Origin of the sequence: Streptomyces sp. NPDC057287, assembly GCF_042667905.1 — a bacterium.
Classification (GTDB): domain Bacteria; phylum Actinomycetota; class Actinomycetes; order Streptomycetales; family Streptomycetaceae; genus Streptomyces.
The window spans coordinates 1-57671 of record NZ_JBHUYV010000004.1 but is presented as its reverse complement, the minus strand read 5'-3'; the positions used below and the strand labels follow the sequence as shown (position 1 = coordinate 57671).

General features: G+C 71.9%; 43 protein-coding genes (1 of these 43 running past the window's edge). 29 read left to right on the top strand and 14 right to left on the bottom strand.

All coding sequences use genetic code 11. From position 1 onward, the window contains the following. From ACFUNE_RS09105 to ACFUNE_RS09090, 4 genes are all read left to right on the top strand, one after another. Positions 1-103 carry the final stretch of a type A2 lantipeptide gene (locus ACFUNE_RS09105; protein ID WP_383564271.1) on the top strand. Its footprint begins 125 nt before the window's first position, so 103 of the gene's 228 nt are visible here — the last part of the coding sequence; its start codon lies off the left edge, out of view; it ends in the stop codon at positions 101-103. An 83-nt stretch (positions 104-186) separates the two neighbouring features. Beyond that, positions 187-993 carry an HlyD family efflux transporter periplasmic adaptor subunit gene (locus ACFUNE_RS09100; RefSeq protein ID WP_383564269.1) on the top strand — a complete coding sequence of 269 codons (807 nt, stop codon included), beginning with the start codon at positions 187-189 and terminating at the stop codon, positions 991-993. Continuing rightward, a complete protein-coding gene (locus ACFUNE_RS09095) occupies positions 990-3263 on the top strand; it encodes an NHLP family bacteriocin export ABC transporter peptidase/permease/ATPase subunit (protein WP_383564267.1) in 2274 nt (757 codons plus the stop codon). The genes ACFUNE_RS09100 and ACFUNE_RS09095 overlap by 4 nt, the downstream gene beginning before the upstream one ends. A gap of 1 nt (position 3264) precedes the next feature. After that, positions 3265-6123 (top strand): NHLP bacteriocin export ABC transporter permease/ATPase subunit, encoded by a 2859-nt coding sequence (locus ACFUNE_RS09090; RefSeq protein WP_383564265.1) that lies wholly within the window; start codon positions 3265-3267, stop codon positions 6121-6123. 29 nt (positions 6124-6152) lie between these two features. On the opposite strand, the gene ACFUNE_RS09085 is transcribed toward ACFUNE_RS09090, so the two are convergent. Both ACFUNE_RS09085 and tkt read right to left on the bottom strand, forming a co-directional pair. Beyond that, positions 6153-8555 (bottom strand): SpoIIE family protein phosphatase, encoded by a 2403-nt coding sequence (locus ACFUNE_RS09085; RefSeq protein WP_383564263.1) that lies wholly within the window; start codon positions 8553-8555, stop codon positions 6153-6155. A gap of 222 nt (positions 8556-8777) precedes the next feature. Then, a complete protein-coding gene (tkt, locus tag ACFUNE_RS09080; protein ID WP_383564261.1) occupies positions 8778-10955 on the bottom strand; it encodes a transketolase in 2178 nt (725 codons plus the stop codon). A 306-nt stretch (positions 10956-11261) separates the two neighbouring features. On the opposite strand from tkt, the gene ACFUNE_RS09075 reads away from it, so the two are divergent. The 3 genes from ACFUNE_RS09075 to ACFUNE_RS09065 all read left to right on the top strand — a co-directional run bounded on the left by ACFUNE_RS09075 (position 11262) and on the right by ACFUNE_RS09065 (position 14931). Next, the gene (locus tag ACFUNE_RS09075) at positions 11262-12947 is read left to right on the top strand and encodes a protein kinase (protein WP_383564259.1); all 1686 of its coding nucleotides are present in this window, start codon (positions 11262-11264) and stop codon (positions 12945-12947) included. Positions 12948-13038: 91 nt separating this feature from the next. Next, on the top strand, positions 13039-13722 hold the full coding sequence (locus ACFUNE_RS09070; protein WP_383564257.1) for a TetR/AcrR family transcriptional regulator: 684 nt from the start codon (positions 13039-13041) through the stop codon (positions 13720-13722). 48 nt (positions 13723-13770) lie between these two features. Beyond that, positions 13771-14931 carry an FAD-dependent oxidoreductase gene (locus ACFUNE_RS09065; RefSeq protein WP_383564255.1) on the top strand — a complete coding sequence of 387 codons (1161 nt, stop codon included), beginning with the start codon at positions 13771-13773 and terminating at the stop codon, positions 14929-14931. 46 nt (positions 14932-14977) lie between these two features. Here the strand turns inward: ACFUNE_RS09065 and ACFUNE_RS09060 are convergent, their stop codons facing one another. Continuing rightward, the gene (locus ACFUNE_RS09060) at positions 14978-16645 is read right to left on the bottom strand and encodes an IclR family transcriptional regulator C-terminal domain-containing protein (protein ID WP_383564253.1); all 1668 of its coding nucleotides are present in this window, start codon (positions 16643-16645) and stop codon (positions 14978-14980) included. Positions 16646-16854: 209 nt separating this feature from the next. Here ACFUNE_RS09060 and ACFUNE_RS09055 point away from each other — a divergent pair, with 209 nt between their 5' ends. From ACFUNE_RS09055 to ACFUNE_RS09040, 4 genes are all read left to right on the top strand, one after another. Continuing rightward, positions 16855-17625 (top strand): CoA transferase subunit A, encoded by a 771-nt coding sequence (locus ACFUNE_RS09055; RefSeq protein ID WP_383564251.1) that lies wholly within the window; start codon positions 16855-16857, stop codon positions 17623-17625. Beyond that, positions 17625-18272: a CoA transferase subunit B gene (locus ACFUNE_RS09050; RefSeq protein ID WP_383564249.1), complete on the top strand. Its 648-nt coding sequence runs from the start codon at positions 17625-17627 to the stop codon at positions 18270-18272. Before ACFUNE_RS09055 ends, ACFUNE_RS09050 begins: the two co-directional genes overlap by 1 nt. Positions 18273-18602: 330 nt before the next feature. Further along, complete coding sequence (locus ACFUNE_RS09045; RefSeq protein ID WP_383564247.1) at positions 18603-20420, top strand: SpoIIE family protein phosphatase; 1818 nt, start codon at positions 18603-18605, stop codon at positions 20418-20420. 149 nt (positions 20421-20569) lie between these two features. Then, a complete protein-coding gene (locus ACFUNE_RS09040) occupies positions 20570-21673 on the top strand; it encodes a serine hydrolase domain-containing protein (RefSeq protein ID WP_383564245.1) in 1104 nt (367 codons plus the stop codon). 87 nt (positions 21674-21760) lie between these two features. Here ACFUNE_RS09040 and ACFUNE_RS09035 read toward each other — a convergent pair whose 3' ends face one another. The 7 genes from ACFUNE_RS09035 to ACFUNE_RS09005 form a co-directional block, all read right to left on the bottom strand. Then, on the bottom strand, positions 21761-23272 hold the full coding sequence (locus ACFUNE_RS09035; protein ID WP_383564243.1) for an amidase: 1512 nt from the start codon (positions 23270-23272) through the stop codon (positions 21761-21763). A 29-nt stretch (positions 23273-23301) separates the two neighbouring features. Further along, on the bottom strand, positions 23302-24630 hold the full coding sequence (locus ACFUNE_RS09030; RefSeq protein WP_383564241.1) for a purine-cytosine permease family protein: 1329 nt from the start codon (positions 24628-24630) through the stop codon (positions 23302-23304). A gap of 126 nt (positions 24631-24756) precedes the next feature. After that, a complete protein-coding gene (locus ACFUNE_RS09025) occupies positions 24757-25662 on the bottom strand; it encodes a Gfo/Idh/MocA family protein (RefSeq protein WP_383564239.1) in 906 nt (301 codons plus the stop codon). Positions 25663-25760: 98 nt separating this feature from the next. Next, the gene (locus tag ACFUNE_RS09020; protein ID WP_383564237.1) at positions 25761-26969 is read right to left on the bottom strand and encodes an ROK family transcriptional regulator; all 1209 of its coding nucleotides are present in this window, start codon (positions 26967-26969) and stop codon (positions 25761-25763) included. Between the two features lie 86 nt (positions 26970-27055). After that, positions 27056-28000 (bottom strand): carbohydrate ABC transporter permease, encoded by a 945-nt coding sequence (locus tag ACFUNE_RS09015; RefSeq protein WP_383564235.1) that lies wholly within the window; start codon positions 27998-28000, stop codon positions 27056-27058. Next, positions 27997-28977, bottom strand: coding sequence for a carbohydrate ABC transporter permease (locus tag ACFUNE_RS09010; RefSeq protein WP_383564233.1), 981 nt, complete (start codon positions 28975-28977; stop codon positions 27997-27999). Before ACFUNE_RS09010 ends, ACFUNE_RS09015 begins: the two co-directional genes overlap by 4 nt. A gap of 33 nt (positions 28978-29010) precedes the next feature. Beyond that, positions 29011-30414 carry an ABC transporter substrate-binding protein gene (locus tag ACFUNE_RS09005; RefSeq protein ID WP_383564231.1) on the bottom strand — a complete coding sequence of 468 codons (1404 nt, stop codon included), beginning with the start codon at positions 30412-30414 and terminating at the stop codon, positions 29011-29013. 136 nt (positions 30415-30550) lie between these two features. On the opposite strand from ACFUNE_RS09005, the gene ACFUNE_RS09000 reads away from it, so the two are divergent. From ACFUNE_RS09000 to ACFUNE_RS08970, 7 genes are all read left to right on the top strand, one after another. Beyond that, positions 30551-31597: a zinc-binding alcohol dehydrogenase gene (locus ACFUNE_RS09000; protein ID WP_383564229.1), complete on the top strand. Its 1047-nt coding sequence runs from the start codon at positions 30551-30553 to the stop codon at positions 31595-31597. A gap of 91 nt (positions 31598-31688) precedes the next feature. Further along, positions 31689-32489 carry a sugar phosphate isomerase/epimerase family protein gene (locus tag ACFUNE_RS08995; protein ID WP_383564227.1) on the top strand — a complete coding sequence of 267 codons (801 nt, stop codon included), beginning with the start codon at positions 31689-31691 and terminating at the stop codon, positions 32487-32489. After that, positions 32486-33871 carry a hypothetical protein gene (locus ACFUNE_RS08990; RefSeq protein WP_383564225.1) on the top strand — a complete coding sequence of 462 codons (1386 nt, stop codon included), beginning with the start codon at positions 32486-32488 and terminating at the stop codon, positions 33869-33871. The genes ACFUNE_RS08995 and ACFUNE_RS08990 overlap by 4 nt, the downstream gene beginning before the upstream one ends. After that, a complete protein-coding gene (locus tag ACFUNE_RS08985) occupies positions 33868-35820 on the top strand; it encodes a glycogen debranching N-terminal domain-containing protein (RefSeq protein WP_383564223.1) in 1953 nt (650 codons plus the stop codon). The genes ACFUNE_RS08990 and ACFUNE_RS08985 overlap by 4 nt, the downstream gene beginning before the upstream one ends. 190 nt (positions 35821-36010) lie before the next feature. Then, positions 36011-36931 carry a LysR family transcriptional regulator gene (locus ACFUNE_RS08980; RefSeq protein ID WP_383564221.1) on the top strand — a complete coding sequence of 307 codons (921 nt, stop codon included), beginning with the start codon at positions 36011-36013 and terminating at the stop codon, positions 36929-36931. A gap of 82 nt (positions 36932-37013) precedes the next feature. Then, positions 37014-38375 (top strand): histidinol dehydrogenase, encoded by a 1362-nt coding sequence (hisD, locus tag ACFUNE_RS08975; RefSeq protein ID WP_383564219.1) that lies wholly within the window; start codon positions 37014-37016, stop codon positions 38373-38375. A gap of 185 nt (positions 38376-38560) precedes the next feature. Beyond that, entirely contained in the window at positions 38561-40012 is a 1452-nt protein-coding gene (locus ACFUNE_RS08970; RefSeq protein ID WP_383564217.1) for an amino acid permease, read from the top strand. A 37-nt stretch (positions 40013-40049) separates the two neighbouring features. On the opposite strand, the gene ACFUNE_RS08965 is transcribed toward ACFUNE_RS08970, so the two are convergent. Next, positions 40050-41048: a LacI family DNA-binding transcriptional regulator gene (locus ACFUNE_RS08965; protein ID WP_383564215.1), complete on the bottom strand. Its 999-nt coding sequence runs from the start codon at positions 41046-41048 to the stop codon at positions 40050-40052. Positions 41049-41357: 309 nt separating this feature from the next. Here ACFUNE_RS08965 and ACFUNE_RS08960 point away from each other — a divergent pair, with 309 nt between their 5' ends. From ACFUNE_RS08960 to ACFUNE_RS08925, 8 genes are all read left to right on the top strand, one after another. Continuing rightward, complete coding sequence (locus ACFUNE_RS08960) at positions 41358-42497, top strand: hypothetical protein (protein WP_383564213.1); 1140 nt, start codon at positions 41358-41360, stop codon at positions 42495-42497. Continuing rightward, a complete protein-coding gene (locus ACFUNE_RS08955) occupies positions 42494-43240 on the top strand; it encodes an alpha/beta fold hydrolase (protein ID WP_383564211.1) in 747 nt (248 codons plus the stop codon). The genes ACFUNE_RS08960 and ACFUNE_RS08955 overlap by 4 nt, the downstream gene beginning before the upstream one ends. 70 nt (positions 43241-43310) lie before the next feature. Next, the gene (gene hisD, locus ACFUNE_RS08950) at positions 43311-44621 is read left to right on the top strand and encodes a histidinol dehydrogenase (RefSeq protein ID WP_383564209.1); all 1311 of its coding nucleotides are present in this window, start codon (positions 43311-43313) and stop codon (positions 44619-44621) included. Then, positions 44618-45391 (top strand): SDR family NAD(P)-dependent oxidoreductase, encoded by a 774-nt coding sequence (locus tag ACFUNE_RS08945; protein ID WP_383564207.1) that lies wholly within the window; start codon positions 44618-44620, stop codon positions 45389-45391. Before hisD (ACFUNE_RS08950) ends, ACFUNE_RS08945 begins: the two co-directional genes overlap by 4 nt. Then, positions 45388-46185, top strand: a complete 798-nt coding sequence (locus tag ACFUNE_RS08940) for an HpcH/HpaI aldolase/citrate lyase family protein (RefSeq protein ID WP_383564205.1) — start codon at positions 45388-45390, stop codon at positions 46183-46185. The genes ACFUNE_RS08945 and ACFUNE_RS08940 overlap by 4 nt, the downstream gene beginning before the upstream one ends. A 328-nt stretch (positions 46186-46513) precedes the next feature. Beyond that, a complete protein-coding gene (locus ACFUNE_RS08935; protein WP_383564203.1) occupies positions 46514-47860 on the top strand; it encodes an MFS transporter in 1347 nt (448 codons plus the stop codon). A gap of 112 nt (positions 47861-47972) precedes the next feature. After that, entirely contained in the window at positions 47973-48971 is a 999-nt protein-coding gene (locus ACFUNE_RS08930) for an ester cyclase (RefSeq protein ID WP_383564201.1), read from the top strand. Between the two features lie 228 nt (positions 48972-49199). Beyond that, entirely contained in the window at positions 49200-49826 is a 627-nt protein-coding gene (locus ACFUNE_RS08925) for a dihydrofolate reductase family protein (RefSeq protein WP_383564199.1), read from the top strand. A 19-nt stretch (positions 49827-49845) separates the two neighbouring features. Here ACFUNE_RS08925 and ACFUNE_RS08920 read toward each other — a convergent pair whose 3' ends face one another. Next, positions 49846-49977 (bottom strand): hypothetical protein, encoded by a 132-nt coding sequence (locus ACFUNE_RS08920; RefSeq protein ID WP_383564197.1) that lies wholly within the window; start codon positions 49975-49977, stop codon positions 49846-49848. Between the two features lie 385 nt (positions 49978-50362). On the opposite strand from ACFUNE_RS08920, the gene ACFUNE_RS08915 reads away from it, so the two are divergent. Continuing rightward, on the top strand, positions 50363-50887 hold the full coding sequence (locus ACFUNE_RS08915) for an ATP-binding protein (RefSeq protein ID WP_383564195.1): 525 nt from the start codon (positions 50363-50365) through the stop codon (positions 50885-50887). A gap of 305 nt (positions 50888-51192) precedes the next feature. After that, a complete protein-coding gene (locus ACFUNE_RS08910; RefSeq protein WP_383564193.1) occupies positions 51193-51555 on the top strand; it encodes a DUF6193 family natural product biosynthesis protein in 363 nt (120 codons plus the stop codon). 33 nt (positions 51556-51588) lie between these two features. Here the strand turns inward: ACFUNE_RS08910 and ACFUNE_RS08905 are convergent, their stop codons facing one another. Further along, positions 51589-53055 carry an arabinose isomerase gene (locus ACFUNE_RS08905; RefSeq protein ID WP_383564191.1) on the bottom strand — a complete coding sequence of 489 codons (1467 nt, stop codon included), beginning with the start codon at positions 53053-53055 and terminating at the stop codon, positions 51589-51591. A gap of 212 nt (positions 53056-53267) precedes the next feature. On the opposite strand from ACFUNE_RS08905, the gene ACFUNE_RS08900 reads away from it, so the two are divergent. Then, positions 53268-54029, top strand: a complete 762-nt coding sequence (locus ACFUNE_RS08900; RefSeq protein ID WP_383564189.1) for a DeoR/GlpR family DNA-binding transcription regulator — start codon at positions 53268-53270, stop codon at positions 54027-54029. A gap of 165 nt (positions 54030-54194) precedes the next feature. On the opposite strand, the gene ACFUNE_RS08895 is transcribed toward ACFUNE_RS08900, so the two are convergent. After that, positions 54195-57584 (bottom strand): CARDB domain-containing protein, encoded by a 3390-nt coding sequence (locus ACFUNE_RS08895; protein WP_383564187.1) that lies wholly within the window; start codon positions 57582-57584, stop codon positions 54195-54197. Positions 57585-57671: the final 87 nt, after the last annotated feature.

The window sequence follows — 57671 nt, the reverse complement described above, 5'->3', positions numbered from 1 at the left end:
CGCCGGCGTCGTCGGCTCGGTCACCGGTCTCGTCGAGGGTGCCACCGGCGTGAACACGGGCGCGGTCACCGGCCTGGCCACCGGCCTCACCGCCGGTCTCTGAGACACGGCAGCACCCCACCGAGCCCCGGAACCCGTCGGTTCCGGGGCTCGGTGCCGATCGTCGACAGGTGAGGGAAGAGTTCCGTGCAGTTCCGCCAACAGGCCCTCTCCAAGCTGCAGTCGCCCGAACAGCTCGACCTTCCGGTGCGCTTCGCCCGTCCGCAGGGCCTGCTCGTCCTCTGCGTCACCGTCGCGGTGATGGCCGCCGCCTGCTTCTGGGCCGTGACCGGATCCGTCGCCAGCACACTCGACGCGCCGGGCATCCTCACCCATTCCCGTGGCAGCTACATCCTGCAGAGCCCCGTCGCCGGGCAGATCACCGAGGTGCTCGCCGACGAGGGCGAGACCCTGCCCCGCAACTCCCCCCTGCTCAAGGTCCGTACGGAGCAGGGCGAACGCGTCGTCCGGACGATCGACGCCGGCCGGCTCACCTCCGTCACGGCCACGATCGGAGCGGTGGTCACCACCGGAGCAGACGTGGCGAGCGTCGAACGGATCGACGGCGCCGACGACCCCCTGGTCGTGCTGCTGTACGTGTCCGGCAGCAGCGCCGCCTCCGTCCCGGTGGGAGCGTCCGTCGACCTCACCGTCCAGTCCGTGCCGGCCCAGCAGTACGGGGTCCTGCGCGGCAAGGTGGCGGCGGTGGGCAGGGCGGCGCAGACACAGCAACAGATCACCCGGTTCCTCGGCGACGCCCAGCTCGGCAAGCAGTTCTCCGAGCACGGGCGTCCGTTGGCGGTCCTGGTGAAGATCGAGCGCTCCGGCTCCACGAAGTCCGGCTACCGGTGGTCCTCGGCCGAGGGCCCTCCGTACGCGATCGGCTCCATGACCCTGGCCACCGGCTCCGTCCGCCTCGCCGACCAGCGCCCGATCGATTGGCTGCTCCCGTGACCGCACCCCACCCGTCCCCCACCGCCCAGCAACTGCCGCCCCCGGGCCGCGGCAGGCATCGTCCGGAAGGAGCTCCGGCCAACAGGCGGCGGTCACGTCCCGCGCCGAAGCCCGGACGGGCGAGGACCGTGCACACACCCACCGTGCTCCAGATGGAGGCGCTGGAGTGCGGTGCGGCGTCGCTGGCGATGGTGCTCGGCCACTACGGCCGCCATGTGCCGCTGGAGGAGCTGCGGATCGCCTGCGGCGTCTCGCGCGACGGCTCCCGCGCCAGCAACGTGCTGAAGGCGGCCCGTAGTTACGGCCTCCAGGCAAAGGGCATGCAGATGGAGCCCACCGCCCTCGCTGACGTCCAGGCGCCCGCGATCCTCTTCTGGGAGTTCAACCACTACGTCGTGTACGACGGCATGGGACGCCGTCTCGGCCGGCGCGGGGTGCACATCAACGACCCCGACAAGGGGCGCCGGTTCGTGCCCACCGAGGATTTCGACACCAGTTTCACCGGGGTCGTCCTCGTCCTGGAACCCGGTGAGGACTTCCGGCGCGGCGGCCGCAAGCCGGGCGTCATGGCTGCGCTGCCGGCCCGGCTGCGCGGCACCACGGGCACGATGCTGGTCGCCCTGCTCGCCAGCCTGCTGCTGGTGGCCGTCGGGGCGACGCTCCCGGCCCTCAGCCGCACCTACATCGACATGTTCATGATTGGTGAACAGACCTCGCTGCTGGGTGTGCTGTTCGCCGCCATGGGCACGATGGTCGCCCTCACCGTCGTGCTGACATGGCTCCAGCAGACGAACCTGTTGGGCGGGCGCATCATCTCGTCCACGCTCGGCAGTGCGCGCTTCTTCCGCCATCTGCTCCGGCTGCCGGTCACCTTCTTCTCCCAGCGCAGCCCCGCCGACCTCGTCCAACGCCTGCAGTCGAACGACGCGGTGGCCGAGACGCTCGCCCGGGACCTCACCGCGGCGGGCGTGGACGGCATCGTCGTCCTCCTCTACGCATTCCTGCTGTGGACCTACGATCCGCAGCTGACCGTCATCGGCGTGGGGATCGCGCTGCTCAACGTGGTCGCCATGCGCATCGTCGTACGGCTGCGGGCCACCGGTACCCAGAAGCTGCGGGCCGACAGCGCACGGCTGACGAACACCTCGTACACCGGTCTCCAGCTGATCGAGACGATGAAGGCCACCGGCGGCGAGAACGGCTACTTCCGCCGCTGGGCGGGGCAGCACGCGACGACGCTGGAGGAGCAGCAGCGCCTCGGGGTGCCGAGCGCCTGGCTGGGCATCGTCGCCCCCGCCCTCGCCACGCTCAACAGTGCGCTGATCCTGTGGATCGGCGGCCTGCGGGCCGTCGAGGGGCACATCTCGATCGGACTGCTCGTCGCCTTCCAGGCGCTCGTGACCCGCTTCACCGCACCGGTCACCCGGCTCAACGGGGTGGCGGGACGGGTCCAGGACTTCGCCGCCGACGTGGCCCGCCTCAAGGACGTCGAGAACTTCCCGGTCGACGCCCTGTACTCCCGCCCCGAACCGGCCGCGAGCACCCGACGCCTCAAGGGCCATGTGACGCTGGAGGACATCACCTTCGGCTACAGCCCTCTCGACAAACCCCTGCTCACCGGATTCTCCCTGTCGGTGGGACCGGGTCAGCAGGTGGCGCTGGTGGGCGGTTCCGGCAGCGGCAAGTCGACGGTCTCACGGCTCATCTCGGGGCTCTACAGCCCGTGGGAGGGCACGATCCGCATCGACGGGCAGCGTCTGGAGGACATACCCAGGGGCGCCCTGGCCGCGTCCGTGTCCTTCGTCGACCAGGACGTCTTCCTCTTCGAGGGGACGGTCCGGGACAACGTGGCGCTGTGGGACCCCTCGGTCCCGGACGAGGCCGTGGCCGAGGCCCTGCGGGACGCCGCGCTGTACGACGTCGTCGCCCGCCGCCCCCGCGGCATCCACAGCCGGGTGGAACAGGACGGGAGGAACTTCTCCGGCGGGCAGCGCCAGCGCCTGGAGATCGCCCGGGCGCTCGTGCGCCGTCCCAGCATCCTGGTCCTGGACGAGGTCACCAGCGCGCTGGACGCCGAGACGGAGCGGATCATCATCGACAACCTGCGGCGGCGCGGCTGCGCATGCGTGGTGATCGCGCACCGTCTGAGCACCGTCCGCGACAGCGACGAGATCGTGGTCCTGGACCACGGGACGGTCGTGGAACGCGGCCGTCACGAGCATCTGGTGGCCGCCGGGGGCCCTTACGCCGACCTGGTCAGGGAGCACTGACGTGACATCCGCACACCCCGTCGCGGGCACGGAGGCCCCCGGGCAGGACCCGGTCATCGGCGCGCTGGGAGCCCTCGGCGAGCCGGTCGACTGCACCGGGCTGCGGAGCCTGTCCCTGGAGGGGCCCCAGGTGCTGTGGCTCGTCGTGGGCGGCGCCCTCGACCTGTTCGCGGTGGACGCGCTGGAGCAGGGGCACTGGCACTTCCTGGGCCGGCTGGAGCCGGGAACGCTGGTCCTGGGGCCGGTCGAGGGGCCGCAGCACACCCTGGTCGGACGGCCGCTCCAGGAGTGCGTGCTGCGGCGGATCCCGCTGCGTGAGCTGTACCGGCCGGAGTACGCCGACCAGGGTGCGTACGACGGGCAGTACCGCAGCCACTACGACACCGGGGACGCGGCCCTGAGCCTGCTGGAGCACGCCTTCTCGCTCGGTGTGGGCCGCAGCCAGCGCGTGCTGTTCGAGGCCCCGCTCGACGGGCGGACGACCTTCGACGAGCCGGTGGGCGACGACGACATCCTGTGGCTGCCCGTGTCGCCGGGCAGCGTCCAGTACGGCGCGGCGTTCAGCGCTGAGGCCTCGGGTGACCTGCTGGTCGACCCGTCGATGTGGCAGGGGATGGTCAATCAGCAGTACCGCCTGCTGTCGGCGCTGGACCGCTGGATCGAACAGCTGGAGCGCGCGCACGAGGACCGGACCGCGGCCGGTATGAAGGCCGGCGAGGCCGTCCGCAAGGAGGCCGACCAGGCTCTGCTGACCTCGATCGGCCGGTCCGGCAGGGGAGCTTCGCGTACGACGGGGGCCTCGGACGACGCGGTGTACGCGGCGTGCCGGCTGGTGGCCCGGGATTCCGGGATCGTCCTCGCGGAACCGGCTGCGGGCGGCGCGGTGAGCGACCGGATCGACCCGGTCGAGCGGGTGGCTGTCGCCTCGCGCGTCCGCACCCGCGCGGTGCGGCTCGCCGGGCGCTGGTGGCGGGAGAACTCCGGTCCGCTGGTGGGCCGGCGGGCCGCGTCCGGGGCCCCGGTCGCCCTCCTCTGGCGCCGAGGCCGCTACGAGGCGGTCAACCCGCTGACCGGGCGGCGCAGCCGTGTCGACGATTCCTCGGCCGAGGAGTTCGACGAACGCGCCGTGATGTTCTACAGGCCGCTTCCGGAGCAGCCGCTGACCAAGGGGCAGCTGCTGCGTTTCGGTCTGTTCGGTACCCGCGGCGACCTGCGGAAGCTGGTGCTGGCGGGACTGGTGACGGTCGGGCTGGGCTCCCTGGTGCCGATCGCGACGGGCAGGGTGCTCGGCGTGTACGTGCCCAACGCCCAGAACGCCCTCATCGTGCAGGTGTCGCTCGCCGTCATCATCGCGGGTGTCGTCTCGGCCGCCTTCATGCTCCTCCAGAACCTCACGATCCTCCGGATGGAGGGGCGCATCGAGAGCACGCTCCAGCCCGCGGTCTGGGACCGTCTGCTGCGGCTGCCGACGAAGTTCTTCACCGAGCGGTCCACGGGAGAGCTGGCGAGCGCGGCGATGGGAGTGAGTGCCATCCGCCGGGTCCTGTCCGGCACCGGTCCCGTCGTGGTGCAGGCGGGCACCCTCGGGGTGATGAATCTGGGGCTGCTGCTCTGGTTCAGCGTCCCGCTGGCTCTCACCGCCGTCGCGATGCTGGTGGTCATCGCCGGGGTGTTCCTCACCATGGGCATGTGGGAGCTCCGCTGGCAGCGCCGGCTGGTCGAGCTGGGGAACAAGCTCAACAACCAGGCATTCCAGACGCTCCGGGGGCTGCCCAAGCTACGGGTCGCCGCGGCGGAGAGCTTCGCGTACGGGGCGTGGGCGTCGGAGTTCGCACGCAGCCGTGAGCTGCAGAAGCGGGCCGGCCGGATCAAGAACCTGACGACGGTCCTCAACGCGGTGTACCTCCCGCTGTGCTCGCTGGTCATCTTCGTCCTCCTGGCAGGCCCGGCGCGGGGCTCCCTGACGGCCAGTGAGTTCCTGACCTTCAACACGTCCGTGACGATGCTGCTGACGGCCGTCACCCAGCTCACCGGCGCGTTCGTGTCCGCGGCAGCGGTGCTGCCGATGTTCGAGCAGATCAAGCCGGTGCTCGACGAGGCGCCCGAGGTACGCGGCGCAAGCACCCAGCCGGGCGAGCTGACCGGGGGGATCGAGGCGAGAGGCGTCACCTTCCGCTACTCCGACGACGGTCCCGTCGTCCTGGACGAGGTGTCGCTGACCGTACGGCCGGGCGAGTTCGTGGCGATCGTCGGCCCCAGCGGATGCGGCAAGTCGACACTGCTGAGGATGCTCATCGGCTTCGACAAGCCGGTCTCGGGCAGTGTCCTGTACGACGGCCAGGACCTGGCGGCGCTCGACCGGGCGGCCGTGCGCCGTCAGTGCGGGGTCGTCCTGCAGAACGCCCAGCCGCTGTCCGGGTCGATCCTGGACTGCATCTGCGGCGCCGAGGTCTTCACCCAGGAGGAGGCGTGGGAGGCCGCCGCGATGGCGGGGCTGGCCGAGGACATCAAACGCATGCCGATGGGTCTGCACACGATGATCTCCGGGGGCGGCTCGATCTCGGGGGGGCAGCGCCAGCGGCTGATGATCGCCCAGGCGCTCGTCCGCCGTCCCCGCATCCTGTTCTTCGACGAGGCGACCAGCGCGCTCGACAACGAGACCCAGCGCACCGTGATCGAGAGCACCAGGTCCCTGCGGGCCACCCGTGTCGTGATCGCGCACCGGCTGTCCACCGTCATGGATGCCGACCGCGTCGTCGTGATGTCGGACGGCCGTGTCGTCCAGGAGGGGCCGCCCGCCGAACTCCTCGCGGACACGGGCGGCCGTCTCCACGAACTGGTGCGTCGCCAGATGAGCTGAGGGCGTGCCCGCGAGGTCCACGGGCGCTCTCATCCGGTGGCGGGCAAGGGCTGTTCGGTCCAGATGGTCTTGCCGGAGCGGGTGTACCGCGTTCCCCACCGCTGGACGAGCTGCGCGACGATGAACAGGCCGCGCCCGCCTTCGTCGTCGTCGCCGCTGTGACGCAGGTGCGGTGAGGTGTGGCCCGTGTCCGCGACCTCGCACAGGACGGTGCGGTCACGGATGAGACGTAGGCGCACCGGTCCTTCGGCGTATCTGACCGCGTTGGTCACCAGCTCGCTGACGACGAGCTCGGTCGCGAACGACAGCTCGTCCAGTCCCCAGCGGCACAGTTGTCCGGTGGCCAGGTCCCTGGCCCGGCCCACGGCGACAGGCTCCGAGGGCAGCTCCCACTCGGCGACCTGTGAACCGTCGAGCTCGCGGGTGCGGACGAGCAGCAGGGCGGTGTCGTCGGCCGTCGCGCCGCCCGGCAGGAGCTCCGCCACGGCCCGGTCGCACAGGTCTTCGAGCGACGCGTGCCGGTCACCGAGTACGCGTCCCAGGGTGTCGAGTCCCTGGTCGATGTCGCGGTCGCGCGCCTCGACCAGGCCGTCGGTGAACAGGGCCAGCAGACTGCCCACCGGCAGCTCGATCTCCATGGACTCGAACGGCAGGCCCCCGAGCCCCAGGGGCGGGCCGGCCGGCAGCTCCGGGAACGACGGCCCGCCGTCCGGACCGACGACCGCCGGCGGCAGATGACCGGCCCTGGCCATGACGCAGTGCCGCGAGACCGGATCGTAGACCGCGTAGAGGCAGGTCGCCCCGGTGGTCACATCGGCGTCCGTGCCGTCGGGTGTGCCCAGCTCGCCCCACCGCTCCTGCGCGGACTGCCCCACCAGGTCGTCGAGGCGCGAGAGCAGTTCGACGGGGTCCATGTCGAGCTGGGCGAAGGCGCGTACGGTCGTGCGCAGCCGGCCCATCGTGGCGGCTGCCTGCAGGCCGTGGCCGACCACGTCGCCGACCACGAGCCCGACCCGGGTCCCGGACAGCGGGATGACGTCGAACCAGTCCCCGCCGACCCCTGCCACGTCGTCCGTGGGCAGGTAGCGGAAGGCCAGGTCGACCGCTGACTGCACCGGCACGTGCTGGGGCAGCAGTTGGCGCTGGAGGGCCAGGGAAGCGTTGCGTTCACGGGCAAAGCGGCGGGCGTTGTCGATGGACACCGCTGTCCGGGCGACCAACTCGTCGGCCAGTGCCACCTCGCCGCTGTCGAAGGTGGCCGAACCGTCGCCGCGGGTGAAGGTGACGAGCCCCAGCGTGCTGTTCCCGGTCCGCAGCGGCACCACCAGGGCCGTGTCGTCGAGCACGAGGCCGCCCGAGGAGAGACTGCGGTCCTGGGGCGAGCCGGGCGGGTAGTCCACGGGCGAGTGGTTCACGGGGGCAGCGGGAGCGGGCTGCCGTCCCGGCTCCTCCCGGCCGGCCTCCGCGGCCGAGCAGCGGGCGACCCGTACCAGGGACATCGCCGCCGAGTCACCGGTCGGCGGCACCTCGCCCTCCAGCACCACCCGCGCGAGGTCGACCGTGACCGTGGTCGCGAACTCCGGTACCGCGACCTCGGTGATCTTCTCGGCGGTGACCATCACGTCGAGGGCGGTGCCGATCCCGCGGCCCGCTTCGACGAGCAGGGCCAGACGCTGTTGCGCCCTGTAGCGATCGGAGATGTCGAATGCGTCCTCGCAGACCCCGAACACGTGGCCGTCGGCGTCCTGGAGCCGGTAGTAGGCGCAGGACCAGACGTGGTCCGTCTCCGGATCACTGGGCGGCCGGCCCTGGAAATGCAGGTCCAGAACCGGCTCGCCGGTGTCCAGTACATGGTGCATGACCTCGTCGAGAGTCGGCGGATGCCCCTGTGACACGAACCGTCCCTCGGAGTACAGCTCATCGGCCCGCCGGCCGCGGAACTCGGCGAACGGCCGTCCGATCTCCTGCTCGTACGCAGCGTTGCACCAGGTCAGGCGCAGGTCGGTGTCGTAGATGGCCAGGCCGAGAGGCGACTGGGTGGCCAGCCCGTTCAGCAGGGCGAGCCGGGACTCCCACAGCCGGAGGTCCTTCAGCTCCGTCGCGAGGATGACGCGTTGCGCCGCTCCGGCGCCGGGCAGGGGACACACCGCGGTCACGACGATCAGCTCACGCCCGTCCCGGTGCCGGGCGGCTCGGATCTCGCTCCCCCGGGACGGCGCAGGGAGCGGGAGGGCGGGAGGCGCCGGGCCGGGTGACAGGAACGTGGCCAGGGGCCGGCCGACGATCTCCTGCGGCCGGTAGCCGAGGAGCCTTTCCGCCGCGGGGCTCCAGCCGATGACCGTGTCCTGGGCGTCGAGCACCGCCGCGGCCGCCCTGGTGACGTCGAGGGGACCGCGAAAGTCCGCAGTCTGCTCCGCGTTCCATGCAGTCATGGCGCCACACCGGCCCCCTTCATCCCCTACAGAATCCGCCGCTCCCGGAGGGAGCACAAACGCGGCGCACCTGCCGGACCGGAGCCGGCACGGCCGCCGCCGGGCCCGCCCGCTCCGTCGCCGCCACGAACAGCCGGCAGCACGGCGAGTGGGGCGGCCCGGAAAGGACCGCCCCACCACCCGTTCCGGCTCGCCACGCCCCCCGCGATCCGAAGGCAGGTCCTACCGTTGCCCGCCCGGCCTGGGCGGCTCCACAGCGTCCCGGATGCTTCCGCGTGCGGCGGCGGCGACCGCTTCCGCGGTGATGCCGAACTCCTCGTACAGCCGCTGGTAGTCGGCGGACGCGCCGTAGTGCTCCAGGCTGACGATCCGCCCCGCGTCGCCGACCACCTCGCGCCAGCCCTGGCCGACGGCGGCCTCGACGCTGACGCGCGCGCGCACGTCGGGCGGGAGCACGTCGTCCTGGTAGGGCAGCGGCTGCGCGGCGAACCATTCGCGGCACGGCATCGAGACGACACGTACGGCCAGTCCCTCGTCGACCAGCAGTTTGCGGGCGTCGAGGGCGATCTGGACCTCGGACCCCGTCGCCACCAGAATGACGTCCGGGACGGCCTCGGACGCCTCGACCAGGATGTAGGCGCCGCGCGCCGCTCCCTCGGCAGCGGCGTGGACACCGTCGGCGCGGTCGAGCACCGGCAGGTTCTGCCGGGTGAGGACGAGTCCGGCGGGGCGGTCGGTGTGCTCCAGGATCGTCCGCCAGCAGACCACGGTCTCGTTGGCGTCACCGGGGCGTACGACGTCGAGGCCCGGGATGGCGCGCAGGGCGGCCAGGTGTTCCACGGGCTGATGCGTGGGGCCGTCCTCGCCCAGGCCGATGGAGTCGTGGGTCCACACGTAGGTGGCGGGCAGCTTCATCAGGGCGCCGAGGCGGACCGCGGGCCGCATGTAGTCGCTGAACGTGAGGAACGTGCCGCCGTAGGGGCGGGTCAGGCTCTGCAGGGCGATGCCGTTGAGCACGGCGCCCATCGCGTGCTCGCGGATGCCGAAGTGCAGGGTCCGGCCGTAGGGGCCGCCCGCGAATTCCGAGGTCTGCCGGTCGGCGGGGACGAACGAGGGTTCGCCGTCCATGGTGGTGTTGTTGCTGCCCGCGAGGTCGGCGGAGCCGCCCCACAGCTCGGGGAGCACCGGCGCGAGTGCGGTGAGGACGTTTCCGGAGGCCTTCCGGGTGGCCATGCCCTTGGCGTCGGCCGGGAACACCGGCAGGGCGTCGGTCCAGCCCGCGGGCAGCTTCTGCTCCCGCAGCCGGTCCAGCAGCGCCGCCCGCTCGGGGTGGGCGGCGCGCCACTCCTCGTAGGTCCGCTGCCAGCTCTCCTGCGCCGCCCTGCCCCGCTCCCCCACGGCCCGGGTGTGGGCGAGGACCTCGTCCTCGACGGGGAAGAACTCCTCGGGGTCGAAGCCGAGGAGCCGCTTGGTGCCGGCGACCTCGTCGTCACCCAGCGCCGCTCCGTGCGCCTTGCCGGTGTTGCGCTTCGTCGGGGCGGGCCATCCGATGATCGTGCGCAGCATGATCAACGAGGGCTTGGACCGCTCCCCCTTGGCCGTCTCGATCGCGGCGAGCAGCGCGTCGACGTCCTCGACGTAGTCACCGGTCCGGGTCCAGTCCACCGTCTGCACGTGCCAGCCGTACGCCGCGAAGCGGGCCGGGACGTCCTCGCTGAACGAGATGTCGGTGTCGTCCTCGATGGAGATGTGGTTGGAGTCGTAGAAGGTGATGAGGTTGCCGAGCTGCTGATGACCGGCCAGGGACGCGGCCTCCGACGCGACGCCTTCCATCATGTCGCCGTCGGATGCCAGCACGTACACATGGTGGTCGAACGGGCTGGCACCGGGGGCGGCGTCGGGGTCGAGCAGTCCACGCTCCCGGCGTGCCGCCATCGCCATCCCCACGGACGCGCCCATCCCCTGGCCCAGCGGGCCGGTGGTGATCTCGACACCCCGGGTGTGCCGGTACTCCGGGTGGCCCGGGGTCGCCGAGTCCCAGGTCCGCAGCGCCTTCAGGTCGTCCATCTCCAGGCCGTAGCCGGCCAGGTACAGCTGGATGTAGAGGGTGAGGCTGGTGTGGCCGCACGAGAGGACGAAGCGGTCCCTGCCGAGCCACTGGTCGTCGGCGGGATCGTGCCGCATGACCTGCTGGAACAGCAGGTAGGCGAGCGGTGCCAGGCTCATCGCCGTACCGGGATGGCCGTTGCCGGTCTTCTGGACGGCGTCGGCGGCCAGCACCCTGACGGTGTCCACCGCGCGCACGTCGAGGTCGTTCCAGCCCGCCCGTCCGGCCACGGGAAGAGCGAGCCCGGCGTCTCGTGATGCCGTGCTGCCGGAAGTGGATCGCTCGGACACCATGGTGTTGTCTCCCTCGAATGTGGCTTCTCGGTGCGACGGGGCCGGTCGGTACGACTCGCCACCCCTCGCATCCTCTGTTCACTCGCCGCCCTCCGCACCCGGAGCGGGCCCGGCGGTGCGGTGAGGCTCGCGATGCCCGCCGGGCGGAGATCGCCCGGCACGGGTGACGGATACGCACGCCCCGCCGAGCGGTCGCCTACCCCCGGTGGTCCCCGTCAGGCGTGTGCCGCCGCACGTGGACCGGGAAGGGGCCCCGGATTCCCGGAGGGCCGGTACGGCGGGCGGGGTTGTGGCACAGTCGTGCCGGTGGACGAGCTGCGGCCCCAGGATCCCTCGCGCATAGGCGCCTACCGGCTGATCGCCCGTCTCGGTGCCGGCGGGATGGGGCAGGTGTATCTCGGCCGGTCCCCCGGCGGACGGCTGGTGGCGGTGAAGGTGATCCGGGACGAGATCAGCGATCACCCGGAGTCGCTGGCACGCTTCCGCCGTGAGGCCGCCACCGTGGAGACCGTGCGCAGCGCCTGGACCGCCCGGTTGATCGAGGCGTCCCTCGACACCCCGCCCTACTGGCTGGCCACCGAGTACGTGGCGGGGCCCACGCTGCACGGAGCGGTGCGGGACGGCGGAGCGTTCCCGCCCGACAGCGCACGGAGGCTGTTCGCCGCCCTCGCCGAGGGACTGGCTGCGGTGCATGCCCACGGAATCACCCACCGGGACCTGAAACCGCAGAACGTGATCCTCTCCCCGCAGGGTCCGCAGCTGATCGACTTCGGGATCGCGCGGGGACTCGGACAGACGGTGCTGACCCGCGACGGGATGGCCCCGGGGACCCCCGGGTTCACGGCTCCGGAGGTGGTCCTGCGCAACGAGGTCGGCCCGGCCGCCGACGTGTTCGCCCTGGGGGCGACGCTCGCGTACACACTGACCGGCAGGCCTCCGTACGGCTCCGGGAACCCGGCCACCGTGAGCTACCGGGCCGTGCACGAGGACATCGACCTCGCCGGGGTGCACGCCTCTCCGGCCGCGCTGATCCGGGAGTGCGTCGCCAAGGACCCGGCCGCCCGGCCGGGCCTCGCGGCTGTGATCGCGCGATGCGCGGTGGACTCCGCCCTGGCGAGTGATCCCCACTACCGCGCCGTGACCGGCGCCGAGGCCGGAGCCGTACGGGGAGACGCGGAGACCGCCGTCTTGCCGGCCGGGGCGACGACGCGGGGCGAGGACGGGGAGGCCGTGTCCGGGAGCACGCCCCGCCCCACGCCGCACACCGGTCCCGGTCACCCCGGGCGTCCGGCCCGCGCGGGCCGGCGGGGGGTGCTCGGGCTGGCTGCGGTCGCGGCCGTGCTGGCCGGGTCGGCGACGGCCTGGATGCTCTCCTGGCCGCCGGCCGACCGGGCGAGCGGGTCGGGGCCGGCGGGCGGGGCGGAGACGCCCCGGCGGCCCGCGGCCTCCTCGCCGGCGGCCGGCCCGCCGGACCACGTCGTCGGCGACGGTGGGTCCCAGGTGCGCTGGACCCTGTCGGAGGACCCCGCCCGGGCGGCGCAGGGCATCGGCTCCTGCGACCTGTCCGCCCTCGACATGGCCTCGCTGACGGTCGAACTGCAGTCGTCCGTCTCCCACACCACCGGCTCGGACACCGCCTCCGTCGAGATACGCCCGAAGGACGCGGGCAAGGGGAAGAGGCCCGCGCCCTACTACATGGCGGTGGGTGTCCGTCCTCCGCACGGGATCGACCCCGGCACGGGGCGTCCCGGCCGGTCCGTCGGCGAGGGCGTCGGCTTCACCGGCGAGCCCTTCGACGTCCACGCGGAGTGGTCCTCGGGCGGAACCCTCACCTTCCGTTATCCCGACGACTTCCGGGCCCACCTCGACGGCCGCACGGTCGACGCCGTTCCGGTGGGCGACGACCGGGGCGACTGGACCGTGGTGCTCTACCACGTCGAAGGCGGCCCGGAGCAGATCACCCCGGTCGTGTGCAACGGCTTCCACGCCTGAGAGACGGGCGAGGTGGCTCCGACTCGCCGCCGGGGTCCGCGACGGAATTGACGAACTTGTTCGTTACGAACACGTTCGTTAGGCTTGAGGGGTGACTCCGCGAACCCCAGCCCCCCGCAGCCGCCGCGAACGGCCGGCCAAGCCCGCCCTCACCCACGGGACCATCGTCGCCTCCGCCGTCCGGCTCATGGCGGCCGAGGGGCTGCAGCGCGTCACCATGCGGCGGCTGGCCCAGGAGCTCGACACGGGACCCGCCTCGCTGTACGTGTACGTCGCCGGCACGGCCGAGCTGCACGCCGCGATCCTGGAGGAGCTGCTCGGCGCGGTCGACCTCTCACCCGCGACCGCGGAAGGCGACTGGCGCGACCGGCTGGCCCAGGTGCTCCTGTCGTACACCGGCGTCCTGTTCGACCACCCCGGCCTCGCCCAGTCCGCCCTGGTCACCCGCCCTTCCGGGCCGCACTACCTCGCCCTCGTGGAGAGCATCCTCGCTCTCCTGCACGAGGGGGAAGTGCCCGACGGGCAGGCGGCCTGGGGGGTGGACGTCCTCCTCCAGGTCGCCACCGCGACCGCCGCGGAGCAGTCCGTCCGCGAAGGCGCCCCCGACGCCGAGGACGACCACGACGCGCTCGTCGAGGCGCTGGGGCAGGCATCGGCCCGTACCCACCCGCGCATCGCCGCACTGGGCGCGGACCTGTTCTCGGGCACCCCGCAACAGCGCCTGGCCTGGATCTTCCGGGCGGTCGTCAACGGCACGGCCACCACTCCCCGCTGAGGCGGCCGGAGACTCCCCCACCCGCACCGCAGGAACGAGGACATCACCATGGAGACCACCCCGCACCACCCCGTCACCGTCGTCGGCGCAGGCCTCGGCGGTCTCGTGCTCGCCCGCGTCCTCCATGTGCACGGGATCGAGTCCACCGTCCTCGACCTGGAAGCCGGCCGGCACGCGCGGACCCAGGGCGGCATGCTCGACATCCACGAGGAGACCGGGCAGGCGGCCCTGCGTGCCGCGGGCCTCCACGAGGAGTTCCGCGCGCGGGTCCACCCCGGCGGTGAGGCGATGCGCGTCCTCGACAAGGCGGCCCGCATCCTGCTGGAGGAGAAGGACGACGGCGACGGAGGCCGCCCCGAGATCGACCGGGGCGACCTGCGCGACCTCCTGCTCGACGCGCTCCCCGAGGGCACCGTCCGCTGGGGCGCCAAGGTCGTGGGCGCCGAGCCACTCGGGGACGGACGCCACGCGGTGACGCTCGCCGACGGCACCACGTCCACCACCGGACTGCTCATCGGCGCGGACGGAGCCTGGTCGAGGATCCGGCCACTGCTCTCCGGAGCGCGGCCCGCCTACACCGGTATCTCCTTCGTCGAGCTGGACCTCCTCGACGCAGACGTCCGCCACCCCGGATCCGCCGAACTGATCGGGGGCGGGATGTTCTTCGCCCTCGGCGACCACAAGGCGTTCCTCGCCCACCGCGAGACGGACGGGAGCCTGCACGTCTACACGGCGCTGCGCGCGGCCGAGGACTGGCTGTCCACCATCGACTTCGCCGACACCGGAGCCGCGAAGTCCGCACTGCTGGAGCACTTCGCCGACTGGGCACCCGGCCTGCGCGCCCTGGTCACCGAGGCCGACAGCCCGCTGACGCCCCGCCACATCCACGCGCTGCCCGTCGAGCACCGGTGGCAGCGGGTCCCCGGCGTCACCCTTCTCGGGGACGCCGCACACCTGATGTCCCCGTTCGCCGGAGAAGGCGCCAACCTCGCCATGTTCGACGGCGCGGAGCTGGGCCGGGCGATCGCGGAACACCCGGGTGACGTCGAGGCGGCGCTGACGGCGTACGAGGGCACCCTGTTCCCGCGCAGCGCGCGGACCGCCCGGGAGTCCGCGCGGAGCCAGGAGATGCTGTTCCACGACCGGGCGCCGCAGCCACTTGTCGACATGTTCACTTCCCCCGCCGAGGAGCCGCACGGGAAGGACTGAGCAGCACCGTCCCGGGCCCGGTGGGCGCTCGACCGGGCCGCCCGGCTCAGTGAACTGCCACGCGGGAGAAACGGGCGGCGGTGTGCAGCTCGGACTCGATCTGCCCGGCGGTGAGCCTGAGCCGGGGCAGCACCTGCTCCAGACACTCCTCGATCGTCCGGCTGCTGCTGTGCATCGCGACGTTGATCGAGGCGACCGCGGAGCCTGCCCGGTCGCGCACGGGTACGGCGATGGAGCGCAGGCCCGCCTCCAGTTCCTCGTCGGCCAGGGCGTACCCCTCGGCACGCACGCCCTCCAGCACGGCTTCGAGTTCGGCACGGCGGGTGAGGGTGTGGGGGGCCAGGGGGCGCAGCTCGGCGTGGGCGAGGACCGACTTGAGCGCGGCGGCGGGCAGGTCGGCCAGCAGCACCCGGCCGAGCGAGGTGGCGTAGGCCGGGAAGCGTGTCCCGACGGTGATGTCGACGGTCATGATGCGGTGGGTGGCGGCCCGCGCCACGTACTGCACGGAGTCGTCGACGAGGACGGCGAGGGACGTGGAGTCCTGGATCGCCCCCGCCAGCGCGGCGAGGTGCGGCTCGGCGATCCGCGACAGTGTGGTGCGGGAGAGCGGGGGGTATCCGAGGGCCAGGACGCGCGGTGTCAGGCGGTGGACACGGTCGTCGGCCGTGACATAGCCGAGGTGTTCGAGGGTGATCAGCGCTCGGCGCGCGGAGGCGCGCGAGAGGCCCGTCGCACGCGCGACGTCACTGAGCGTGAGAGCCGCTCCTGCGTCACCGAAGGCGGTGATGACGGTCAGGCCGCGGGCGAGGGACTCGACGAACTCCCGGCCCAGCTCCTGCTTCGAGGCCGCGGTCCACGAGGCGAGGGCCCCCGGAGCGGCCGGCGCGGGGGCCGCGGGAGCCGCGTCGCGCAGTCGCCGCTCCATCGCCGTGGCGGCGGCGCGCAGCCGGGTCAGGAGGCTGTCGCGGAGTCCCCGTGCGGTGTGCCTGCTGGTGTGGCTGACCACGCTGAGGACGCACGTGATCGCTCCGGCTGCGTCCCTTACGGGTACGGCGAGGGCGAGGAGGCCCGGTTCGATCAGCTGGTCGTCCAGCGCCCAGCCGTCGGCCCGTGCCGCCTCCACCCGGCCCTCGAAGGCGTCTTCCGCCGGGCCGGGCCGACGGGGAAGGGACGGGAAGCCCTTTCCCTCGGGGTCGGACGCGCGCCGCTCCCGCCACGCCGTCCACTCCCCGGAGCCCCAGAACGCGGCGAACAGCGCACCCGGGGCGGTGCGCTCGGCGGGCAGCAGGTCACCGATGCGGAAGCGCAGGGACATCGCCCGGCGCCGGGTGGCCTGATGGACGAAGCGGATGCCGTCCCCGTCGGGCACCGCGAGGGACACGGACTCGTCGAGTTCGTCCGCGAGCGCGTCCACCGCGTCGCCGAGGAGGCCCGGGAGCCGGATCGAGGACAGGTAGGCGTTGCCCAGCTCCATCAGGCGCGGCGCGAGCGTGACGGTCCTGCCGTCGACGCGGACGTATCCCGTGCGGGCGAGCGTGAGCGTGACCCGGTCGACGGTCGAGCGGGCCAGTCCGGTGGCGCGCTCCAGGTCGCTGAGGCCGAGTGAGCCGTCCGCGTCGGTCAGCCGGCGCAGGACGGCGATGCCGCGCATGAGCGGGGCGACGGCCTCCGCGGGCACGTCCGTTTCCGGCCGGGCGGTGCTGGTCGGTGGCATCTGTTCTCCGTCGGGTGGGTCCGTGCCGGAAGGACACGGTACGGCGCCCTGCGGCGTCCCGGGCCCCGGACCCCTCCCCCAGGAGCGTGGTCCGGACGCGTCCCGGCGGGAGCCGGGGCCGTTGACAGGGCTCCGGTCAGGGCGGCAAACTCACCGGCATGCCAGTGAAGGAAACTTCACTGGGCGAACACTAGTGGATGGACGGTCCCATGGACAAGGTGGTCGCGTCGGCGGCGCTGGCCGTCGCCGACGTGCCGGACGGCGCCTCGGTGGCAGTGGGAGGCTTCGGCCTCAGCGGTGTGCCCGACGTGTTGATCGAAGCCCTGCACGCGAGCGGCGTCAGCGGGCTCTCCGTCGTGTCCAACAACTGCGGCGCGATGGACTCCGGCCTGGCCGTCCTGCTGTCCGCCGGCCGCATCGGCCGGGTGACCGGCTCCTACATCGGCGGGAACAAGGAGTTCGCCCGGCAGTACCTCGGGGGCGAGCTGGAGCTCGAACTGATCCCGCAGGGCACCCTGGCCGAGCGGCTGCGTGCCGGCGGGGCAGGGATTCCGGCGTTCTACACGCCGGCCGGGGTGGGGACCCAGGTCGCCGACGGCGGCCTCCCCTGGCGCTACGACGGCGAGGGCGGGGTGGCGGTGGCCTCCCCGGCCAAGGAGGTGCGTGACTTCGACGGGACCGGATACGTCCTGGAGCACAGCATCCGCACCGACTTCGCCCTCGTCCGGGCGGCGAGGGGCGACCGGCACGGCAACCTCGTCTTCAACAAGTCCGCGCGCAACTTCAACCCTCTCGCCGCCATGGCCGGCCGGATCACCGTCGCGGAGGTCGAGGAACTGGTCGAGCCGGGCGGGATCGACCCGGACCACGTACACCTGCCGGGCATCTTCGTGCAGCGGGTGGTCGCGCTGACCCCCGCGCAGGCCATGGACAAGAAGGTCGAGAAGCGGACGACCACGGAGCGGGAGGCACGGGACTGATGGCCTGGAACCGGAACGAGATGGCCGCCCGGGCGGCGGCGGAGCTGCACGACGGCGAGTACGTCAACCTCGGGATCGGCCTGCCGACGCTGATCCCCAACCACCTCCCCGAAGGCGTGCACGTCGTCCTGGAGTCCGAGAACGGCATCCTGGGCACCGGCGCCTTCCCCTACGACGAGGACGTCGACCCCGACCTGATCAACGCGGGCAAGGAGACGGTGACCGTCCGGCCGGGCGCCTCGTTCTTCGACTCGGCGCTCTCCTTCGGAATGATCCGCGGCGGTCACATCGACGCCGCCGTGCTCGGGGCCATGGAGGTCTCGGCCCGGGGCGACCTCGCCAACTGGGCGGTGCCGGGCAAAATGGTGACGGGCATCGGCGGAGCCATGGACCTCGTGCACGGGGCCCGCCGCGTCATCGTGACCATGACGCACACCGCGAAGGACGGCAGCCCGAAGATCGTCGAGGAGTGCACCCTGCCGCTCACCGGCAAGGCGTGCGTCCACCGCATCATCACGGACCTCGCGGTGCTCGACGTGACCGGCGACGGCCTGGTCCTGGTGGAGACCGCCCCCGGGGTGAGCGCCGCCGAGGTCCTGCAGAGGACGGCAGCCCCGGTCCGTACGGCCGGGAGGACCGTGTCATGAGCCTCCGCCCGGGCCGGAAGCGTCCTCCGGCGGTGCCGCCGGGACCCGCGATCAGGGCCCGGCAGGACTCCCCCGAGCGGCGGAACGGGCGCGCCGGATGAATGATGAACAGATGCTGCGGTGCCGCGGGCGCCGTCCGGCATCCCCGCCGGGCGGACCGGGCCGGCTCCGGTCACGAAGCGGAAGGCAGGAGCGCATGACCTCCCAGACCGCGTTTCCGGCGGCGGACCACGCGCCGCCCGTGCGGCTGCCCCTCCCGGGCGGCCCGGAGGGCGCGAGGGCGGCGGGCACGGGCGGAGGAGTCCGCCCGGCGACGGCGAGGGCCGCTCCATGAGATCCACGGACGGACTTCTGGGGATCGGCTTCATGCGCACGGTGTTCGACAGCCTGGGGGCGGGCGTGTTCGTCACCGACACCGAGGGCGCGCTCACCGCGAGCAATCCACGGGCGCAGGAGCTCCTCGGCCGCCCGCAGGAGCAGATGCTGGGTCAGGACATGCACGATCTGCTGCACCGCGGCCCGGACGGCGGCACCCTCCCGCGCGCCGAGTGCGGTCTGCTGGCCGTCCTGGACAGCGGCCGGCCGGCAGAAGGCAGCGAGGAGCTCTTCCTCCGCGGCGACGGCAGTCTGGTGCCGGTCATCTGGGCGGCCACTCCGCTCCGGTGCGAGGGCCGCGAGCGGGGCGCGGTGGTCGTCTTCCACGATTTCAGCCTGCACCGCGACGCCGCCGAGCAGACCGCGGCGTACCTCGCGGCCCTCGAAGGGCTCACCGCCCGGCTGACGATGGTGGCGGAGGTATCGACCGTCCTCATCTCCACGCTGGAGACACCGGAGATGCTGAACAGGCTGGCCGGGCTGCTCGTGCCGGACATGGGTGACTGGGCGGCGATCGACGTGCGTACGCCGGGGCAGACGGGCGAGATGCGGCGCGTGGCGGTTCGCACCCCCGGTGACCGCGGGTCGACGGAGGAGCTGACGGGGCCGTTGCCGCCCCTGCCCGAGTCCACCCGTTCGGCCGTGGTCCAGGCGCTGCGGGGCGCCGAGCCCGTCGTCCTGGACGCGGCCGGCCTCGCCGAGCGGCCGGACAGCCCACTGGCGTTCGCCCACCGGGAGCTGTTCGACCGGCTGGGAGGGACCTGTGCCGTCGTGGTGCCCCTGCACACGCGGCGGCAGGTGTTCGGCGCGCTGACCGTGGCGCGGGTCGCCCCCGGCTCCTCCTTCACGGACGCCGAGGTCTTCGTGCTCGCCGACATCGCGCGCCGGGCCGGACTCGTCATGGAAGCCGCCGAGCTGTTCGAGCAGCAGCGCCATGTCGCGGAGACCATGCAGCGCCAGCTGCTCACTCCCCTGCCGCAGGTCGACCACCTCACGCTGGCGGCCCGCTACCGGCCCGCGGAGAGCGCCGCCGAGATCGGCGGGGACTGGTACGACTCCTTCCTCCTCGGCGACGGGGTCCTGACGATGGTCATCGGCGACGTCGTGGGGCACGACCTCAAGGCCGCCGCCCACATGGCCGAGGTCCGCAACATGCTGCGCGCCCTGGCCTGGGACCGCACGGAGCCGCCCAGCCTGATCATGCGCCGTCTGGACGAGGCCATGACCCACACCAGCGACGCCCCCATGGCCACCTGCGTCTTCGCGCGCATCGAGGGCGCGGAGGGCGGCCCGTGGGAGCTCCACTGGGTCAACGCCGGGCACCCGCCTCCCCTCCTGGTCACCGCCGACGGGGACACGCGCTTCCTCGAGGCCGGTCACGGGCCGCTGCTCGGCCTCAGCTCCGCCCTGCACATGGGGCTGGGGTGGCCCGACGCCCGTGCGGAGCTCCCGCCCCGGTCGACTCTCCTGCTCTACACCGACGGGCTGGTCGAGAGCCGCACCCGTGACATCGAGGCCGGTCTGGCCACGCTGCGCCGGCATGCCGGTGCCCTCGCCCGCCTCGACGTCGAGGACTTCCTCGACGAACTCCTGGCGCGCATCGACCCGAGCGGCGACGACGTCGCCCTGCTGGTCCTGCGCACCCCGCAGGCCGGCGCCCAGGACGAGGAGGCGCCGCCGCAGCACGCCCACAGCCCGGCCGCCGCCGACCGGGGTGCGCCGGGCTCCCGGATCGAGGACAGCCCGGTCAGGGACACCTCCGAACCCGTCTGACGCATGCAACGGGGCCGTTGGCAAGGGGGGTTGGCACCACCACCGGTCCGGGGCCGGGACGTACTGACCTCGGTGTTCCACCCTGGCAGGGTCGTCGCTGAGCGACCGACCGGCCCGTGGGACCCGGGCCACCACACAGGGGGAAGACCATGCACCGCACGCACCTCGCCGCCGCAGTCCTGCTCGCCGCCACGCTCACCGGGGCGCTCGCCCCGGTGGCGGCGGCCCGTCCGTCGGACCCCGTGCAGCGGCAGCTGGATCTGCTCGTGGACCGGGACGGCGTCCCCGGCGCCCTCGCCCACGACGGCGCGACGACCCGGACGGCAGGGGTCTCGGATCTGGCGACACAGCGCCGGATGACCGGCGCACAGGGCCGGTTCCGCCTGGCCAGCAACACGAAGGCGTTCACCGCGGCAGCCGTCATGCGCCTGGTGGCGGACGGACGGATACGCCTCGACGACCGCGCCGGCACCTACGTGCCCCAGCTCGCCGGACACGCCGTCACCGTACGGCAGTTGCTGAAGCAGACGAGCGGGCTGCCGGAGTACGCCACGCTGGTCGACTGGACGCGGGCCGGCACGCCGCAGGAGTACCTGGCTCTCGCACTCGGCGCGGAGCCCGCGTTCGAGCCCGGTACCGACTGGGGGTACTCCAACACCAACTACCTGGTGCTCGGCATGGTGATCGACAAGGCCTCCGGCCTCGATTTCCGCACCTATGTCGAGCGCACGATCCTGCGCCCGCTGCACCTGGACGACACCTACTGGCCCGCCCCCGGCGAGTCGGCCCTGCGAGGACCGCACGCCCGCAACTACGGAGTGCACCCCGCGCTCCCGGAGGCCGGAGTCGTGGACGTGACGGAGCTCCCCGGATACGAGTTCGGCGCGTCCGGCGGGCTCGTCTCGACACCCGGGGACCTCAACGCCTTCTGGAACGGCCTGTTCGGCGGCCGTCTCCTGCCGGGCTGGGCACTGGGCCTGATGACGCGGGACACGACCGACATCGGCGGCCGGGACGTCTACCCGGCGGGCAGCCGCTACGGCTACGGCGTCGCCTCGGTCCCGCTCAGCTGCGGCGGCGTCTACTGGGGGCACGGCGGCGACCTGCCGGGCGACTCGGTGGCCGGCGGCCGGGCCACCGGCGGACGGGGCACCGTGACCGTCTACACCACGACGTGGGCGGGCGGCGGGGAGGGCCTGGGCCATCTCCAGGGCGCCGTGGACGCCGCGTTGTGCGCCGTGGGCCGCCGGTGAGCCACGGGCCGCCGGCCCGTGGCGTCGGGCCCGTGGCTCCGGTCGGCACCGAAGCGGCGGGCCTCCGTGCCCCCGGCGCGTACGCCACTACCGCGAGGTGGCGCCGCGCCTCCTGTCCGACGAACCCGACGCGTCCAGCTCCGGCCGGGTCGCGGGCTCGCCGGGCCACCGGTGGGCCCAGGGCGCCGCGCTCTCGAACGCGGCCGCCGCACGCAGCACCTGCGCGTCGGCGAGGTGGCGGCCCACGATCTGGAGTCCCACCGGCAGACCGTCGCGGGTCCAGCCTGCGGGGACGCTCACGGCGGGCTGGCCGGTGAGGTTGGCCGGGAAGGTGAAACCGGTCCAGGCGGTGTCCGGCACCTCCCGGCCGTCGATGCGCTCGGGTCCCTGGATGCCGACGGCGAACGGCGGCACGGCGGCCGTGGGGGTGACGAACAGGTCGTACGTGGACATCAGTCGCGCCGTCCGGTTGACGACGGCCTTGCGGACGATGTTGGCGTCGGTGAACTCCTCGGCGGTCCAGCGGCGTCGCATCATCGCCACGAGATGGGGCGACATCCGCTCACCGTGCACATCGACGAGACGGCGCATGCCGGTGAGGTCCGTCTCGGCCGCGATGAGGGCGGCGAACGCCTCGGCGGGGTCCTCCCACCCGGGAACCACCGTCTCGACCCGGCAGCCGAGGTCCCTCTCCAGGACATCCACCGCGGCGTCGACGACGCGGCGCACTTCGGGGTCGACGGCGAGGTAGCCGAGGTCGGCGCTGTAGGCGACGCGCAGGCCCCGGATGCCGGCTTCGCGGGGTGCCCCGGTCCAGTCGACGTCACCGCACGGGATCGAGTGCCGGTCACGCGGATCGGGTCCGGCCAGCACGGACAGCATCAGAGCGGCGTCGGCGACGGTGCGGGTGAGCGGGCCGATGTGTTCGAGGGACTCCCAGCCCGAGACTCCCGGATAGCGCTCGTCGCGGCAGCCCGGCCACACCGGGACCCGCCCCATCGCCGCCTTGAATCCGACCAGTCCGCAGTGCGCGGCCGGCACCCTCACCGATCCGCCCCCGTCGGAACCCAGCGAGACGGGCCCGAGGCCCGCGGCGACGGCTGCGGCCGATCCCGCACTCGAACCGCCGGGTGTGAGAGCCGTGTTCCACGGATTGCGGGTGGCGGGAAAGACCGGGTTGTGTCCCACCGCGCTGTAGCCGAACTCGGTGGCGTTGGTCTTGCCGAGCACCACGGCTCCGGCGCCGAGGACCCGCTCCACCACGATGTCGTCCTCGTCCGGCACGAAGTCCTCGTAGGCGGGCGAGCCGGAGGTGGTGCGGATGCCCCGGGTCGCGATCAGGTCCTTCACTCCGATCGGCACACCCGCCAGCGGGCCGACGTCCTCGCCGCGCGCCAGGCGCTCACCGATCTGCCGTGCGCGGGCGCGCGCCTGGTCGGGCACGGGGGTGCAGTACGCGTGCAGAGTGGGGTCCACCTCCGCCGTCCGGTCGAGGACAGCGTCCACGGCTTCGAGCGGTGATACCTCCGACTTCCTTATACGAGAGGCGAGTTCGGTCGCGGAGAGGCGGCAGATCTCATCGCGTGCGGCGCGGTCCATATGTGTCCTCCTCGGTGGAGCGGGTCGGGTCAGGCGGCTCGGGCGACGGGTGCGGGCGCGGTGCGCTCGACGGCCAGGTAGACCCCGCACGCGACGGTCATGCCGATGACCGCGTCGACGGAACCGGGCAGGAGGTAGTGGGCCACCGTCGCGGCCCCGGCCCCGGCCGCCCAGGCGACGAGCGCTCCCGGCCTGTACTCGCGGACCTCCCGGCCCGCCGTGCGGCGGCGCAGGAACAGCTGGTCCGTGATCAGGACGGCGCCGATGGGCGGTACGAAGATGCCGAGCAGGTTCAGCCAGTCGAGGAAGAGGCTCCAGACCCCGGTCAGCGCCGCCACCAGCCCGAGGACGCTCAGGACGATCGCGAGGGGCCGCATGCGGAACCCCGTGATGGCGGACCAGCCGACGGCCCCGTTGTAGAGGCAGTGCGAGGCGACCGAACCGAGGTTGACGAAGACGAACAGGACGGCGACCGCGGTCAGAAGGGGGCCGTGACCGGTGAGCAGCCCGAGGAACCCGCCTCCGTTGACAGCGGGGTCCACGGCGCCTCCGACGGCGACGACGAGCCCGCCCACGAGGTACGCGACGCTGTTGGCGAAGGGGAACGCGCAGCTCGCCGCGGCGACGGCGGCCCGGCCGTTCCTGGCCCAGCGGGTGAAGTCGGCGGTCATCGTGCCCGAGTCGGAGAACCCCGCGACCACGATGCTCATGGCGGCGCCGAAGGACAGGGCGTGACCGGCGCCCTCGTACGACAGGACCTGGCCCGGGGATGTGGTGCCCTCGGCCAGACCGAACCAGAGGGCGACACCCGCCAGGACGACGAACAGCGGGGTGGCGACGAATCCGATGAGCGCCAGGGCGCGGATGCCGAGGACGGTGAGCACGGTGTAGAGGACTCCCCCGGCGAGTGCGCCCAGCAACGGCGCCCACCCCAGGGCCTCCTGGAGCGTGGTGCCGCTCAGGCCGATCTGGAAGGAGTACCAGCCGATGACGACCGTGGAGAGGAAGCCGGCGGGTATCCGGCTCCCGAGCGTGCCGAACGTACGGGCGGCCTGGTGGGAGAAGTTCTCACCGGTGCGGCCCGCGAGCCAGCTGAGGGCGCCGACGTAGGCGAAGAGCACGAGGTTGCCGAGGAGGATAGCCGCCGCACCCCGCGCCAGGCCCAGGCTGTGGACGATGACGCCGCCGAACACCGCGTTGCCCAGGTTCATCGGAAAGCCGAACCATACGGCCGAGACGGACAGCAGGCCGCGGCGGGCCCGCTCGGGTACCGGCTCGTGCTCGTACTCGTCGCCCAGTGCCGCGCTCTCACCCTGCCGGGGCTCCTGCCGTCCTGTTCCGCTCGTGGTCGTGGTCACGGGCCCTCCCGGTTACTGGTATACCGTTCTGACGCTTGGACGGTAGATTCCGGGTGTTTCGGCCGACGGCACGGCTTGTTACGGGAACAGGACGCCGAGGCCGCGTGGGGAAGCGGCCGTTCGGGCTCAGCCGCCTGCGCGCACGGCCATGTCGAGCAGCTTCTGGATGTGCAGGCCGTGGGCCGCGTCGATGCCCGTGCCCCGGCCCGTCCGTACGGCGGTGGCGAACTCGCGCCGGAGGACGGGCCAGCACTCCTCGTGGTCGATGCCGGCGGTGTCGTAGACCAGTTCCTCGCCGGGGCCGAAGAGCTCGACACGCGTCCTGGCCCGCTCCAGCCGCACGCTGCCCGAGAGGGAGGCCTGGCTCACCGCGCCGTTCTCGTGCTCGCAGGTGAGCTCGATCCACCGACGCGGATCGCCGGTGGCCCGTACCGAGACGATGGGCGCGACCGCGCTGTCGAGGATGTCCAGGAGGTGCGGGCCCAGGTCGAGCAGCGCCCCGTGCTCCAGCCGCCACGACGTGGCGAACTCCCCGCCCAGGAAAGCACCGTGCAGATAGCAGGAGCGTGCGCCCGTCACCTCGCGGGTGGCCGCTTCGGCGAGGAAGGCACGGGTAGCCGGGTGGTACCGCTTGGTGAGGACGAGCTGGGAGATCACCCCGTGCTCGCCGACGGCGTCCGCCACGGCGCGTGCCGTGTCGAGGTCGGCGCCGAGCGGCTTCTCCAGCAGGAGGGCGCGGCCGGCGGCAGCCGCGCGCGGTGCGAGAACGGCCTGCACGGCGGGGGGCACGGCGAACGCGACCGCCTCGCACCGGTCGAGGAGCTCCTCGAAGGAGGCGGCGACCGGGGCTCCGTAGGGTTCGGCGACCTCGGCCGCGGCCTCCGGGCGGCGGGCCCAGACCGCCGCGAGCGAGGTCTCCGGGCCGGCTGCCAGCATGCGGGCGTGCATGGTGCGGGCCCAGGGGCCGGCGCCCACGAGGCCGACGCGGACCGGCTCGTGCGGCCAGGCGTCCGGGAGGGGTGCGGTGGACATGGTGCTTCTCCGTCGTTCAGCTGTGGGTGCGGTGGGCTCGGACGCCGCCGCCGGTGCGGCGCGCGCGCCCGGGCGGCGCCGGCGCGGGTGCGATGCGCTCAGGCGCCGGCGCGGGCCAGGGCCGCGAGGCGGGCGTCGGCGCGGTCGGGGGCGTAGAGGTGGTCGATGACCATGCGGGCGGCTCCGGACAGGGCGGCGCGGTCGCCCAGTTCGGAGGTGACGACCTGGAGGTGGGCAGTGGTGCGGGGCATGGCGCGCTGGTAGATGAGCTCACGGACCCCGGTGAGGAACGGGGTGCCCGCCAGGTCCCCGCTCAGCATCAGCACGCCGGGGTTGAGCAGGGTGACGACGGTGACCAGGACCTCGCCGACGCGCTGCCCGGCCTCGCGGGCGAGCCTGACGGCGTCCGGCTGCCCTGCGGCGAGGTGCTCGCGGACATCGGATCCCGAGGCGGTGGGCACTCCGGCGTCGGTCAGTTGCGCGGCGATCGACCGGCCGCTGGCGACCGCCGCGAGGCATCCGTAGGAGCCGCACATGCACAGTGCGTCGGGGCGGTCGTGCAGCCGGATGTGTCCGATGTCGCCCGCTCCGCCGTCGATGCCCCGGTAGATCTCGCCGCCGACGACGACGCCGGCGCCGATCCCGGTGGACGCCTTGATCAGGACGAAGGCGCTGCACTCCGGGTGTCCGGCCCGCTGTTCGGCCAGGGCCATCAGGTTGGCGTCGTTGTCGACGAAGACCGGCAGGGGGCCCGCGGCGGGCATCGGGCCGACGTGCTCGGTCCAGGCCTCACGCATGCGTTCGCGTACGGGGAAGCGGTCCCATCCGGGCATGATCGGGGGCTGGACGATCCGGGCGGACTCCCAGTCGACGGGTCCGGGCACGGAGAGTCCGATGCCGCAGACCCGCTCGGGCCCCGTGCCGGCCTCGGCCAGCAGCGGGCCGAACCAGCGCGCCAGTTGGTCCAGGGCGTGGTCCGGACCGTCGGCGATGACGAGGTCCCCGGTGTGCTCGGCGAGTACGTCTCCGGAGAGGTCGAGCACGGCGACGCGTGCGTGGCGCGTCTCCAGGTCCGCCACGAGCACCACGGCATGCGCCGGGTCGAACTCCAGCCGGGCGGAGGGGCGTCCACCGGTGGACGTGCCGGTGGCACCGCGCAGCCAGCCCGCTCCGAAGAGCTGGTCGAGCCGGTGCCCCACCGTCGAGCGGGACAGCCCGGTCGCCTGCTGGAGCTCTCCGCGCGTGGTGGCCTCGCCGCTGCGGATGAGCTGCAGCAGATGCCCCGCGCTGGCCTGGTTTCCTGCCATCCCTGCTGTCCTCGCCCTGTCTGTCGCGTCCGTGCCTGCCCCGAGAGCACCGGTGGTTCGTCCCGCCGGTTTCACCTGTCGCGGCGTCAGCCCTTGTCCGCACCGCTGGTCAGGCCCTCGGTGAGGAGCCGTTCGGCGGAGAAGAACAGGAGTACCACAGGGATGGTGAGGACCACCGACCCGGCCATCAGCACCGTCTTGGACACCTCGATGCCGTTGGCCAGTTGCTGGAGTCCCAGGGAGACCGTCCACCTGTCGGGGTCCGCCGCCAGGAAGAGCAGGGCGAACAGGAACTCGTTCCAGGCGATCATGAAGACGTACAGCCCGGTGGCCATGAGGGTCGGCAGCGCGAGCGGCAGGATGATCCTGCGCACGGTCTGCAGCCGTGAGGCACCGTCGATGGCCGCCGCCTCCTCGATGCTGAAGGGGATGGTGACGAAGTAGTTCTTCAGCATGTAGATCGACACGGGGACGGTCTGAGCGATGTAGACGATGGCGAGGCCGACCAGGCTGCCGGACAGACCCATCTTCGCGAACATGACGAAGAGCGGAACGGCCAGCAGTGTGGCCGGGAAGAGGTACACGGCGAGGAAGAGCGCGCTGACCTGCCGGTTGCCGAAGAACTTCAGCCGGCTCACGGCGTAGGCGCCCGGCACCGCGGCGGCGAGCGTGAGCAGGACCGTGGCGACGGCGACGAGCGCCGAGTTGACCAGCATGCCGAGGAATCCCTGGCCGCCCTCGGAGGAGGACTTCAGGACGCTCTCGTACGTGTCGAGCGTGAAGTCCTTCGCTGAGACCCAGAGGTTGCCGGGGTCGAGGAGCAGGGCGTCGATGGGCTTCACCGACAGCATCAGCATGTAGTAGAAGGGCACGATCGTGATGGCCGCGAGGAAGGCGATCACCACCCAGCGCAGGACGCCGAAGAACCGCTCCTCGAACTGGGCGCGGGTGAGCCGGGGCCGCCGGGGCGCGGGCAGCGGGCGCGTGGTCCGCCCGGCCTCGTCGCGGGTCAGGGTCTCGGTGGCGGTCATGCCGATTCCTCCTGCATCTTCTTGCCGAAGAACTTGAAGTAGACGCCCAGGAGGGCCATGAGCACGACGGCCAGGACGAGCGCCTGCGCTGAGGCGGCACCGACGTCGAAGCGGGAGGTCAGGAAGTCGTACACGCGCACGGCCACGACGTCCGTGCCGGATCCGCCGCCGGTGAGCAGGTAGATGTCGTCGAACTTGTTGAACGTCATGATGAAGCGCAGGACGGACAGCAGGGCGATGACGGGCATCAGCTGCGGCAGCAGGATGTGCCGGAAGCGCTGGGACAGGGTGGCGCCGTCGACCTCGGCCGCCTCCTCGAGACCCGCGGGCACCGCCTGGAGGCGGGCCAGCATGAAGAGGAAGGCGAACGGGAAGTAGCGCCAGGTCTCGAAGGCGATGACGGTGAGCAGCGCGAGCGGGATGTCGAAGTGGACGCCGAACAGACCGACTTCGTAGGACCTGGTGGAGAGGAAGGCGATGGGGTCGTCCCACCCGAAGAGCTTCTGGCCCCATTCGTTCACGATGCCGTACTGCGGGCTGAGCGCCACCTCCCAGACGAAGGAGACCGCGACCACCGGGGCGACGTACGGCAGGAGCATGGCGGCGCGCAGGACGCCCCGGCCGCGGAAGGGCCGGCGCAGCGCGAGGGCGGCGATCAGCCCGAGGACGACGGAACCCGCGGTGGCGCCGACGGTGTAGAGGAGCGTGGTGCCGAGGCTGCTCCAGAAGCCGGGTGAGCCGAAGACCTGCGAGAAGTTGTCCAGGGTCCACCGGCCGAAGAGGCCGTTCTCCTGGATGTCGACGAGCCTGGCGTTCTGGAAGGCGAGCAGGACGGTCCACAGGATCGGCAGGATCACCACGACCAGGACCACCAGGAAGGTGGGGGTCACGAAGGCGAGGCCCGCGCGGTTCTCGCGCCTGCTCGAACTCTGCGGTGGGACGCGGCGCTGCTTCGCACCGCTCTGGGTTGTGCTCATGGGTCGGTTACCTCGTGAGGGAGCGGCGTGCGGCTACTGGAGGGACTTCTGGAGGGCGGTCACTTCGTCGTCGGCCTCCTTGGCGGCCTCGTCCGGCGAGAGCTGGCCGCTGGTCATCGCCCCGATGGCCTTGGCCACGGGGAGCTCGCCGTTCGTGGCGCCGACGAGCGTGCCCTGCCCCTGGGTGAGCCCCCAGCGCTTCATGTCGCCGACACCGGTGACGAGCTGGTCGAGGAGGGCCGAGGGGTAGGCCTTCTGCATGGACTCGCGGCGGTCGACGCCCATGACGCTGGCGCGCCACGCCTGCTCGAAGGAGCCGGGCTTCTGCTCCGTGCCGGTCCGGACGGGGATCTTGCCCTCGGGGGCCATGCCGAACCAGTCGGCGTACCCCTCGCCCATCATGTACTCGATGAACTTCCTGGAGGCGCCCGTCTCGGCGGTCCTGGTGACGGCCCATGACGTGATCTCGCCGAACTGGGCGGGTTCCTTGCCGTCCGGGCCCTTCAGGGAGGTGACGACGCCGGTGTTGCGGGCCAGGAACTTCGGGTCCTTCTTGCACTCCGGGCAGCTGGGCAGCGCGTCCGACCGCAGCCCCGCCAGCTCGTCGAGCAGGAAGGACGACCAGACCATCATCGACGACTGCCCGGCGAAGTAGGTGGCGCGGGTGGTGTCCACGCTCTGGGTGCCGGGCGCGCCGTGCTTGCGGGCGAGATCGTCGTACGCCGCGAAGGCGTTGCGGCACGCCGGGGAGTCGAGGGCGGGCTCGCCCGCCTCGTCGACCAGCTGGCAGCCGTTGGCCAGGGCCAGGTCCTCGAAGCTCTGCTGGGTGAAGACGTCCGAGGGGTCGGTGGCCAGGGAGATGCCGTCCCGGCCGTCCTTGTCGAGAGAGGCGGCGGCCTTCAGGGCGCTCGCGTAGTCGTCCGGGGCGTCGAGTCCCGCTTCGGCGAAGAGGTCCTTGCGGTAGACCAGGATCTGGAGCCAGGCGTCGGAGGGGACACCGAGCCGGGTGCCGCCGTCGGCCGTGAGCGCGAGCGCGTTGCTGTTGAACGTGCCCGGGTCGAGGTCCTTGACGATGCGGTTCGCGACCTTCGTGTTGAGCAGGCCGTTGCCGTACATCTGCCAGACCTGGCCCATCGGGACCGCCCCGATCACGTCCGGGAGCTTGCCGGCCGCCGCCGCGGACATGATCAGCTGCGGCAGCTGGGCCTCGTCCACGCCGACGAGATCGACCTTGACACCGCTCTCCTTCTCGAAGCGGCTGACGACCTTCCTGGTCGCCGCCATCCTCGGCGGCAGGTTCTCCTGCGACCACACCGTGATCCTGTTGTCGGGCCGCTCCGCGCCGGAGCTGCCCGAGCAGCCGGCCAGCAGGCCGGCCGCCAGGGTCGCGGCGAGCCCGAACAGGGTCGCCCTCGACCGTCGGGTCTTCATCACCATGCTCTGTCCTCACGCCACTTACGCACTTTCCTGATGCATCTCAGCATTACTTTTGCGTATTGACAAGACATAACTCTGAGATATCTTCGACTGAAGTCAGCGAGCAACACCCCTCCCAGCACTACCGGAGCTCCCCGTGGAACGCGTCGTCCAGTTCACCGGCCCCCGTCAGGTCGAAGTCGCCGAGCACGAGAGCACCCCTCTCCCCGCCGGACACCTGCGGGTCCGCACCCGCTACTCCGGCATTTCGGCAGGAACCGAACTCACCGCCTACAGGGGTACGAACCCGTACCTGACACGCACATGGGACGCCGAAGCCCGGATCTTCCGCGACGGCGCGGCCGGGATCGAGTACCCGGTGGCCGGCTGGGGCTACTCCGAGGTCGGCGAGGTCACCGAGGTCTCGCCCGAGCTCGTCGGCACCCCCGGGATGCCCGTCACGGGCGATCTGGTCTGGGGCATCTGGGGCCACCGCAGCGAGGGCATCGTTCCCGCCGAGCGCATGGTCGGCCACACCCTGCCCGCCGGTCTCGAACCGCTCGCCGGGGCCTTCGCCCGCGTCGGCGCCATCGCGTACAACGCGATCCTCGCCGCCGACATCCACCTCGGCGAGGACGTGGCCGTCTTCGGCCAGGGGGTCATCGGGCTGCTCACCACCCGCCTCGCCCAGCTCAACGGCGCGCGGGTCACGGCGGTCGACGCGCTCGACGGCCGTCTCGCGACCGCCCGTGAGTACGGCGCGCGGCACACCCTCAACGCGCGTACCGACGACGTCGCCGAACAGATCCGCGCCGCCACCGGCGGGGCGGGCGCCGATGTCGCCATCGAGATCAGCGGGGTGTACCCGGCCCTGCACGAGGCGGTCCGCTCCGTCACCGTCGGCGGCCGCGTCGTGGCGTCCGGCTTCTACCAGGGCGACGGCGCCGGCCTGCGGCTCGGCGACGAGTTCCACCACAACCGGATCCAGCTGATCTGCTCCCAGATCGGCGGGGTGCCCCCGCAGCTGGCCGGACGCTGGACCGTCGAGCGGCTCCAGCAGACCTTCCTCTCCCTGGTCGCCGAGGGCCAGGTCGATGTGAAGTCGCTGGTCAGCCATGTCGTGCCGGTGGCGGAGTCCGCCGACGCGTACGTGCTGCTCGACGAGACGCCGGCCGACGCCCTCCAGGTCGTCCTGGAGTTCTGAGCCCGTCGGCCCGGGCGACCGGGCAGCACCTCCACCCCACACGTACAGCCAGAACCCCCGAGCGCCCTCCGTCGGCGCCGAAAGGCATCCCATGCTGAAAACCGCCTGCCAGGAACAGCTCCTCCCCGGTGACACGCTCCAGGAGAAATGGGCCTTCGCCCAGGAGGCCGGCTTCGACGCCGTGGAGCTGCGGTCCAAGGGCGACTTCCACTTCCGTGACCGTCTGCCCGAGCTGAAGCAGGCCCTCGCCGACGGCGTCGTCATGCCGACCGTCTGCGTCGACATGCTGCACTTCTTCGCCGCCTTCGACGACGGACTGCGCCGTGACGCGCTGGAGCAGATGAAGTCGCAGCTCTCCGTCGCGGCCGAGATCGGGGCGCTGGGTGTGCAGACCCCCGCGTCGTACGGGATGTTCTCGCGCAGGCTCCCGCCCTTCGAGCCGCCGCGCACCGAGGAGCAGGACCGCGAGGTGCTGCTGTCCGGTCTCTCCGAGCTGGGCGAGCACGCGCGCACCGAGGGGGTCACCCTCTATCTGGAACCGCTCAACCGGTACGAGGACCACATGGTCAACCGGCTGGAGCAGGCGGTCGACCTCATCCGCACGGTGGGCCTGGACTCGGTCCGCATCGGCATCGACAGCTACCACATGAACATCGAGGAGACCGACCCCTCGGCCTCGATCCTGGCAGCGGCCCCGTACATCGGCCACGCCCAGGTCAGCGACTCGAACCGCTTCCAGCCGGGCGCCGGTCACCTCGACTGGCCGGCCTGGATCGCCGCCCTGCACAGCATCGGCTACGACGGCTACCTCGCCGCCGAGTGCCGGCTGACCGGCGACCCCGTCGCGGCCGTCCGCTCCATCCCCGCGTTCCTGCGGAGGTCCGGCGCGTGACGTCGCTCCTCGAGACCCCCGTGCCCACCGCCGCCGATCACCTGACCCTTCGGCGCGGTGCGGCACGGGTACTCCTGACCAACTGGACGGGCTCCTCCACCGTCCCGTCCCGCGGCCTGTATCCGCACCAGTGGAGCTGGGACTCGGCCTTCATCGCGATCGGGTTGCGCCACCTGTCGGTGCGCAGGGCCCAGCGCGAGCTGGAGAGCCTGCTGGGCGCCCAGTGGGCCGACGGACGCGTTCCGCACATCGTGTTCAGTCCCGCCGTGCCCCTGGACGCGTACTTCCCCAGCCCCGACTTCTGGCGCTCCTCGACGGACGGCGCCCCGGCGGGTGCCCCGGCCGGGACGGAGACGTCCGGCATCGTGCAGCCGCCGGTGCACGCGCTGGCCGCGTGGCTCGTCCACGAGGCGGATCCGGAGGCCTCGCGCGCCCGCGGCTTCCTGCCGCGCGTGTACGGCCGACTCGTGGCCTGGCACGACTACCTCACGCGCGACCGCGACCTCGGCGGCGGCGGACTGGCCGCCATGGTGCACCCGTGGGAGCCGGGCATGGACAACAGCCCGTGCTGGGACGCTCCGCTGCGGCGCGTCGATCCGGCCGCCCCGGGTTCGTACCGGCGCGCCGACCTCGACCACGGTCAGGCCTCGGAGCGCCCCACCGACCTGGACTACGGCCGGTACGTGCGGCTCGCCGCGGACTACCGTGACAGCGGCTACGCGGACGTCCGGGGGACACACGCCTTCGCGGTGGAGGACCCCTGCGTCAACGCGCTGCTGATCGTCTCGGAGCGCGCGCTCGCCAGGATCGCCGCCGAGACGGGGGCGGACCCCTCCCCGCACGAGGCCCGGGCCGAGCGGCTCACGGCTGCGCTGGTGGAGCGGCTCTGGTCGCCCGCCGACGGCATGTTCCTCTGCCGCGACCTGGTCGGTGACGAGCTGATCCCCGAGCGCAGTGTCGCCGGGATCGTCCCGCTCATCGTCCCCGGGCTCCCCCGGCACATCGTCGACGCCCTGCTCGGCACCGCGTCGGGCCCGGGCTTCCGCCTGGGCGAGGTGCCGATGGCCCCGTCGTACGACTTCGCCGGGCGCGCCTTCGACCCCTCCCGCTACTGGCGCGGTCCCGCCTGGTTCAACACCAACTGGCTGCTGGAGCGGGGGCTGCGCCTGTACGGGCGCCCCCGGACGGCGGACGCGCTGCGCACGGCCATGCTCGATGCCGCCGGGGCCAGTTCCTTCGCGGAGTACGTGGACCCGGTCACGGCCCAGGCCCGCGGCACGCGTGCCTTCGGCTGGACGGCGGCCCTCACCCTCGATCTGCTCGCCGCGGCGGGGCCGACGACCGGTCCCACGGGCGCCCCTTCGATCGGAGTACGCACGTGAACGGCACCGCGGACACCACCCTGGTCCGTGCGGGAACCTTCGCCGTCCTGGGCGCCGACGGCGGTGTCGGCGGCCGTCGCGGCTCCTCCCCCGACGGGCTGTTCCACCGCGACGCGCGGCACCTGAGCCGGTGGACGCTGACCGTCGACGGTGCGGCACCGGAGGTGCTGGTGCCGTCGGCCGGGGAGGAGTCCGCCCTGTGCGTGCTCACGCCGCCGGGCACCCGGGACGAACCGGCGACGTACACCGTCTTCCGTGAACAAGCCGTCGACGCGGGCGTCCTGACGGAGTCTCTGCGTCTGGTCAACAACCGCCCCGTGCCCGTCACCGCGGTGCTCTCGCTGACCGCCGACGCCGACTTCGCCGACCAGTTCGAGCTGCGCTCCGACAAGCGCCGGTACGAGAAGGACGGCGCCCGGCACACGGCGAGCACCCACCCGGACGGGGTCACGTTCACCTACGAGCGCGGCGACTGGCTCTCCCGTACGGCGGTGTGCGCCACCCCGGCCCCGGCCGCCGTAGGCCCCGTCGGCGGACAGGAGACGGCGCACCGGCTGGACTGGCACCTGGAGCTGCCCGCCCACGGTGACGCCGAACTCCTGCTCACCGTCACGGCGTACGCGCACGGCGCACCGGCGCCGGCCCTCGTCGGGACGCCCGCCGAGGCGGTCGCGGAACAGGCGGCCGACGCCTCCGCCTTCACCGGGACGCCGCCCCCCATGCCCCCCGGCGCACCCGACGGTCTGGCCGCGGCGTGCGCCCGGGGGCTGAGCGACCTGGCCGCGCTGCGGGTTCCCGCGACCGGCCCGGACGGCGAGCGCCTCCGGGTCCCGGCGGCCGGAATCCCGTGGTTCCTCACGCTCTTCGGCCGGGACTCCCTCTTCACCTCGCTGTTCGCGCTGCCCTACCGGCCCGAGCTGGCGGAGGGGACCCTGCTCGCCCTCGCGGCGACCCAGGGCTCCGTCCACGACGCCGGCCGCGGGGAGCAGCCGGGGCGCATCGTCCACGAGATCCGCCACGGCGAGCTGGCCCACTTCCGCCAGGTGCCGTACGGCCGTTACTACGGCTCGGTGGACGCCACCCCGCTCTTCCTGGTCCTGCTGGACAGCTACACGGAGGCCACCGGAGACCTCACGCTCGCCACCCGCCTGGAGCGTGAGGCGCGGGCCGCCGTGAGCTGGATGTTCCGCGACGGCGGCCTGGACGACAGCGGCTATCTGGTCTACACGCCCGACCCGCGGGGTCTGGTGAACCAGAACTGGAAGGACTCCGAGGGCGCCATCTGCTTCCTCGACGGCACCCAGGCCGAGGGCCCGATCGCCGTCGCCGAGGCACAGGGGTACGCCTATGACGCCCTGGTCCGCACCGCGCGCACGGCCCGCTCGGTGTGGGACGACGACGCGTACGCCGACCGGCTCGAGAAGGCAGCCGCAGACCTGCGGGAACGGTTCCTGCGGGACTTCTGGATGGACGGCCCCGATTTTCCCGCGCTCGCCCTGGACGGCCTGGGCAGGCAGGTCGACTCGCTGGCCTCCGACGCCGGGCACCTGCTGTGGTCGGGCATCCTGGACGCCCGGCACGCCGAGCGCGTGGGGCGGCGGCTGCTGGAACCCGACTTCTTCTCCGGCTGGGCCATCCGCACGCTGGCGTCCGGCCAGCCCGCGTACCACCCGCTCTCGTACCACCGGGGCACGTCCTGGCCGCACGACAACGCGGTGGTGCTGCTCGGTCTGGCCCGGTGCGGGCTCGACGACGAGGCGCGCACGGTCGCCCTCGGTCTGCTGGAGGCGTCGGCACACCACGGACACCGGCTGCCCGAGGTCATGGCGGGCTACTCCCGCGCCCAGCACCCCCGCCCGGTGCCGTATCCCCACTCCTGCTCCCCGCAGGCGTGGGCGGCCGCCACTCCCCTGGCCATCCTCACCGCGCTGCGGGGGAGGGCGGGCTAGTCCTCCGGCCGCGGCCGGGAGAACCCTCCGGAGCGACACCGCGCCGGCCGCCTCCGGCAGCCGGTGCGGTGTCCCGGGCCGTGGGTTCCTAAGGTGCAGGCATGCGCAGACCGACACGACTCTCCCCCGCGCCGCCGGAGCGCCCCCGCCGCGGCCGCCTCCCCGCGTCCGTTCCGCACGAGGAGACGGCATGACCCTCAATCAGCTGCGGGCCTTCGTCGAGGCCGAGCGTCTCGGTTCCTTCACCGCCGCAGCGGAGGCCATGGAGATCGCCCAGGCTTCCGCCTCCGAGCTGGTCCGCCGTCTGGAGGCTGAGCTGGACGCGGAGCTGTTCCTCCGCGGAAGCCGCACCCTGACGCTGACGGCGGCCGGCCAGGAGCTCCTCCCCTACGCCCAGGAGGCACTGGAGGCGGCGGACAGCGGGGTTCGGGCCGTGCACTCCCTCGGGTCACTGGGCGGGGGCACGGCCACCTTCGGCGTGCTGCGCAACGCCGACTACTACCTGCTCGCCAATCTCGTACAGATGTTCCACGCCCGGTATCCGGCCGTCCGTGTACGCCTCGTGGGACAGAACTCGGCCGAGACCGCCGCGGCCGTCGCGGAGGGCCGGATCGAGGCGGGCCTGGTCATCCTGCCGATCGACGAGGACGGACTCGCGATCACTCCGCTCATGCGTGACGAGGTGTACTACGTCAGCGCGAGCGCCGAGCGCACACGCACCCCGGTGACCATCGAGGCCTTCGCCCAGGCTCCCCTGGTGCTCTACGACGCCCACTACGGGTGGAAGGACCCGACCAGGAGGCAGATCGCCGCGCGCGCCCAGTTCGCCGGGGTGAGCGTCGATCCACTGATCGAGCTCGAACACGTGGAGGCGGCGCTGAAGCTGGCTGCGGCCGGCATCGGCGACACGATCGCCAGCCGGGCGGTGATCGCCAGCCCCTCCTTCCCCGCGGGGCTGCGCACCGCACCCTTCGCCGACCCGCTGTACGACACCATCGCGCTGGTCAGACGCCGCGGCCATCCCCTCTCGCGCGCCACCCGGGAGCTCGCCCGCCTCGCCGAGGACACCCTCCGTGAGATCGGCAACGGACTGCCGGTCCGAGACCCCTGACGAGAACCACAGGGAAACCCTGTGGGACGCGCAGGCATTGCCCCTCTGGTCCTGTGGCAGCGTCGCGTCTACCGTCCCAGGCATGCAGATCACGCACGACGAACAGAAGACCCTCGCCCCCTTCCGCTGGATCAAGAAGCCCGCGGTCGACGGGCCTCCCGCACAGCGCGACCCCAAGGTGGTCGAGCGCGTCTCCCAGATGCTGAAGGAGATCGAGAGCAAGGGCATGGACGCGGTCCGTGCCTACGGCCAGGAGCTCGACGGCTGGTCCGGCGAGCTGGAGATCGGGGCAGCCGAGCTGAAGAAGTCGGGGGACGCACTGCCCGCCGACGTCCGCACCGCCCTGGAGATGGGCTACGAGCGCACGCACCGCTTCGCCTCCGCCCAGCGCGAGCACCTGACCGACTTCGAGATCGAGGTGGCCCCCGGGGTCGCGGGCGGCCAGCGCTACGTGCCGGTGTCCCGGGTCGGCGCCTACCTCCCGGCGGGCCGCTTCCCGCTGCTCGCCAGCGCGTTCATGACCGTGGGAGTGGCCAAGACGGCCGGCGTGCCGACGGTGGTGGCGTGCACGCCCCCGTCGGGCGAGCACGGCGCCCACCCCGCCGTCCTCTACGGCGCCTACCTCTCCCGGGCCGACCGGGTCTTCGCCGTCGGAGGCGTCCAGGCCCTCGGCGCGATGGCGTTCGGCCTGCTGGGCGAGGCCCCGGTGGACATGCTGGTCGGCGCGGGCAACGCCTTCGTGACCGAGGCGAAGCGGCAGCTCTTCGGCCAGGTCGGGATCGACCTGCTGGCCGGTCCGTCCGAGGTGGCCGTCATCGCCGACGACACCGCCGACCCGGCCTGGGTCGCCGCGGACCTGCTCGGCCAGGCCGAGCACGGCCCCAACTCCCCGGCCGCCCTGATCACGACCTCGGAGCGGACGGGTCGCGCGGTCGCGGCCGAGATCGAGCGCCAGCTCGAGACCCTCACCACGCGTGACATCGCCGGACCCGCATGGCGGGACTTCGGCTCCGTCATCGTCGTACGCGACCGTGACGAGGCCGTCGCCGTGGCGGACATCCTGGGCCCCGAGCACCTGGAGATCCAGACCGAGGACGACGACTTCTACCTCCAGAACCTCACCAACTACGGCTCGCTCTTCATCGGGCCGTGGTCCACCGTCGCCTACTCGGACAAGGGCATCGCGGGCACGAACCACGTGCTGCCGACCGGCAAGACGGCCCGCTACAACGCGGGGCTCTCGGTCTCGCGCTTCCTCAAGCCGCTGACGTACCAGCGGACCGCCAAGGAGGGGACCGCCTCGCTGGCGCCCGCCGTCGAGCGGATCTCGGCCTTCGAGGGCCTCGCCGCCCACGGCGCGACCGCCACGCTCCGGATCGACCGGATCGGGCGCGCCTCCGGCGCCTTCGACTCCGTCCCCGAGGCGTTGCGCGAACAGCTCTGATCCAGTCCCTCGTCCCCGTCTCCATGCCGCCCCCGGCCAGGGGCGAGGGGTTGTCGGCGCCCGGGACACCGTGCACAGTCGTGGCAGGTGTCCCGGGCCGCCAGGTGGATTCGCCCGCCCGAGGCGGACGAGCACTGTCCTGCAGCAGGGGCACCTGCGCTCCCACTCCCGCGAGGATTCTCCCCATGCACCATCCCTCACCGCCCTCTTCCCCGTCGGACGGGTCAGGTCCCGCGCTCACCCAGGGCCTCAAGGGACGCCAGATCACGATGATCTCCATCGGGGGTGTCATCGGAGCCGGTCTGTTCGTCGGCTCGTCCACCGCCGTGGCCGCCGCCGGTCCCGCCGTCCTGATCTCCTTCCTGCTGGCCGCCGCCCTGGTGGTGCTCGTCATGCAGATGCTGGGAGAAATGGCCGTGGCCCACCCCGACACGGGCTCCTTCTCCACCTACGCGGACCGCGCCCTGGGCCGCTGGGCCGGATTCTCCATCGGGTGGCTGTACTGGTGGTTCTACATCCTCGTCATCCCCATCGAGGCCATCGCCGCGGGCGAGGTCATCGCGGGGCTCACCTCGATACCCAGCTGGATCCCGGCTCTCGCCATGATCGCCCTGCTCGCGGGCAGCAATCTGCTCGCCGTGCGCAACTACGGCGAGTTCGAGTACTGGTTCGCGCTCCTCAAGGTCATCGCGATCGTCGCCTTCCTCGTGCTCGGCGCCCTCGCGATCTTCGGTGTGCTCCCCGGCTCGGACGCCCACGGGATCTCGAACCTGTGGAGCAACGGAGGCTTCGCACCCAAGGGCGGCATGGCCGTGCTCGCCGGGCTGCTCACGGCGATGTTCAGTTTCCAGGGCAGCGAGATCGTCACGATCGCCGCCGCCGAGTCGGCGGAGCCGAGGAAGAACATCAAGAAGGCCGTCCGCGCGGTCGTCTGGCGCCTCGGACTCTTCTACGTCGGCTCGATCTTCGTCGTGGTCAGCCTGGTGCCCTGGAACGCCGACGGCCTGGCCGCCGGCTCCTACCAGGCGGTCCTGGACCGCATGAACATCCCCGGCGCCGGCCGGATCATGGACGTGGTCCTCGTCGTCGCCGTGAGCAGCTGTCTCAACTCGGCCATCTACACCGCTTCGCGCATGGCCTTCTCACTGGCCCGCCGCAAGGACGCACCGGCCGCGCTCGCGGTCACCTCGGCGTCAGGTGTGCCCCGCAACGCGGTCGTCGCCTCCACCCTCATCGGCATCGCTGCGGTGATCGCCAACTACCTGCTGCCGAGCGTCTTCACGTACCTCATCGCGTCGAGCGGCGCGATCGCCCTGATGATGTACATGGTCATCGCGATCACCCAGTACGCCACCCGGCGCAAGGAGGACCGGCCGGGAGAGGTGCGGATGTGGGCCTTCCCGTATCTGACCCTCGCCACGATCGCCTTCATCGCCGGGGTGCTGGTCCTCATGGCGGTGCTGCCCGGCCACCGGCTCGAACTGTGGCTCTCCCTGGCCCTGGCCGCGGTCCTCGTCACCCTCGGCGTCCTGCGCCAGAGGCGGCACGGCGACCGGTCCGGCATCGATGACACCGACGCCGGAACCGCGGGGAGCGGCGGCACCGTGTCCTCCCCGGCAGGCTCCTCGCAGCGCTGACACGCGGGAGGACACCGGAGTGCGCTCCCCCGGCGGGTCAGGAGATACGGGCGTGGGTGGCACGGGGCACGAAGGCGGTCGGCAGCACGAGCCGCTCACCCGAGGGGTCGGCCTCACCGGTGATGCGCCGCACCAGCAGGCGCGCCGCCTGACGCGACAGTTCCCGCAGGTCGTGCCCGACCGTGGTCAGCCGGAACACCTCCCAGGCCGCCATCGGGAGGTCGTCGAAGCCGATCACGGTCAGGTCGTCGGGGACCCGGAGCCCGGCGGCGAGGGCGGCGTTCAGGACGCCGATGGCGACCACGTCGTTGCCGCAGAAGACCGCCGTCGGTGTCTCGGCAGCGTCGAGCAGGGAGGGCAGCGCCCCGTAGCCGGTGTCGTACTCGAAGGCGCCGCGCGCCACCCGGTCCTCCGGGAGCCCGATGCCCGCGTCGGCCAGGGCCAGCCGGAAGCCCAGTTCGCGTTCGCGGCCGGTCGTCGTGTTGGCCGCGCCGAAGATGCCCGCGATCCTCCGGTGCCCCAGTCCGACCAGGACGTCCGCGACCAGGCGCCCCCCGCCCTCGTTGTCGACGACGGAGGCGTAGTCGCCGCTGCCGCCGGTGTCACGGTTGAGGAAGACGTAGGGCATGCCGCGACGGTCGAGCTGGGCGGGCAGCCGGGAGTCGGTGGTGGCCGTCGCGAGGACGACACCGTCCAGGGACTGGTCCAGGAGCTTCTCCTCGGCCACCGCCTCGTCGGAGCGCTCCGTGAGGAGCATCATGCGGTAACCCAGGCGCTGGAGCTCGTCGTGCAGGGGCGCGATGACGTGCGGGTAGAACGGGTTCGTCAGATCGGTCACGATGACGCCGATCCGGCGCGTGGACCGGGTCGACAGGGTCCGTCCCGCCTCGCTGGGCACGTAGTTCAGTGCCTCTGCGGCCCGCCTGACCTTCTCGCGGGTGGCCGCGGACACGCGGTGGTCGTCCCTCAGGGCCCGCGAGACCGTGGGCTGGGAGACACCCGCAAGCCTCGCCACGTCGTGACTCGTGATCGCCATCCGCCCTCTTCTCCTCGCCCGGGGCGCCACCGCCGGCGCCCCGGATTTCAGTATACGTATGTAGGTGCACGCCAGGCAGCCGAACGGTGTCCGCGCACCGCAGGGCACCCCGGCAGGCACGGCACCCCGATTGCTCCTGCCCCGCACCCACCCGCCCGAACGACACGAGCCTCCGAACGGAGGCTCCTGTCAACACGCCGGAAGCCCTGCGCACCCTACGCCCGAAACCCGCATCGCAAGATCCCTTGACATTGCCCGGGGGAAGGCCTGTCATGGAAATGCATACGTATTCCACATGAGGGAGCAGCCATGCCCGATGTCGTCGTGTCCACCGTCGAGCTGGGGCGCCGCACGATCTGCCGCAGCGACTTCGTCTCCTGCGACCAGGCCTTCATCGACTGCCGCACGCCGGGCTCGGACCGGAAGGAGAACTACGCCATGATCGGGCCGGGCGTCTCGCAGGCCGCCGGCCAGCACGTCAACCTCCGCCTGCCGCACGGCTACAACATCGGCGCCGCCGCCATGCCCCACGGCGTCACCAACAACCTCCACCTGCACTACACGGCCGAGGTGTTCGTCTGCACCGAGGGCGAGTACCTGCTGCGCTGGGGCGCCGACGGCACCGAGGGGGAACACCTCCTCAGGGCCGGCGACATCGCCTCCGTCCCCACCTGGATCTTCCGCGGCTTCACCAACACCGGCCCGGACGACGGCTGGATGTTCACCGTGCTCGGCATGGACCACACCGGCGGCATCATCTGGGGGCCCTCCGTCCTGCGCGAGGCCGAGGGACACGGTCTGTACCTCACCGCCGGCAACGAACTGGTCGACACCGTGGCCGGCGACGAGATCCCGCCCGGCGCCGAGCTGACCGAGCCCATGGCCCAGGAGCACATCGACCGACTGCGCCACTACAGCGCCGACGAGATGAAGCGCCGCGTCGCGGCGTCCGGCGAACTGGTCTGGTCCGACCACCCGTTCCTCGACAGCACCCTGCCGGGAGGAGGCGTACGCCTGAGCTGCGTCATCGGGTACGGCATGACCGAGGACCCGCACCAGGAGCCCCGCATCTTCAACCCGCACGGCCACAACGCGGCCTGGCTGCGCGCCGAGCCGGGTCAGGGCGTCTCGCTCCACCGGCAGCACGAGACGCAGACCCTGATCGTCAAGGACGGCCTGTGGGAGGTGACGCTCAACCGCACCGACCCCGTCTCCGTGCTCCTGGGGCCGCGCGACATGCTCTCCGTCCCCCAGGACGCCTGGCGCACGCTGCGCAACGTCGGCGACGAGGAGGGCGATCTCCTCGTCGTCAACTCCGGTGACGGCCGGGTCCGCCTGGACTGGGACGACGAGGTGTCCAAGAGCGCCGCCGACGCGGGGCTCGGGATCGACCACAACGGTTACATCGCGCCCTACGCGCTGCTGCCGCGCTCAGCGCGCCGCTGGTGACCGTCGTGCCCCGCGTCGGCCCGTCGGGCCCGCTGCCCCTGGTGGTGGTCCCCGGGATGCTGTGCGATGCGAGCCTCTGGTCCGGGGTGGAGTTCCCCGTAGGCCACGACGTCCATCACCTCGAACTGGCGAAGCCGGACATCGGTGCGCTGGCCGAGGACCTCCTCTCCTCGGTGCCGGGCCCCTTCGTCGCCGTCGGGCTGAGCCTCGGGGCCGTCGTCGCCTTCGAAGCGCTGCGCAGGGCCCCGGAGCGGATCTCCGGCCTGTGCGTCATGTCGGCGAACGCGGGCGCGCCGCGCCCCGGTCAGTACGCCGCCTGGCAGGCGTGGGACGGGCTGATCGCCGACGGCCGGTTCGCGGACGTCGTCGAGGAGACCCTGCCGGACATGTTCGCCACTCCGCCCGGCCCGTCCGGCGAGGACGCCGAGCGGTACCGGCTGATGGCCCGCGCCGTGGGCCCCGCCGCCGCACGCGCCCAGCTCGCCGCGCAGGCGACCCGCTCGGACTCCGAGGACGCGCTGCGCACCGCCCGCTGTCCCGCGGTGGTCCTCTCCGGAGCACGGGACGCGCTGTGCCCCCCGGAGTTCCACCGGCTGATCGCGCGGGCCGTCCCGGGCGCCGAACTGCGCGAGGTGCCCGGGGCCGGGCACCTGCTGCCGTGGCAGCGCCCCTCCGCCGTCTCCACCGCGCTGGCGGACCTCCTCGGACGGGTGCGGAGGTCCTGGCCGCCGGGGCCGTCCTGACCACCGGCCGCCCGCACCCTCCCCTCACCGTCGCCGCACATGCACCACCACCCCCGAGAAGAGAGCCCTCATGCCCCATTTCCTCAAGTCCCCCGTACCTGCCGGCCAGGTGCGCGCTGCCCGCGCGGATGTCGCCGAGCGCGTCCGCGGCATCCTCGACGACATCCGCGAGCGCGGTGACGAGGCGGTCCGCCAGTACTCCGAGAAGTTCGACAACTGGAGCCCCGAGTCCTTCCGGCTGGGCCCGGACGAGATCAGCAGGATCATCGCCGGGGTTCCGGAGACGGTCCTGGAGGACATCCGTTTCGTCCAGCAGCAGGTGCGCACGTTCGCCCGGGCACAGCGCGACTCGCTGCACGACATCGAGATCGAGACCCTGCCCGGCGTCCGCCTCGGACACCGTCACGTCCCCGTGGCCGGCGCCGGGGCCTACGTGCCCGGCGGGCGCTACCCGCTGACCGCGTCCGCCCACATGACGATCGTGACGGCCAAGGTGGCCGGGGTGGAGCGGGTCGCCGCCTGCACCCCGCCGATACGGGGGGAGATCCCCGCGGCGACGGTCGCCGCGATGCACCTCGCGGGCGCCGACGAGATCTACCTGCTGGGCGGGGTGCAGGCCGTTGCGGCGCTGGCCGTCGGCACCGAGACGATCGGCCGCGTGCCGCTGATCGCCGGACCGGGCAACGCGTACGTCGCCGAGGCCAAGCGCCAGCTGTTCGGCGAGGTCGGCATCGACCTGTTCGCGGGCCCGACGGAGATCCTGGTGATCGCCGACGAGCACGCGGACCCCTTCGTGGTGGCCGTCGACCTCCTCTCGCAGGCCGAGCACGGCCCGGACTCGCCCGCCGTGCTCGTCACCACGTCCGAGGAGCTGGGCCGGAAGGTGCAGGCCCACATCGAGCGACTGCTGCCGGGCATGCCCACGAAGGACTTCGCCGGCCCTGCCTGGCGGGACCACGGCGAGATCGTCGTGGCCGCCTCCTTGACGGAGGCCTTCGAGATCGCGGACTCCTACGCCAGTGAGCACGTCGAGGTCCTCACGGAGAACCCGCGCCAGGCCCTGGACCGGATGCGCGACTACGGTGCGCTGTTCCTCGGTGAGGGCACCTGCGTCTCGTACGGGGACAAGGTCATCGGCACCAACCACGTCCTGCCCACCCGGGGCGCAGCGCGCTACACCGGCGGCCTGTGGGTGGGCAAGTACCTGAAGACGGTGACCTACCAGGAGGTCACGGACACCTCCTCGTCGGCGCTGCTCGGCGAGGTCTGCGGGCGCGCGGCCCGCGTCGAGCTGTTCGAGGGGCACGCCCGCTCCGGTGACGTACGGGCGGCGAAGTACGGAAACGGCACCCTGCCGTGGAACGACGAGGCGGGCGAATGAGCGGCGGAACGGCCCCGCTGGCCGGGCGCACCGCGCTCGTCAGCGGAGGCGGCAGCGGCCTCGGCGCCGCGATCGCGCGATCACTCGTGTCCGACGGGGCCCGCGTGGTGATCACCGGCCGCAGCGAACACACGCTCAAGGAGACGGCCGCCCGCCTGGGGCCGGGTGTCGTCCACCGCGTCTGCGACGTGTCACGGCCGGACGAGGTCGAAAAGCTCGCGGAGAGCCTCGCCCACGAGGAGATCTCGGTGCTGGTCAACAACGCGGGGGTCGCCGGACCGGTGGCGCCGCTCACCGAGATCCCGGTACGGGAATGGGACGAGGTCTTCGACGTGAACGTACGCGGGGTGTTCCTGATGTGCCGGGCCTTCCTTCCGGCCATGACCGGGCGGGGCGCGGGTGACGTGGTGAACATCGCCTCGGTGTCGGGCAAGCGGCCACTGCTGCGGCGCACACCCTACTGCGCGTCGAAGATGGCGGTCATCGGGCTGACCGCAACCCTGGCGGGCGAGGTGGGGCCCCTGGGGGTGACGGTGAACTCGCTGTCCCCGGGGCCCGTGTCGGGGCCCCGGATGGAGCGGAACTTCAGGCTGGAGGCGGAACGCACCGGCAGGAGCCGTGCGGAGGCCGAGGAGGACTTCGTGTCGCGGTCGGCCCTCGGGCGGATGGTCCGCGAGGAGGAGGTGGGCGCGGCGGTCAGCGCGATGCTGCGGATGCCGGGCCTGTGCGGCGCCGACATCGACCTGTCGGCGGGAATGGTGGCACGGTGACGGCGGCACGAGCGGATCACCGCTCCCCCTCCGCGAAGCGCTCCTCCCTCAAGGCGCGCCTCGCGGCCGGCGAACGGCTGTACGGCGCACTGCTGCGTCTCCCGTCGGAGACCCTGGTGGAGATGGCGGGGGTCGCGGGTCTCGACTACGTGGTCATCGACTGCGAGCACGGGCCGGCCGACATGACGGTGCTCCAGCACCACATGACCGCCGCGGCGGCCCGGGGCATCGAGGTCCTGGTCCGCGTCGGCACCTCCGAGCCCGCTCTCGCCCTGCGCTGCCTCGACCTGGGAGCCGCGGGGCTCGTCCATCCGCATGTGGACAGCGCGCAGGACGCGCGCCGGGCGGTGGAGACGGTCCACTACCCCCCTCTGGGGACACGGGGTTTCGCGACCTACAGCAGAGCCGGCCACTTCGGCACGGTCCCGGCGGCCGAGCACCTCGCCCGCTCGCGGGACGCCCTGGTGGTGGCGATGGTCGAGACGGAGGAGGCCGTCGCCGCCGCCGGGGAGATAGCCGCCACGGAGGGGGTGGACGCGGTGCTGGTGGGCCCGGCCGACCTGGCGGCGGACTGCGCCTTCCCCGGCCGGGACGTGATCGACGGGCTGGTCGCCACGGCTCATGGCGCGACCCACGCGGCGGGGCGGGCGGTCATGACGATCGTGCCGGGCGCCGACGGCGCCCGGGCAGCCGAGCGAACCGGCGCCGAGCTGGTCCTCTACAACATGACCCAGGTCCTGATGGACACGTTCCGGTCCCTCGCGCCCCCCGCGGGGGACGACGGGCCTTCGTGACGCGGCGTGCCACCCACGCCGCCCCGTCGTCCGAGAACACACAGCGCTCCGACGCCCCCTGGGGCACCCTCCCGGGCCGGAACTCCGACGACCCACGCCGGCTCCCCGGTTCCCACGGGGTCCCGGTTCCCACAGGGTCCCGGGGTCACAGGGGCCGGCGAAGTGCGTGCGCGCGACGCCGCGTCACCGCCGTGCCGTCTTCCCGGCACGGCGGTGTCGCCCTCGCCGAATGCGTCGCCTGCACCTCTTGACGCCCCACTCCGCGCTCCCTAGTGTTCGGCGGAAGTTCATACGTATGCATAACTCTCACCGCGCGAACGGAGAAGCCATGTCCGCTGTAGCGCCGCCCACAACGGCCGTCGGCACGCAAGAGGTCGACCCGGAGAAGCGGAAGGAGATACGCCGAGCCATCGGCGCGGGAAGCGTCGGGAACTTCGTCGAGCAGTTCGACTACGGCCTCTACGGCTACATGGCCCCGGTCCTGGCCCCCGCCTTCTTCCCGGAGAGCAATCAGGCGGTGGCGGTGCTGAGCACCTACGCGATCATCGCCGTCGCATGCCTCTTCCGCCCCCTGGGGGGAACGCTCGTCGGCCGCTGGGGCGACCGGGTGGGCCGCAAGAAGACACTGCTCTGGACCATCGTGCTCATGGGGGTGACCACCGCCCTGATCGGCGCCCTGCCGACCTACCACCAGATCGGGATCCTCGCCCCACTGCTCCTCCTGCTCCTGCGCGTCGTGCAGGGGATGGTGTCGGGCGGGGAGTACGTCGGGGCGGTGGCCTTCATCGTCGAGTGGGCGGAGCCGAACCGGCGCGCCTACTACGCCTCGTACGCCTCCAACAGCTGTTTCGTCGGCATCCTCGCCGGCGCCGGCACCGCAGCACTCGCCAGCTGGCTGTTCGAGGGGCCCTCGCTGGACTCCTGGGGCTGGCGCATCCCGTTCCTCCTCGCGCTGCCACTGAGCGCGGTCGGGATCTGGCTGCGGCGGCGGATCCAGGAGTCCCCCGAGTTCGTCCGGGCCACCGAGGGCGGCGCCGTGGTCGTCAAGGCCCCGATCCGGGAGGCCCTGCGCACGCAGTGGCGTCCGATGCTCGCGTTCTGCGGCATCTCGATCATGGCCGCGATCCTGTCCTACAGCTGGGTCACCTTCTATCCCGAGTACCTGACGGGGACGCTCGGCCTTCCCCGCTGGATGGCCCTGACGTCCAACGCGATCTCGATCGCCGTCCTCATCCCGATGCTGCCCCTGGCCGGAATCCTCTCGGACCGGATAGGCCGCAAGCCCATGCTGATCGCCGGCGCCGTCGCGTGCATCGTCCTGGTGCCACTGGCGTTCCGGGTCGGCGAGCAGGGCACTTTCGGAGCAGCCGTCGCGAGCCAACTGATCTACATCGTCCCGGAGTTCTTCCTGACCGGCATCGTCACGGTCTGCGCGGCGGAGCTCTTCGCGACGCGCACACGCTTCAGTGCGAGCGCCATCGCGTACAACAGCTCGTTCTCCATCTTCATGGGGATCACGCCGTTCGTCGCCGCCCTGCTGGTCACCACCTTCGACACGATCTACGCCGTGTGGGCCTACCTGGCGGTGGCCGCGGTCATGGCCCTCGTCGTCGTGAGCGCCTTCATGAAGGAGACGTACCGGAGTCACCTCGGGGCGGACAAATTCGCCCGGTGAGGGCTGCGCGCCACCGCCGGACCTGCCGGGGACGCCACCTCCGGACCAACCCGAACTTCGCTCGAATGCATACGAATTCATGCGCCTGCCCAGATCAAGAAAGGTACGAATCATGCCGCTGGACCCCGCTGCCTACCTCCCCTACAAGGACCCGGACGACTTCATCCGCGAGGTGACCGACCGCATCTGGGTCGGCCGGGACATCGCGTACATCGTCGACAACTACGAGCCCGACTCGATCGTCCACACCAGCCTCGGCACCGTCGTGGGCCGGGACGGTGTGATCGAGGGCAGCACGATGCGCATGGGCAGCACGCCCGGCCACATCGGGCAGGCCGAGGACGTGGTGTGGGAAGCCCGCGGGGACGACGCCTTCCTCAGTTCACACCTGGTCTTCTCCGCCGACGAGCACCTGGTCGACGGGCGCAACATCCGCATCCGGAAGCGGACGGTCGCCAACTGCCTGTACCGCCGAGGCCGAATGGTCGAGGAGTGGGTGGTGCGCGACGAGCTGGCGGACTGCCTGCAGCGGGGTGTGGACCCGGACGAGGCGGCCCGCGCCCTGCGGTTCCAGGGATACAGCGGATCGATGACCGAGGAGCCGCCCAAGGACGTCCTGTCCGTGGGCGTCAGCGGCCCCCGCCCGGACGAATACCGGCCGGAGTGCGAGATGGTGCTGGAGTTCATCGACCAGGTCTGGACGAAGCGCCGCCTGGACAAGGTCGGCGACTTCATGGTGCGGGACCTCTTCCTGCACACCACCGGCGACCGGACCGTCATCCGCCCCGAGCGCTACCAGAGCGATCTGCTGGCCATGGTCGGCGCCTTCCCGGACGCCCGGTTCGAGGTACGGGACATACAGACCAACTACGCGCCGCGGTACGCCGGACTGCGGGTGGCCGTCACCTGGACCATGCACGGGACCTACCGGGGCACGCCGGTCTTCGGCCCGCTGACCGATCAGCCGGTGACCGTGCTCGGCGTGTCCCAGTTCCTGATCCAGGAGGGCCGCATCGTGCGGGAGGTCCGCGTCTACGACGAGATCTCGCTGCGGGCCCAGATCAACAGCACCCGTGGAGACGGCCCGGCGGTGGAGGCCAACATCTACTGACCGGCACCTCTCGCGCCGCTGAGGACGGGACGAGGAGGGTTCCGCACGGTCCGGGCCCTCCTCCCCCGATCCGGCGGGACACTTCCGTCCGGGATCCCCCGCCCGCCGGCCGGCGGTGGCCGGGACGGACGAGTGTCGCCCTGTCGCGGCCCGCGGGAAGTGGCAGAGTCGTAGCCCCGTGGCCACGATGCCCCGGCCTGCGCCGGAGGCGGAAGAGAGCGATGCGTGATGAGGCTTGTCGTTCAGCAGTTCCTGACCCTCGACGGTGTCTCCCAGGGCCCGGGGTCACCTGACGAGGACCCCACGGACGGGTTCGACCAGGGAGGCTGGTTCGTGCCGCACCTGGACGAGGAATTCCTCGAGGTGGCTGCCACCTGGCTCGGCACGGCGGACGCACTGCTCTTCGGGCGCCGCACGTACGAGAACTTCGCCCGCGACTGGCCGACGATGACCGACCACCCCTTCGCGCCCCTGATGAACGGCCTGCCCAAGTACGTCGCCTCCCACAGCCTGACCACGGCCGGGTGGAACCCGACCACGATCCTGGACGGGGATGTTCCGCAGCAGGTCGCCGAAGTGAAACGGCTGCCCGGACGGGACCTGCAGGTCCACGGCAGCTCCGGACTGGCCCAGTCCCTGCTGGCCGCCGGCCTGGTCGACGAACTGCGGCTCGTGATCGCCCCGGTCGTGGTGGGCCGCGGCCGACGGCTCTTCCCTGACGGCAGCGCCCCGGCCGGCCTGCGGCTCGTCGCCCACCGGACGACACCGGGAGGGCTCTCGGTGCACACCTTCGAATCGACGGGACTGCCCGAGCACGGGGTCTACGGCGCCGGGGCCCCGGACCCGGCTGCGTGAGATGCGGGGCGGGTGAGTGCTACCGGCCTCCACGCCCCTTCTCCTGCAGGCGGCGCCCTTCGTCCCGCAGCCGCGGGTTCTGCAGGGCCTTGCCGTCCGCTTCCATGATCCGTCCGCGCACATGCTTGATCGCGGAGGTCATCCTGCTCATAGATCTTCACCTCGTGACATTCGGGCGGGCTGACCACGGCCACTCCGAAAAGTCGCCTATGCCCTTCTCCCTCACATTTATCCCGCGCCTCGAACCCGAATGCAAGTACGGCGACTCAGCTGTCTCCCGGATCTGCGGGGGCGCGGCTTCTGGCTGAATGGCCGAAGCGCCCGTCTGCGATCTTCCTCGACCCCGCCCCGGCGATGCGCCGCCGGAGCGGGTCCACGGCGGCACGGTCGAGCGTTCGGCTCCCGCCCCGCCGGTGCGCCTTCGGGGCGAGCGACATCCGGTCCAGGTGGCCGGGCGACCCTCTGGGATGTACTGAAGTCGTACCGACTTCCGCGACCATCCGTTCCCCCGGCTCGAACGGCGTTAGCGTCGCCCCATGATCGTATGGCTCAACGGCACCCACGGCGCGGGCAAGACGACGACCAGTGCACTCGTGCAGCAACTGATCCCTGATTCACGGGTGTTCGACGCCGAGAAGGTCGGTGAGACGCTCATGGACATCACGCCGGGGCTGCCCGATACGGACAACTTCCAGCACTGGCCGCCGTGGCGGCCGCTCGTGGTCGAGACCGCCCGCCGCGTACTCGACTACACCGGCGGCGTCCTGGTGATGCCCATGACGGTCCTGGTCGAGGAGTACTGGCGCGAGATCAGCTCAGGACTCGCCCAGCACTCCATTCCTGTACGGCACTTCGTCCTCCACGCGGACCAGGACACCCTCCGCGGACGCATCGCGGGTGACACTGTTCTCGGCCCCGACTCCCCGTTCCGTCTCGCCTACCTCGAGCCCTACGCCGAAGCGGCCCGCACGTGGCTGCACAGAGAGGCCGAGGTCGTCGACACGACGCACCTCACCCCCTCCCGGACAGCTCTGCGGATCGCGGAAGCCGTCAGGAGCTGAGGCCCGCGCCCACCGTCCGGGCACGCAGGCACCAGGAAAGATCTTCCGCGCGACACGCGGAGGTGGTCCTCTCGCCGTGGATCCCGAAGGCCGGCACCGTGCGTCGTTGCCGCTGCGCTCGGCCACGACGCCGGGGGAACCGTCGACGAGGACCAGCTGGGCGACCCGGGCGATACCCGCGAAGACGGACGCCCCCCTTGCGAGGGACAGCGCGCCGCGCACAGTCTCCGCACCGTTGGATAGACCGGAGCCGCCGGTAAGGCCGAGGGTTGCTTCGGCAGGGGCCACCACCGATGATCAATGTCATGAGCAGGGAAACCGTTGTCGAGAGAACCTGGCGCATGCTGCTGGAGCGCCACCCCGAAGCCCGTCGCGGAAATCCTGAGGTGATCGAAGCCGCGTCCGCGGAGCCGCGTCTGCGCCGGCTGTTCCCCTTTCCGAGCCACGGCAGCCTGAGCTTTCACCGGAACACGGACTTCCCGTGGAGCAACGACCTGCCACGCATAGCCGGCGGAGAAGGGAGGTACTTGGTGTACGCCGCCGGCTACGCCGAACTCCTCGGCGAGGCGGCCACACCCCAGGAGGCTGCCGCGCTCGTCGTCGCACACCTCCCGAGCGACTGCGGGGCCGCCGTGGAAGGGCCCTGGCCGGGGCCGGGCCCCTGCTGAAGCAGAGCGACACGCAAGGGCGACAACGGCAGCTCAGAGGTCGTTGGGGCCGTCGACCGCGCGGAAGGGAATGCCGAGCAGGTCGGCCGCGGCCTTGAAGTCCTTGGCACGGTGGCCGGTGCAGACGGTCCAGTGGTGGCCGATGCCGGTCGAGGACCAGGCGTCGGTCCACTCCCCCGGGTCGAAACCGAAGTCGACGCGGGAGGTGGTGTTACCGATCTCCAGCCGAGGGCCAGGCACCACCTCGCCCTCGGAGACGATGAAGCAGAACGTGCCGTCCGCCTCCTGGCCGATCCCGAAGGTGGTGACCGGCCCGTGCCTCACGTCGAACTCCACGCTCACGCCCCAGCCGCGCTTTCCGTGGTACACACCCAGCCCCCGGAGCAGCGGGTCCTTGGACGAGATGGCGAGATGGGCCGGTCCGTCGTGCCCCATCTCCACCACCCCGTCACGGAAGTTGAGAGCTTGCAGCTCGGTGAACGACCCGCCCGCACCGAGCGTGTCCGCGATCAGCATGGCGAGACTGGTGCGCAGCTCGTACTCCCCGGCGACCGGGATCCCGCGCGCCGTCAGCAGGGAGGCTCCCAGGATCATGCCCGCGCCGAGCCGCTCGTGGATCTCGCCGTCGAGGCCGCGGTGGTAGTAGGCGAGGCTGTCGAGTTCGAAGTCCTCCACAAGACGGTCCAGCCCGACCGAGACACGGGCCGCCCAATCGAGGTCCTCCTCCTTCACTGAGGCGTCGAGAGTGAACACGTCACGGGCCAGCGCGACACGCTCACCCGCCTCCTCGTCGGTCACCGCGGCCACCCTGACCCGCAGGTCGTCGAACTCCAGCACCTCCACATGCCCGCCGAACTGGCCGGACACCAGCGTCATGTCCGTCGAGACGTCGAGCATGCCGGGATAGAGGTGTCCCATCAGACCGTGCCGCCCGTGGCGCACAGCGCCTCGCACGCCCGCCGCCGCGATCCACCTGCCGATCCGCGTCCACGCGTTGTCGTCGTGCAGATGACCCGAGACCGAGCGGAACGCGATCCCGCTGCGCCGGAAGACGTTGGCGACCTCGGGCAGCGGACACTGCCCGCAGTAGGCCAGCCACTTGCCTGTGTCGGTGTTCGCGTGGTCCATCGCCTCGGTCGGCTGGAGGTCGATCACCAGGACGGGCGTGTGCGTGCGCTGCGCGATCGGCAGCACCATGGAAGCGGTCAGGTACGTCGTGAGGAACGTGACGACGATGTCGCAGTCCGCCCTGCGCAGCTCCTCCGCCGCCTTGGAGGCCTCCTGGGGATCGGAGATGAACCCGGCATCGACCACCTCGCAGCCCATCCCCTCGAAACGCCGGGTGACGAAGAGCGCCGACTCCCGCAGCTGGTCGAGGAGACCGGGGAACTGCGGCCAGTACGCACCGAGCCCGCCGGACACCAGCCCGACACGCGTGGGTCGCCGCCGGACGGGGACGAGTGCGCCGCCGAGTACCGCGGAGGAGGAGTCGTCGGTCATCAGGCATCCCTTCCCGGATGTTTTGTTGCCGCGAGATTAAACAGCGACGGCACACTTCAACAAGGGGGTGAAACGTATCAATCACGGAGGGCGGAGAGTGCTCCCCAGCCGGGAACCGGCCGGATTCCACGCAGGGGGTCACGTATCGGCCGCCGCTCGGCAGGCGCGAAAGCGCCCCCGGAACTCCATGTTCACCGTGGTAGAAACAGACCATGCCAGAGGAGACCAGCGCCGAGGGGGACCAGCGAAGGGCGTCGATCATCACGGCGCTCCGCGAGGGGCTGCGCCGTGTCGACGACCTGGCGCGCTCGTGCGGCGTCAGCACGATGACGATCCGGCGCGACCTCCAGGTGCTGGAGCAGCGGAACGAGATTCGCCGGGTGCGTGGCGGAGCCGTGCCCGTCGACGCCTGGACGTTCGACCATCGCCTGGGACGCTCCACAGCGGCCAAGGACGTGATCGCCGTGAAACTCCTGCCCCTGGTACCGGACAAGGGCGGCATCGGCCTCGACGGATCGACGACCGTCCACAGCCTCGCGCGGCGCCTGAGGGAGCAGCCGGTGCTCGACCTGACCGCGGTGACCACCGGCTTCGAGACGTTCCACGAGCTGTCCAGGACCCCTGGATGCAGGGCCTACGCGACCGGTGGCACAGCGGATCTGCACACCGGGAGCCTGGTGGGCCCGCTGGCCCAGGTGACGCTTCAGCAGTTCGCCCTGCACACCTGCTTCCTGTCCGCGACCTACCTGGACGACTCCATCGGATCGACGGAGTTCACCGCTGACGAAGCAGCGGTCAAGCGCGCCCTGACAGCCGTGTCGGGGCGGACCGTGCTGGCCGTCGACTCCTCGAAGCTGGCGAACCGCGCGGTGGCCAAGTGCCTGTCACTGGACGAGATCGACATCCTGGTGACCGACCTGAGTCCTGGGGACGAGCGGCTCGAGCCCTATCGGGGGCTGGTCGAGATCGTCTGATGCCGGAGCCGGGCGTGCCCCGCCCTCCGGGACACGCCTGTGGACCGGTCTGCGGGTGAGAGCGCCCGGCCGGGCCGTCCCGCACCGCTGTCCCGCACCCCCGGCCGGCACGCTCGGGCGGCGTGCCGGCCGGGGGCCGGGTCGTGCACGGCCCGGGAGCCGGGCCTACTTCCGGGCGGTCGCCCTCCCCGCGCTGCCGTTGATGACGAACTGCGATCCGGGTTCGACGACGACGTCACCCTCGGCCGAACCGGTGATGGTCACATCGGTCAGGGTCGCGCTGCCCCGCGCCCCGCCATGGGCCAGGATCCCCGATCCGTTGACGGAGTTGTCGATGCGGACGTGCGAGATCTGCGCCTCGGGGACGGACCCGCCGCCCGACTTGAACTGGATGCCGTCGTAGGTGGAGTCGTGGATGTCGGTGTCGCGGATCGTGACCCCGGGAATGTTCTGGCCTGCCGCGAACAGCGTGATGGCGCCGAACTCCTGGGCCTCGCCCCAGAACGCCCCTCCCGTGCGGTGGAGGGCGTTGTTGGCGATCAGCGTCTGGCCGGAGAAAGGCAGCGGGTCGTGGTCCGTCGCCAGCATGATGCCGGGGTAGTTCATCGTGTCGGAGATGATGTTGTTCTCGATGGTGTTGCCGTAACCCCCGTAGATCGCGATGCCGTTGGCCCTCCAGGGCAGCTGGATCGTGTTGTTGCGGAAGTGGTTGTCGTGACCGACGTCCACCGACGGGTTCTTCACGTACTTGCTCGACCACACGGCCAGCGAGTCGTCACCGGTGTTCCTGAACGAGGAGTTGAACACCGTCGAATTGCGTGTCCCGTTGGCGAAGTTGATGCCATCGGCGTAGGTGTTCCGGATCCGCATGCCCGTGAACTCGACGCCGTCGCCGGGGCCCCACAGGTCCGGGATGTTGTCGTAGTCGCGGCCGACCCAGACACCCACGTTCGCGTGCTCCAGCCACACATTGGTGATCTTGGTGTCGTCGCCGAATCGCCCGTTCAGACCCACTCCGCCCTCGGCGTTGCCGTCGCCGCCCCGGATGGTGCCCGAGCCGAAGATCGCCAGGTCCGAGATCTTGGTGTTGTCGTCGATGTCGAAGCCGAAGTTCCCCTCGTGCGGGTGATTGATGCCGCCCGCGTTCTGGGGCTGGGTGAGGGTGTACAGCTGGGAGTGCCACATGCCCGCGCCGCGGATCGTGACGTCCCTGATGCCGACCTGGTTGAACTGGCCCCGGTTCAGCGGGTCGTCGGTCAGGATCTTCTGCTCCTGCCGCCACTGCCCCGGCGGGATCCACACGCAGCCGATGTCACCGTTCTGATCGGCCGTCACCGCACGCTGGATGGCGTCGGTGTCGTCGATCCCGTCGTTCGGGACTGCTCCGTAGGTGGTGATCGACGTGCATCCGGCGGGCTGGGAAGCGGCCGGGGCCACCTGCTCCAGGTCCACCAGGTCGATGACGTAGAAGGAGGCCGAGTCGCCCGCGTCGCGCTGGAGGCGGAACTTCGTCCCGGCGGGATAGGTCCGGCCGAGCAGGGCGTTGGACTCGTCGAACAGCCTGCGGGCGTCCGCTCCGGGCTGGTTGGTCAGGCCCTCCGGGCTGTCCGTGTCGCCGTAGAGCCAGCTGTGCTTGGAGGAGAGAGACAGCTTCCGCACGAAGGTGTTGTCGGCGTACAGGCTGATCGTGGCCTCCGCTCCTCCGCCGCCCGGTGCGTCGGGGACGGAATTGCGCACCACGATCGAGTTCGACGGAACGGTGGAGGTGACCTCGACGTACTCACCGGTGGTGTTCAGCCGCACGGACTCGCGCCCCGAGGACTCCGTGGCGAAGTTGGTGTGCCCGAAGGTGCGCTCCTTGTCCGACTTGAGCAACGTCCCCTTGTACGTGCCCTGTTCGGCCTCGTACTCGGTGTAGGGGACTGCGGCCCCGCGGCCGACCACGATGGCGCGCGCGTAGACGTTGTTGTTCTCGTTCGTCTCCGCGACGACACCGGTCGCGTCCGCGGTGGCGGTCAGATTGGCCCCGCCGCTCTTCGCCGTCCAGCTCCCGCTCACCGGCACGGCGACGGTGGCTCCGGCGGCGATCGCACCGGTCGTGCCGTTCAGGGTGGTGGTCTCCACCTGGAGGCGGGTGACGGTCGAGGAACTCACCGCTGTCGTGCCGCGGTTGCGGACGGAGACGGTGAACGTGACGGGCGCGCCCACGGCGGGGTTCGACGGGCTCGAGGTGATCCCGAGCACCTCCAGGTCGGGGCCGGGGCTCTGGCCCACCACGAGCTTCGACGAGGCGGTGCGGCTGTTGTTGCTGTTGTCCTGCTCGGGGACCGTGTCGGCCGGGTCGACCACCGCCGAGACGCTGTACGAGCCCATCGGCCGCTTGCCGACGCCGACGGCCACGGTGGCCGAGGCGCCGGCTGCGAGGGCGCCCACGGGCGCGCTGCCGGCGACGACGCCTTCCACGCTGACGTCGACGGTCGTCGCGGCGGACGCCGCCGTGCCGGTGTTGCGCACGGTGGCGGTCACGGTGACGTCGTCCTTCTCGGACGGCGAGGCGGGCGACCAGGTCAGTTCCGGGACGGTCAGGTCGGGGTTGGGGGCGGCGGTCCCGACGACCTGGATCTCGGCTACCTGGGCACCGGGAGCACCGGTGTTGGCGAAGAACTTGAGCTGGACGTCCGCGTAGCGTCCGCTGACCGGGATGCTCACGGTGTTCTGGTTGCCGGAGGGGCTGAACACGTGGTCCGCCCGGTCCTTCAGCGAGGTGAAGCCGGTGGCGGACTGGGCACGGCCGAGCACCTGGATGCTCTGGGTGCGGGTCGCCCACGCCTGGTCGGGGTTGAGCTTGACGACGACGGCCTCGATGTCGGCGTTCGCGCCGAGCTTCACCGTGAGGGTCGAGGGGTGGCCGTTCGACTCCCAGTACGTTCCCAGCTTGTCGTCATTGGCGTTGGCCGCCACATAGGTCTGCGCGACCGAGGAGGCCTCGATCGGCTTGTTCAGCGCCAGGTTGGAGCCTGTCGCGGGCGGCGGGCCGGTCTCCTCCTGGCCGTAGACCTCCACCTGGGAGAGCTGCGCGGCGCTCCATCCGGTGTTGGCGGTCACCTGGACGCGGATGTACCGCACCTGCTTCGAGGTGAACCCGATGGTGACGGTGTTGCCCGCCGACGGGCTGAACGCCCGCGCGGCGGAAGCCGACAGAGCGCTGAAGGTACTCCCGTCGGTGCTGCCCTGGACGTCGAGCGTCTGGGTGCGCGCCTCCCACGTGGCAGGCAGCTTCAGCACCACCTGATCGACGTCGAACCGGTTGCCCAGGTCGATCCGGACCCACTGCGGGAAGGCACCGGAACTCTCCCAGTACGTCTGCTGACTCCCGTCGGTGACGTTCGACGCCGGGTAGGCACCGTGGGACCCGCTGGTCGTCGTCTGCTTACCGAGTGCCAGGTCGGTGCGCTGGGCGGCCGCCGTGGCGGCGGCCGGCAGGAGCCCGACGGTCATCAGTGCGGCGGTCACCAGGCCGACGACGAACCGCCAGCCGAGTTGCTTCCATCTCATGCTGTCCTCTGTTCCGTGAGGCTGCGGGACCGGGAGGCGCACGCCGAGGCGTCGCCGGGGCCGCGGGCGCGGCGCCGGGGGCGCGGC

Coding starts and splice junctions, on each gene's coding strand:
- ACFUNE_RS09085 (WP_383564263.1), bottom strand. CDS start 8,555: ATGACTGCATGGAACGCGGAGCAGACTGCGGACTTTCGCGGTCCCCTC.
- tkt (WP_383564261.1), bottom strand. CDS start 10,955: ATGGTGTCCGAGCGATCCACTTCCGGCAGCACGGCATCACGAGACGCC.
- ACFUNE_RS09065 (WP_383564255.1), top strand. CDS start 13,771: ATGGAGACCACCCCGCACCACCCCGTCACCGTCGTCGGCGCAGGCCTC.
- ACFUNE_RS09060 (WP_383564253.1), bottom strand. CDS start 16,645: ATGCCACCGACCAGCACCGCCCGGCCGGAAACGGACGTGCCCGCGGAG.
- ACFUNE_RS09055 (WP_383564251.1), top strand. CDS start 16,855: ATGGACAAGGTGGTCGCGTCGGCGGCGCTGGCCGTCGCCGACGTGCCG.
- ACFUNE_RS09050 (WP_383564249.1), top strand. CDS start 17,625: ATGGCCTGGAACCGGAACGAGATGGCCGCCCGGGCGGCGGCGGAGCTG.
- ACFUNE_RS09045 (WP_383564247.1), top strand. CDS start 18,603: ATGAGATCCACGGACGGACTTCTGGGGATCGGCTTCATGCGCACGGTG.
- ACFUNE_RS09040 (WP_383564245.1), top strand. CDS start 20,570: ATGCACCGCACGCACCTCGCCGCCGCAGTCCTGCTCGCCGCCACGCTC.
- ACFUNE_RS09035 (WP_383564243.1), bottom strand. CDS start 23,272: ATGGACCGCGCCGCACGCGATGAGATCTGCCGCCTCTCCGCGACCGAA.
- ACFUNE_RS09025 (WP_383564239.1), bottom strand. CDS start 25,662: ATGTCCACCGCACCCCTCCCGGACGCCTGGCCGCACGAGCCGGTCCGC.
- ACFUNE_RS09020 (WP_383564237.1), bottom strand. CDS start 26,969: ATGGCAGGAAACCAGGCCAGCGCGGGGCATCTGCTGCAGCTCATCCGC.
- ACFUNE_RS09015 (WP_383564235.1), bottom strand. CDS start 28,000: ATGACCGCCACCGAGACCCTGACCCGCGACGAGGCCGGGCGGACCACG.
- ACFUNE_RS09010 (WP_383564233.1), bottom strand. CDS start 28,977: ATGAGCACAACCCAGAGCGGTGCGAAGCAGCGCCGCGTCCCACCGCAG.
- ACFUNE_RS09005 (WP_383564231.1), bottom strand. CDS start 30,414: ATGGTGATGAAGACCCGACGGTCGAGGGCGACCCTGTTCGGGCTCGCC.
- ACFUNE_RS08995 (WP_383564227.1), top strand. CDS start 31,689: ATGCTGAAAACCGCCTGCCAGGAACAGCTCCTCCCCGGTGACACGCTC.
- ACFUNE_RS08980 (WP_383564221.1), top strand. CDS start 36,011: ATGACCCTCAATCAGCTGCGGGCCTTCGTCGAGGCCGAGCGTCTCGGT.
- hisD (WP_383564219.1), top strand. CDS start 37,014: ATGCAGATCACGCACGACGAACAGAAGACCCTCGCCCCCTTCCGCTGG.
- ACFUNE_RS08970 (WP_383564217.1), top strand. CDS start 38,561: ATGCACCATCCCTCACCGCCCTCTTCCCCGTCGGACGGGTCAGGTCCC.
- ACFUNE_RS08965 (WP_383564215.1), bottom strand. CDS start 41,048: ATGGCGATCACGAGTCACGACGTGGCGAGGCTTGCGGGTGTCTCCCAG.
- ACFUNE_RS08960 (WP_383564213.1), top strand. CDS start 41,358: ATGCCCGATGTCGTCGTGTCCACCGTCGAGCTGGGGCGCCGCACGATC.
- hisD (WP_383564209.1), top strand. CDS start 43,311: ATGCCCCATTTCCTCAAGTCCCCCGTACCTGCCGGCCAGGTGCGCGCT.
- ACFUNE_RS08945 (WP_383564207.1), top strand. CDS start 44,618: ATGAGCGGCGGAACGGCCCCGCTGGCCGGGCGCACCGCGCTCGTCAGC.
- ACFUNE_RS08935 (WP_383564203.1), top strand. CDS start 46,514: ATGTCCGCTGTAGCGCCGCCCACAACGGCCGTCGGCACGCAAGAGGTC.
- ACFUNE_RS08930 (WP_383564201.1), top strand. CDS start 47,973: ATGCCGCTGGACCCCGCTGCCTACCTCCCCTACAAGGACCCGGACGAC.
- ACFUNE_RS08925 (WP_383564199.1), top strand. CDS start 49,200: ATGAGGCTTGTCGTTCAGCAGTTCCTGACCCTCGACGGTGTCTCCCAG.
- ACFUNE_RS08920 (WP_383564197.1), bottom strand. CDS start 49,977: ATGAGCAGGATGACCTCCGCGATCAAGCATGTGCGCGGACGGATCATG.
- ACFUNE_RS08915 (WP_383564195.1), top strand. CDS start 50,363: ATGATCGTATGGCTCAACGGCACCCACGGCGCGGGCAAGACGACGACC.
- ACFUNE_RS08910 (WP_383564193.1), top strand. CDS start 51,193: ATGAGCAGGGAAACCGTTGTCGAGAGAACCTGGCGCATGCTGCTGGAG.
- ACFUNE_RS08905 (WP_383564191.1), bottom strand. CDS start 53,055: ATGACCGACGACTCCTCCTCCGCGGTACTCGGCGGCGCACTCGTCCCC.
- ACFUNE_RS08900 (WP_383564189.1), top strand. CDS start 53,268: ATGCCAGAGGAGACCAGCGCCGAGGGGGACCAGCGAAGGGCGTCGATC.
- ACFUNE_RS08895 (WP_383564187.1), bottom strand. CDS start 57,584: ATGAGATGGAAGCAACTCGGCTGGCGGTTCGTCGTCGGCCTGGTGACC.